This window comes from Streptomyces sp. Y7 (assembly GCF_043195415.1).
Lineage (GTDB): Bacteria > Actinomycetota > Actinomycetes > Streptomycetales > Streptomycetaceae > Streptomyces.
The window spans coordinates 1-56,977 of record NZ_JBIDDQ010000025.1 but is presented as its reverse complement, the minus strand read 5'-3'; the positions used below and the strand labels follow the sequence as shown (position 1 = coordinate 56,977).

Here is a 56,977-nt window from a genome sequence, read left to right as displayed (position 1 = left end):
TACGTCGTCCACGGCCCGTACGAAGTCGTCCCGCTCGAAGCCGTAGATCTCCGCCTTACGCGTGTTCGCTCGGCCGATGGGACGGTACTGGGAGATCAGCCAGTACTCGACGTCCGTCCGTTGGGTCACCCCGGCGATGAGCTGTGCCAGGCGAGGCAGTTCCTTCACGGAGCTGGCTGTGGTGAATGTGTTGAACGCGAGCCGCCGCTGGTCGGCAGTGAGGAACTCCACGTTGGACAGGAACCGTTCGAAGTACCCCTGTCCGCGGAACCAGTTGGCCGTCTCGGCGTTCGGGCCGTCGACTGCCAGGGAGTAGACGGTCACGCGGTCGCGAAGACCGGCGTAACGATCGCTCAGGAGCAGCCCGTTGGTGTGCAGGTTGGTCTCGAAGCCGACCTCGGTGGCATGCCGGAGGGCGACCTCCAGATGGTTGTCGTACGGCATCACGGGGTCGCCGCCGGTGAAGACACACCGATGGGCCTCGGACTCCGAACGGACGCGGTCGATGACCCGGCGGACCGTGTCGGCGTCGGTGCTGACCCGGTTGCGCTCGCGGTAGCAGAAGCGGCACACGCCCGGTGAGGTGCTGGTCGGCTTCAGGTCCCACGCGTTGCAGTCGGTGTTGAGGACCAGGTGGACGATCCCGAGTTCTTCGTGCGTCAGCATGGAGCTGTCTCCTTGATGCCAGGGCTGATCAGAGAGGCCGGCGGAGAGACGGGCGGCAGGAGCGAGTGGAGCTGGTGCGGGGCGCCGCCCGTGAGCCGAACGAACTGCTGGAGTGTGTCCAGACCCGCGCCCGCGTCGATGATGGTGAGCGCCTTGTCGATGCCGGACTGGATGGTGGAAGCCGCCTCGGACATCACCATGAGCAGGGCCGCGTTGAGGGCGACCGCGTTCCGCGCCTGACTGGTGTCCCGACCCGCCAGCACGCGGATCGCCGCGGCGACGTTCTCCAAAGCGTCCTCGTGCTGGGCGACGGACATCAGGTCCTGCGGCATCGAGGCCGCACCCCTGCGTACCTCGTCGTTGAAGGCCAGATCCTCGTCGCCGGCGCTGATGCGGCAGGCCCGCACGGTGCTTCCGGGAAGCAGCTCGTCGACCTGGACCGCCTGGCCAACACTGGAGTTGATCACCGTGACGTCCGGCAGCCCAAGCCGGGACAGCAGCCGGGCGGAAGCGCCGACCGCGGGGTGCGAGAGTCCGTACACGTAGGCGGGGCAGGTGACCGGGCTCAGGAGAGCGGGGAACGCCAGGCTGAGGGCGTGCACAGCCTGGAACCTGCCTCCGTAACGGCGGTCGAACTCGGGCACGCGGTTCTCGATGGAGAAGAACCCGAAGCCGACCTCCGCCGTGATGTCCACCATCTCCTGGTGCGGCACCGTGTCGCCCGTCGCCCCCACGACGTCGATGAAGTCGCGCGATCCGGTCTTCGACGACGCACTGCGCGATCCGAGCTTCGCGACATGCGCTCCCCCGGTGGCCGCCACCAGCGCCGCAGCCGTGCTGAGGTTGATCGTCTTGAAGGTCTTCTTCCCGCTGCCCGTGTAGCCCACGAACCGCATGCCCGTGGGCGGCCGGTGGAAGTCCCAGCCATTTCGGTCCAGGGCCGTCGCGGCCCGGACCGCAGCCTCGACCTCCTCCAGTCTCGGCCCCCGCAGGAGCAGGCCGGTGAGGACGCTGCCGAGCATCACGTCCCGGGTGTGGCCCTCCGGTAACGCGACAATGCTCAGGATGCCCTCGTGGATGTCCTCGGGCGCGATGTCGGCGGGCGAGTTGATCTTCTGGGCCAGCAATGGCGTTGTCACCGCCATGGCGTCGGCTCCTTCCTTCAGATGTCGGACGTGAGCAGGACCTTGAAGGGGCGATGGCGGGACCCGCTCCTCAGGGCTGCCAGCCCCTGCGGCAGGTCGCTCAGAGGGAATCGGTCCCGGGTCAGCAGGGCAGCCCAGTCGCCGCCCTTCGCGAGAGCGTCTATGGCGTCACGGAAGTCGTCGTGGCCGTCCGCGCGGCAGTACGAGAAGGAGCCACGCAAAGTGATCGAGCGCCGGAAGACGTCCCGCAAGGGAACCGAGAGAAGCACCCGGGGTGCGTAGGCGTTCTGTACGAGAACCGTTCCACCGTCACGCACGGCGCTCAGCGCCTGACGTACAGGGGCGTCGCTGTCGCCCGACGCGGCGTCCACGACGACGTCGCACGGCGGCAGTTCGGCGGAGTGGAGGTTGATGTTCGGGTCGAGGACGTAACTCAGTTGGTGCGACCGCGAAGGCTCCCTGACCAGTACGTGGACGTCCCACCCGGCATCCGCCGCACAGATCGCCGTGCAGACCCCGATGACGCCGCCCCCTATGACGCCGAGCCGCCCCAGTGGCATTTGGAGGCCGCAGCGGACTCCGTGCACTGCGACTGCCATCGGATCGGCAAGGACGCCGTGTGCGGGATCGTGCAGGTGAGGCAGCGGGAGAATGTTGTCCCGGGGCACCCTCACGGCGCCGGCGAGACCACCGGGCAGGTCCCAGCCGATGCGTCGCAGCTCCGGGCAGAGGTGTACGAAGCCGCGGTCGCAGTAGTGGCACGAGCGGCAGGCCACCAGCGGGTCGACCGCGACCCACTCTCCCGACTCCGTGTCGACCCCGACGATCTCGTGCCCGGGGTACCACGGCTCCGGCAGCCGACCCTGCCAGGGGTGACTGAGTTTCGCGACGTCGCTCCCACACACGCCTGTGTAGCGGGTCTCGACGATGGTCGTGTCGCCCATCGGGTGTGTGTCGATCGGAGCGGGGAGCCGGCGGAGGGCGCCGCTTTCAACTGCCCAGGTGTACTGGACGCTCATCGTTCCCTCCACGTGCTCAGCAAGGACGGGAGAGCCTCCACCGTGGGTATCGCCCTGCCAGGCCAGGCGGTCTCGCCGAACGCAAGGCCGTGCGGTCCGCCCCGGCGTTCCACGCGCACCGCATGCATCCCGGCGCGCTCCGCGCCGGCCAGCTCGTCACCGCCGCCGTCACCGCAGTAGAGGACCCGCTCCGGGGCGACATAAAGTGCGCCGAGCACCGCACGGAAGAGCTGAGGAGCGGGCTTCATGGCGCCCACCTGGCAGCTGAACACGGCGGCATCGAAGTGCGGCGCGAGATCGCTGCGGCTCCATGCCTCGGCGATGTCGGGGGATGCGTCACTGAGGAGGGCCAGCCTGACCCCGCCGTGCCGAAGATCCTTCAGCGCCCGCAGGAGAGTGGCGTCGGCCTGGAGCCGGTCGCGGGCGAGTTTCGCCAGGAGCCGTTCCAGCTCATCCACACGGGAAGCGGGAGCGTTGCAGCGCGCGACGAGGTGCGCCGCGACCTCGGCTGTGGACCTCAGCTGCCCGTCGTGCCTCGCCCGCCAGCTGCCGGACAGCGCCGCCTCGGCGACTGCCGAGGATACGCCCAGGACATCGGCGAACTGGGCGGCGGCAGCACTCCGTTCAACTGCGCTCGGTGCTGCGACGAGTGTGCCGAAGAGATCCAGTACCACCGCGGTCGGCTTTGGAGTCCGGAGTGCGGAACTCCGCACCAGGGAGGCGCCAAGCTGTACGTCGCTCACGGGGTGTGTGTTGACCGCGGACAGGCTCGTCGACAAGGCGGTGCTCGTCGGCGGATAGCGCATGGCAAGGCTCCATCAGTAGATCGGTGATCTTGTGCAGAACCCAGTCCTCCAGCCGGCTGGGCATCCACGACCCCACGGCGCCTTGCGGAGGCGTCCGATAGACGAAGGAGAGCGGCTTGGCTGCCTCCACCTCGACGAGGCCGTGCGGATCTTGCGGCGATGACCCAACTGTCGCCATGCGGAGGCAACTTCGGGAGCGTGCACTTGGGGGTGCACTCGTGCACTCCTACGTGCAAATCTCCTGCACCCTGGCTGTGACCTGCGTAGAGTGACCGTGCGTCAAGCTGGCACTACGGCCGTTCTCTGGGGGTCCGATGACACAACGGAACGCCCGGCTGGCCACGCTCATGCAGGAAGCCGACTTCTCGCACAAGTCGCTGGCCCGCGCGGTAGTCGCCGCAGCTGCATTAGCAGGCGAAGACATCACCTGCGATCACACGTACGTCACCCGCTGGCTCAAGGGCTCGATACCGCGCGGGAACATGCCGCAGTTCATCGCCGACGCCATCGGGCGCAAGCTGGGACGCCGCCTCACCATCGACGACGTCGGGATGGGCGACGCGGCGGTATCCGCCGTGCAGCCCGACCTGGGGCTCGACTTCGCGGACCGTCCTGAGGCCGCAGCCAAGACCGTGGCTGACCTGTGGCGCGCGGACCTTGCCGAGGCCGAGTCGTTGCTCCGGGCACAGTTGGACTCTGCAGCATGGAACACCGCTGCCCTTCGCTGGCTCGTCGCCCCGCCGGACGAAGTGCTGACGCGGGCAGGCGACCGGGCCATCGGCGCCGTGGACGTAGAAATGGTGCGCTCAACCGCCGACGCATTCAGCATGCTCGATGGGAAGTTCGGCGGTGGTCACGCCCGGCGCGCACTGATTCAGTACCTGGACACGGATGTCCGGCCGATGCTCGATGGGAAGTACTCCGACGCCGTAGGTAAGCAGCTGTACTCGGCTGTGGCCGAAGCACTCTTGCTCGCCGGATGGATGTCGTACGACAGCTGCCTGCACGGCATCGCTCAGCGGTACTTCATCCAAGCCCTTCGCATGACGCAGGCGGCTGGTGACAGACGCCTGGGCGGAAGCATCCTGTCCGCGATGAGCCATCAGGCCACGTTCACAGGCCGGTACCAGGACGCTGTGACTCTCGCCCGAGCCGCGTACACGAACCCGGCCGCAAGCCTGGGGCCGACGATGGCCGCGCAGTTCCGCGCGATGGAGGCGCGGGCTCTGGCTCGTCTTGGCGACGACCGAGGCTGTGACCTCGCCCTGGTGGAGGCAGAACGCCGACTCGGCCAAAGGACAGCCGACAGCGACCCGCCGTACATCTCGTACTTCGACGAGGTGGAGCTGGCTGCTGAGATCGGCCACTGCTTTCGCGACCTGGGGCGCTCTGTCGAAGCCACGGAGCGAGGCGCAGGCTCCATCTTCGGCAACGGCATGAACACCCGCAGTGACTTCTTCGCGACGATGGTGCAGGCCGAGGCGTACATCAACCAAGGTGAGATCGGCCGCGGCTTCGAGATCGCCCTGACCGCGCTGAGCCTCGGTGAGGGCCTGAAGTCGGCACGCTGTCTGCAGTACGTACGGGAGTTTCAGGGCCGCGTCACGGACGGCATGCGGCGGGCCGCGGAGTTCCGCGACTTCACGGAACGAGCCCGCGGCTTCCGCCTCTGGCTGCAAGCCGGAGTCGCCTAGAACGGCGCCCAAGCTCGCCGTGAGCCACCGGACCGCAGCGTCTCGACGCGCGTCTCGACTTCCTCGGCAGCGCGCGGATCCGTGCCGGCGTTCTGCGAGAGCCAGGTGACCATCAGCAGTTCGCGGACGCTCCGGAGCACGGCGTACCCGGACCACTGCCGGACGTCGAAGCCGTAGCCGTCCGCGAAGTCGGCGTACTCGGCTTCCGTGTGCCAGCCGAAGCTGTCGTAGTACATGGCCGTCTGTATGAGGTCCCACTCACGGGGACCGGTTACGAAACCGTCCAGGTCGATGACCTGCGGGTGGCCTTCCGCGTCTCGCAGGACATTGCCGACGTTGAAGTCACCGTGCAGATGCCCCGGCGGAAGCACGAACTCCAGCTCCTGGTACTCAGCCGCCAACTCCTTGGCGCGGCCGGCTAGATAGGCGCGAGTCTCCGCACGGATCTCAGCGCGCCCCAGACGCTGCCTGACCTTGTCGAAGGGACGGAGCTCGGGCAGGGGAAAGTGCGGCGGTTCCAGACCATGGAGCCGCCTCAGGAGTTCACCCATCTCACGCGTGCTGGCGTATTTCTCGCCGTCGGCCAGCACTTCCCAGAAGGTCACCGGATGCCCTTCGACGACGACAGGCTGTTCAGCCTCCGTGACGAGTCGCGCCGACGGGTAGTCCTCAGCTTCGAGCCATCGCGCCACAGCAACCTCTCGGCGCACCGACGGCAGGCGGTCAGCGTGCCGGCCGACTCGCGAAACGACTCGCCCGCCGTCGACGCGGAACACCGCATGATCACCGAGCCGCAACATCTCGATCCCGTCGGGGTCCAACCCGGCCAGCTCGCAGGCTCTACGCAAGATGTTCTCTGCCGTTGCGGAATCGAACGCGGTTCGTTCGTTCGTCGTCACGCCGTCTGACCTCCCTGTGCCACAGGCAGAACGAGTATGACCCGCGCCCACCATGGACCGTATCTGCGAAGCCCAGCGCACGCGTGCCCCCTGGCAGAACGAGCAATGCGTCCAGGACCTCGCTGATCGTCTCTAACGGATGGTGCACGAAGGTCAGCGCCCTCCCCGTGCCCAGTACCGGCAGCGGTCGGGGAAATGCGTGGCCGGAGGAAATCGATCGTGGGAGGCGCCTTGCTGCTGGCACCCTGGCGCCATGCTGTTCAAGCTCACCGGGTCAAGCTGCTCGGGCAAGACGACCCTCGCCTTCGCGGCGGCCGGTCGGCTCGGGAGGATCGCCGTGCACGACGTCGATGAGGTCGGTGTACCGGAGGGCGCCGGCCGACACTGGCGCCATCGCATGACCGAGATGTGGATGCGACGCGCGTTGGACTACCAGGAACGCGGCATCGACCTTCTGCTCAGCGGGCAGTCCCCCTTGGGCGAATTGCTGGCCGCGCCCTCCGCTCCGCTACTGGATGGCATCGCCGTGTGCCTGGTCGATGTCGCTGACCCGGTTCGACGCGCTCGCCTCGCCGAGCGTGACCCCGGACGATGGGACACCCAGGCGATCGACGCGTACATCGGCTGGGCTGCATGGCACCGCAAGCACGCCCTCGACCCGTCTCACCGGCCCGATGTGATCACCGACAACGGCTGGCCCGAGATGGTCTGGCGCTGGACCGGTTGGAGTGCTGGTGATCCCCGATGGCGCACGCAGGTGCTCGATACGACGGACCGGATAGTCACAGACTCTGTGGATCAGGTCGAGCAGTGGATCACCGAGCAGCGCGAGGCACACCAGGCCGGCCGCCTGCCCCTCAGCCACGGCTGGGCTTCATGATCCGCCCGATCTGTTCGGTCCAGTGATCCTTTACCCCGGAGGACAGAGCTCCCGCCACGGCGGCTCGGCCGCGTGGTTAGCTCCTTCACGAACGCGGCCAAGGAACGGCCGCTGGTGAAAAGTCTTGTCCCTCAACCGTCTGCTGAGGCCGCGTTAGGCATCCTGTACCACGTTCGTCACCAGTTCTGCGGCTGTCTTTACAGCCGTGCGGATGCGCTTCTTCGAGGTCACCGACGCGATGCTGTTTGCCGATGGTCCGGTGACGTCGCCGGTTGAGCTGGCCCTCACGGCCGAGCACCGGCGCGGGCACGGGGCGATGTACGACGCGGTCAATCACGGCTGGCCGGAGCCGCGCCGCCTGTGCAACCTGCTGGCTTCCACCCCGTTGCCGAGGGCGGCCGACGGGCGGACCGTCCTCACGGTGGACGTGAGCAACTGGCTGCGGCCCGACGCGTCGACCAGCCCGGAGTTGCTGTTCTTCCACGTTTACGGGCGGGGCCGCAGCGCCGATCAGTTCATCCCCGGCTGGCCCTACTCCTTCGTCGCCGCCCTGGAGGCAGGACGCAACTCACGGACCGCCGCGCTGGACGCCGTCCGGCTCGGGCTGGCCGACGACGCCACAGCGATCACCGCCGCCCAACTCCGCGGCGTCTTCAAAACAGCTCCAGGCCAAAGTCGTTCCGCCGACCTAGCTGCCACAGCTTCCTCAGTCAGTCTTCGCCATCAAGTACTCTCAGAATGGCGTCCAGCTTAGTGGTATCCGATTTCTTGTCGCGGTAATCCTTGTACCTCTTCTGAGCTGTGGCGATCAACTCGTCATAATACAGAACTCGCCCGTTGATGTGTTCGAGCTGCCGGGCGATGACATCGGCCAGAGCCCTATCCCCTAGGTAACCAGCATCAGGCTCCTGCCCCAAGACGAAAACCAGCGAGATGTTCTTTACTGGCTCGCCTCTCTTTCGAATTACCTCCGACAGAGCCTCGTGATACTTAGCTCCTTGTTCTCGCAGCTCATCCACTGTGGTCTTCCGGCCGTACTTCTTCAACTCCACGATCATGTGCACGCCAGCGGCAGTGCGATATTGGATGTCAATACGGCCTTGCTTTTGGTTCTCCTTTTCCGATTTGCCGAAAAGAAGCCCCTTCCTGATTCTGGACAAGCTGATTTCCATGTCGGCGTCTCCTGTTGCGCCCTCCCAAGAGGGATCCAGGAGCCACATGTTTTCGAAGAGATGCTTCTGCAGCACCTTCTCCAACTCGTCCTTGTTGATCATATGTTCTAGCTTTTCGATGGCCTCCAATCGGGATCGTAAAATCTGTACGTACAGTGCATCCTCATAAGAACGTGCGTTGGCAAGCAGCGGCAGGATGTCAACGGCATAAAGACCGTCTGCAAATTTCTCAAGCTCTTGAGTGGTGGCATCGAGAGCCATTCTTTCGAACGCAAGGATGCTGGACTTATAGAGTTGCGGCCGCTGCTCCTCGTCGTCCAGCTGTAGAGCCGCGACGGTGCTGATCAGCTTTTGAGCAGCCGTTCGCTGGGAGTCCGGCCGGTCTTCGACCCACTCACGGACTACCGGGTAACGGTCGGTCAGCTCGATGAACTTCTGCTTCGGCCGCTCGTCCGACCACTGTTGCGCGGCAGAGTTGAAGCATTCCCGGAGCTTCGCTACAAGAAGCTTGACCCGCTCGTCGTCCTCAATCAGCCTCTGGCGGTCACTCGTTGCGATGTCATCGGACCCGTCGTCGAGATCAAGAAATTCGGCACGAATCTGCCCGGTTACATAGCTGCCGAAAATCTTGTTGAAGTCAAGCTGATCGAGGATACCTTCCTGAATCGGACGCCGACGGGCGAGAATTATGATATTCCGCAGGGACTCCTGAGTATCTTCAGGGTCGTTCAGCTCGTCCGGCTTGCGAACGGTTCCGAACCACCCTTCAAGCTGCCAGCCACGCGTAGAATCGACAGCATTGTCGGCGATCACCCACCGCCGCTTGGCGTTGGGAGTGTCGCTGGCAGCGATCTCGTCAATCCCGAGCTGCCAGATGTACTCCAGACGCTTGAGGTCTTCGCGATCTTCGTAGGTGACCGGACGGCCGTCGATCTCGATCACAAACCGTGCTGGATCGTCATCCGCGTAGCCGAGAACATCGAATCGACGCGCTATCCTGCGCCGTAAAGCAGTGACAGAGACCCCAGTACGCTTGCGGTTCAGTTCCCGTAGCACGATCCGCGTCCCTTCGGCCGGAAAGTCCTCAGGAATTTCAACGGGAGTCGGGTGATATCGCTTCTTCTCGGCAATACTTTGCTTAAGCTCGTTGAGCTTGATGCGGAATCCGTTACGTTCGCCGCTTTTGGCGGAGTAGACTTCAACCTCTCCCGCCAGAGAAAACACAGATAGCTTACCGATCCCCTTTCGACCCATGAATGGTCGATTATGCCTCGGTGAAATCTTACCCTCTCTGTCTCGCTTCTTATAGGCGACGGTGAGGTAGCGCTCGTTCAGCTCCTCCCGAGTCATTCCGACGCCATCATCCTCAATCGTTATCTCATCTCCGTTGTCACCCCACTCAATGCTGACTTTGTTAGCGTCTGCGTCCCAGGCATTGGCGACCAGCTCTGAAAGAACAGCTGCCGCGTTGCTGTACAAATTGATTCCGAGTGATTCGACTACGGCCAAGTCAACACTGAATGTAAACGGTTCAGCCATGCTCATGACGACAGCTCCTTAGAGACAGTGTCAGCCTTTTCGACGATGACCTTCCCGACTGCCCGACCAAACGCCGGCGGTACAGCGTTGCCGATCAGCCGGCCTACTGCCTGCATTGAAGGCCGCTCCCCCTCGGGCACGAATTTGTAACCGCGAGGGAACCCTTGCAACATTGCCGCCTCTCTCAAAGTCAGGCTCCGGTCCTGTTCTGGGTGACCGAATCGTCCCGTACCGAAGTTGAAGGACTGGGTCGTTATCGTGGGCGAGGGCGCATCCCAAACCATGCGTCCGTAGAATGCCTGGAAACTAGACCCACTATTCTTTCTGTGGCAAGGCGCCAGAAGCTCATCCGGCCAGTCGCGCCAGGTGCCTCCAGGCTGAGAAGCGCGCATCCTTGCCAGATTCAAAGGCGATAGGCGTCGAGCCGTGTGCAAAGGATCCAGAGGATCCCCCTCGCCATGCTGAAGAGCAGGGAGCTTCGCAATCGTCTGCCGTACTGTTTTATATTTGGTCTTGGGTGTGCTTCCAACAGGCAGACGCACAACACCCACTTTCGACGCAATCAGAACCAGGCGACGCCGCTCTTGGGGAAGACCGAAACCTGGACCGTAGAGACTTCCGAAATCTACGGCATATCCTCGACTACGGAGGTTGCTGACAAAGTTTTGGAATACCGCCATCCTCCCCAGTCGAGGTACGTTCTCCATGGTCACGAAGTCTGGCAGAGTTTCATCTACGAGGCGAGAGAACTGCGTCAAGAGATCCCAGTTCTCCTCCGAACTCGTGTCCGCCCCCCGTCGGTGACTCGAAAAGGGCTGACAAGGCGCACAGCCAGCGAGCAGCCTGAACGCGCTCTTGTCCTTCCACAGGGCCTGAAGGTGCTCGCCGGTGATTCGACTGACGTCCCCTTGGACGAATTTGGAACGAATGTTCCACTTGAACGGGTAGGCGCACGCCGGATCCAAGTCGACCCCCGCCGCCACCTTCACGCCGGCTTGCTTCAGACCAAGCGACAGCCCACCTGCACCGCAAAACAAGTCAATGGCTGAAACTAGAGGCTCTGATGCAGACATGTACCGTACGGTAGCCCGATCACCCCTGAGTCGTCGACGGCTGTGGATAACGAAGATGACGCAGGGCACCGCAGAGCACAGGTGCCCCGGTCCACAGCCCTGCGGCTGTGGCGGCCCATTGCACTCAGGCTGACTTGCGAGCGTTCGGCAGTTCAAGCTCCTCATGGTGACGCCACAGAAGGTGGCGATCGACACGACGTAGCCGGTGGGCGGCGTCATCGAGAAGCCGGCTTCGTCTTCGAAGCACAGCCAGGCCCCGAGCGCCGCCACCGTGTTTCCACCTGGGCCAGCTCTCCTTCACCCAGCCGGTGACGTCTTCCTCGTTACGCTCGGTCGCGCGCCGGGCTGGGGCATGATGGCTGAAGCCGTGCCGGTGCAGCATTTGAGCGATGGCCGACAGCGTCATGCTCTTGTGGAAACGGCGCCCGATCAGGGTCTTGCTCCGCGCCAGTGTCTAGGTCTTGTTCGGCCAGCCATGCGCCACCGGCCCCCTAGCCAACTCCTGCTTGAGCACCCCGAACAGTGCCTCACTCAGCTTGGGCCTGGACACCTGCCCCTTCAACTCCAGGCCGACGTTCCGCTGTGCTCCCAAGCCTGGCGCCACCGCTATGCAGACCGCACGCTGACACGTAACTCCTTGGCGGTGGCGGCATTGTCGTGTCCCAGGGCGAATGACTCGGCCGCCTGCATCCAGGTGCGCTCGCGAAACGCCCGTCGCTCCGCGGTCAGCCTGCCCCCCTTGCGGATACCTCATGTCACCGGCCCTACTGAGACAACCACAGCTTGTCGACCCGCGACATCACGCCAGCAAGGTTAGTAATTCGTAACAGCGGCACAAGGAGCAGCCGAGGGAGGCTCACCAAGTGCACAACTGGGAGAGGCCACGCCAACCTGGTGAGGGAACTAGTACTCCAGGGGGCAATTCGCCTACCTCAAATGCCCTCGGATGGAACCGGCCCCCTTGCAGGCTCAGCAGGCGAGGTCCACAGCAGAGGCTGCGTAGTCGTCCTCAAGCAATTGGGGAGCCTCGTCCTTCGCCTGCAGAACGTCAGCGTCGAAGAGCTTGGAGGTCAGCGCCTCGGTTAGAGGCGGAGGCACTGCGTTGCCGATGATGAGCTGAACCTCGGTGCGAGTCAGCTCGTAGCGAGGCTTGGCCCTCTCATCGACGAACTTGAAATAGTCCGGAAAGCCCTGGATACGCGCGGCCTCGTGGGCGGTCAGACATCGGGGGACACCAGGATGGACAAACCGTCCGCGACCCATCGTCGCGAAACCGCTGGTAATGGTCTGAGACGGACGGTCCCACCACAAGCGGCCATACATTGAGGTGTAATTGTGCTCGCCCTGGTGACACTCGGGTCGCTCTTCGTTCGGCAGATTATACTCGTCGTTCTCAAAGAGATACTTCATACGCCGCTGGTTATCCGCGTTGGGTACGGCAGCTTCATCGAAGAATGACTTCGGTCGAATGTCGAGCAGGTCGCCGATGGCCCAACGCAGGTCATGGGGTGCAGCATTGTGGTCTTCGATCTGCAGCAGGTCAGCAGCCGAAAAGCCAAAAGGCAGCGCATCTTTGTGGACGGCCAGCAGTATGTGGCGCTTGCGTGTCTGGGCGACCCCGAGCTTGAGTAGGTCGATACGACTGGTGGCGACATCGTATCCGAGCTTCTTGAGGTGAACGATGGCGCGGGAGACCACCTGCTGCTTGTCATTGACAACGGCCAGTACGTTCTCAATGACGACTACACTGGGGCGCAGAACCTCTGCGGCGCGAGCCATACGCAGGTACAACCGGTTCTTGGGATCATCGCGGCGAGTGTGGTTGTTGAGGTTACTGTGCCCCTGACACGGCGGCCCGCCGATTAGGAGCTCCACCTCACCCACCGTCGAGAGAGTCTCGGACTCCTGAGCGGTCAACGGGGCGCCAAGGTCACCGTCGAAGTAGGATTCGACGGCTCCCTGTTGGACGTTGGCCTGGGGAAAGTTAGCTTTGAACACCTTCGTGGGAGCTGCCTCAAAGTCAACCGCGAGACGAACATCGAGCGAGACGTCATGCTTGCGGGCTGCCTGGGCAATACCGAGGGTGAGGCCACCGCAGCCGGCGAAGAGGTCCACGACTCGCAGGGAGCCGACACCTTCCTCAAACTTCGGCCGCCGCTTGGCCCGCAAGGGGTGCCGCTCACCCACGTGTGCCCCCCATGTGCGCTTGCTTGTAGAACCGGCGGAACGAGGGGTCATCGTACTCGATCAAGGGTGAGGGCGCGCGGTAGACCGATACCTAAGTGTGGCCTGACCTGCCGATCACGACGGTTCTACGCCTCGTCTTCCGGCATCACGGGCCCCTGAACGAGCTCATCAACGGCCATGAGCTGCAGCGCTGTTGCTGCCACGGCGTCGACAAGGCCGACGTCCCGCACTCCCTCAACGCGATCGCAGTCAACATCGAGCGCCGCAGCACCAAGCGCGATGATCTTGGATTCTAAGGTGCGCGACACAGGCACGCGCTGGCGAACCAGGCGTACTTCGGCGCCCTGACGAGGAATTTGATCTACCGTCAGGAGCGCTGGCAGCTAAAATTCTGCAGCGCTCCCGGCCCGGTCGACGAAGGACAGCAGCATGCCGCTAGAGGTCAACAAACACGTCCAACGGATACGTCGTTACCAGCCGTTCGACGCCGACACCTCTGAGATGATCTACGAGCTGCAGGCAGACTGGACGCAGTCGCTGTTCCCTGTCGTGACGCTGAAATACCTGCTGGACGCCATTGAACGGCCAACCACGAAGACCATCGTCCTCACCGGGGACGCCGGGCATGGCAAGACGAGCCTGTGTGCCGGCCTTCTGGCCGAGCTACGGGTCGATGCCGAGCCGATCACACCAGAGGTCCGGAAGGCTGTTTTCCTCGAGCTGTCCGGGGCCGGAGACGCCAGCCGCTCTATAGGCCAGACCCGTAGCGGACGCCCGCTGTACATCCTCAGCGATCTCAGCGAGCTCAGCCCGCAGGCGGGCGCTCGCAAACTCGTGGAACTTCTTGACCCTCCGGACGAGGGCATCGCGATCATCTGCGCAAACGAGGGCCAACTACGCAAGTGCGTCGCTGAAGATGACAACCTGGGCAAAGGCGGCACGGGCCGCGCCAAGATTCTGGTGAAGACCCTCACGGAAGGCATAGTCCGGGGGCAGGTCACCGACCCCGATGGCACAGTCACTGTTATCAACCTCAACTACCAGTCCGTAGCGGCTGACAGTGACAACGGCGGACTCATTCCTTGGGTCCTGAAGCAGTGGACGACGAACCAATGGTCGCGGTGGAAGCCCTGCGAGACCTGTGATGCACGGAACGTCTGCCCGATCCTGGCCAACCGCAACGAACTAAACGATCTTACCCGCGGGCCTCAGCGTCGGGCCGCGATCCGGGACGTGTTCGCCGCGGCCGAGCGCACTGGGGCGGTAATCACGACACGCCAGGCGCTGTCGGTGACCAGCTACATGCTCACCGGCGGCCTGTCCTGCGAGAACGTCCATGCCAAGTACCAGCGGTCGCACTCGAATAGGTTGTGGCAAGCTCCCCACTTGTACCACCAGGCTCTCTTCGGTGATCGGCTGACCCAGCAACAACGTCATCTGGTTCCTGCCTTCTTCGCGCTACGAAAGCTGGACCCGGGCAAGGTCTCTCGGCGCCAGGTGGACGACCGACTGGACCCGGACACCGCTGGCGACTTCCCTCCCGCGGACGCCAGCAGCTATCTGCAGAAGGTCCGTACGAATCGGGACGTCCAGAAGCAGGCCGAGCAGTTGCGGGGCTTGTACACGTTCCTGCGACGAGCTGACTTCTTCAACAGCGACGACGACACGGACCGGTTCGCCCGCATGGGCCTGCAGGCCGGCGACGACTTCGTCCGTGTCCAGGACAAGAACCGGGACCCGGCAGACACCAGGGTGCGAGACCGCTTCCTCAAGGGCCTGGAGGCCGCCCAGGGCATCCACCGGGCGGGGAGCAATCCTGACTTCTTCATACTTGACCCCGCCTTCTTCACCCACCGTGCCCGCGCCGCCGTAATCTCCCGGCGAGTGCCCAGCAAGGGCGTCGAGGTCGTCGACCAGGTCACCCAGTGGCAAAGGGAAGCCAGCACGGGCGCAACCCCCGAGATGCAGAACGCCGTCGAGTGGCTCAACCGAGCCATCTACATTCGTATCCCGGCTGTCGCACCTAACCAGGACGCAGTCTCGGTGGAGGCGGACCTCCTGCGCTTCGAGTTGCTGACGCGGTGGGCCGCGGGCCTGCGTAGCGAGGTCCAGCACGAGGCAGAGATCCGCGGCCTGAGTGGATCCCTGGCAGAGCTGGCTGACTCGTCGAACAAAGAGGACGAGATCCAGGTGCTGGTGGGCAACATCATGAGGAAGCTCATGATCGACGTCGGCGACAAGATCAGGTCGGTGCGTGCGTGATGGCTGATCGTTCCAAGGCCGAGGTCGTCCTTCGCCTCTTCGGGGTGAATCTCGAACAGCAGGGCCGCGGTTTCTACGTCCCGCTTGAGATGCTCGCGATCGCCCGCGGCGTCTACCTGGCGCATCAGGAGGACCCGGAGAAGTTCCCGGGGCTCCTGGACAACGGAGCCGCCACGGCTTACAAGAGGACCTCGCACGACCTGGCCCGACGGATCGCGACCAAGGCCCGCATCGTCGAGGGTGACGAGGAACTCAGCAAGGCCGTCGAGCTGGACTCTCCCGAGACGATGGAAACGCTCCACGCCCTGTTCTCGTCCCTGTTGGTTGAGATCCCTGGACGTCGTAGCCAGCCCAGTTGGTTCGGCGCGCACATCTATCCGTTCGTCGGTGAGCTCATCCACTACGACGCAGTCGAACGACGAATCAAGCAGATCGACGCATCCCCCAAGAGGAGCGACAAGAAGCGCAAGCAGGCCAGCAAGGTCGCTGCCGGCATCAACGCTCCGAGTATCGAGCGCTACCTCTTCCGCGATGGTGGGAGCTGGGCCTACAAAGTCCTACGCACCGACCCTGATCCGGACCGCAAGGAAGCGACCCGACAGGGCCTGCGCGACCTCGTGCAGGACAGCGGCACCCCGCTGGGCAACCTTGCCAAGGCGCTCAGCGCGCACGACTTCGACTACGACGAAGCGCCCGTGGAGGGCTCAGACGCAGAAATCAAGCTGCATGAGGATCTCAGCCCGTGGCCTGATCTGCTGAGGGAAGGGACTCGCAACATCGTCACTCGGATCGCGACGGTCCCCAGGGCCAAGCGCACCGAGAGCCTCATGCACTGGGTCCCCTACTGCTTGGCACGCCACCAGCTGCACCTCGCACGCACGAAGCTCGGTGCTACCAATCGCGAGTCGATCCTGTTGGACTTCGGCAACGAGGCAACCCCGCTGCGCAGAGAGTCGCAGAAGAACCTCACCGGCTTCCGCAATGACATCGTCAACGCGATCAACGTCCAGGCCCGGGAAATGATCGACGAACTCGAAGCCGAAGGCGACGAGGCCAGGAAGCGCCGCTACGAAAGATTCACGAAGGAGGCCGGCAACGCGGTCGGCTCGCCTCGAGCGTTCTTCAGCGAGACCCTCGCTGCTGTGGGAGCCCTGAACGCGACGGTTGGGCGCCGGCACTTCACCATGAAGCCGCCGATGCTTGAGGGCTTGGTATCTGCCACCGTCCCGCAGGGCACGGAGATGGAGTTCGACCAGTTCTGCGCGCTGCTGTACGAGAAGTACGGGCTCGTGGTGGAGAACAAGGTCGCAGCTGCGAGTCCGTTGGCCTATGAGGTCGACTCATCGGTCCTTGACCACAACGGCAAGGCGTTCCGGGAGAAGCTGGCCGCTATCAGTCTGCTCACTCAATATTCAGATGCAACCAGCATGGTTCGAGGGGAGCCCCGGTGACCGACAGCAGCATCCGAGCGCTCGGTCGGTTCGTCGCCGACGAAGCACTCCGCAAGGTCACTGAGATCAGCGGAGCCCGTGCCGTCCTGCGAGTCAGCGGGTTCGACCGGCCGACCGTGGCCGAGGCCCTCCGTCGCACGGCCCAGAGGCTGTTGGAGTCGCCGGACCGTCAGGTTGTCGTCAAGGTCGGAACCTCAGAGCCCATTGAAGGCGTCCCTGCTGACTACCTCCTGGATCCGCAGGACCAGCTGACCAAGTGGCGAAATTCGGGACAGGGTAAGGCGGTGTTGCTCTTCGAGTGGGGGCAGTCTCCGGACGCACAGGGGCTGGCGGCCATGAATGCCCTGGACGATGCCACGATCCTGGGCGATTACCACGACGCCTCTGGCGAGCGCGGGTTCGACAGGTTCATGGCAGAAGCCTGGCGGGAGGCGGGTGGCAGCGGCACCGTTCCGGCCCTGATGGTCGACTTTCTGCCGGAGATCTGGCGTGCCGTCACCGATGAGGAGCCCCGGTCCTTGCACCGCTGGGCGGCCTTCCTGGTCGAGACCGCGCAGAAGGTCGCAGCAACTCAGGTCCACACCCCTGACGTGGTCTACCCCGAGATCTCTGCAGCCTTGCCCGCTCTTGACCTCTTCCCGGACCGAGGACTCTTCCTCAAGCCCGCCGCGCTGCCGGCCCGGATCAAGAAGAACGTCTCGGTCAGTGCCTTCAAGCAGCCCACCGGCAAGGAGATCACCGAGGACGACCTGATAGACCGCATCACCGCGACCGAATTCAGCGAGGAGTCCCTGGACCACATTGGCACGGACTCCGAGACTGCCAAGACGCGTATGCGCGGCCTCGTACTGAACCTCAATCACAGTGGCTCTACCCCGCAGGATTCTCGTCAGCTGCGCCGCGAGCAGGATCTGACCCTCTGGCTTGAGGTCTTCGAGCAGAAGTCCAAGAAGATCGGTCTAGGCCAGCAGGTCCGGCAGGAGATCGAGAGGGCCGACGCAGATCGGGTCGACGAGTTCGACGCCATGATGATCGAAGATGCGCTTGATCGCGGAGACCAGGAAGCCGCACAGCGATTCCTTGACGAGGCTCCCGTTGGTGGAGCCGAGCCGTTGGCCGACCTGCTGTCCAAGCGGTCGCGCCGCAAAGTCGAGAAGCTTGCCTTCCCGGACTCTCAGTTCGTCCAGGACCCACTGCGTGCCCTGCTGCGCGAGCTGACCTACTTCTCTGACGAAGAGGAAGGCTCCGTCGTCGTCGGGCTTGAAGGCAACCAGGAAGCAGGGCGGTGGAGCCGCTGGCTGTTCGCTTTCCTGTACGCACGCACCCTGCGTGATATCCAGGACTCCACCGGCCTTCGCCTGACTTTGGAGGTCAAGGACTACCTGCTGGACCTGACCAAGCCGCCCCTGCCGGAGGAGGACGAGCCCTTTGACCCGAACACCGAGTGGGCCCCGCTGCGCATCCTGGTCGAGATGGACGGCGCCGCCCAGCGACGCTTTCGCTGGGACCCCCTGGGCATCCCCGGGCAGATCGCACTGGCGGCCCTCATCCACGGCTGGCGAAACCCCCCTGGCCATGCCAGCAATCTGACCTTCGACACCTTCCTCGAGAAGTTCAATGACCCCCGGCAGTGGCAGGTCGACGAGCCTGTGCCTGTCCCTGCATCACATTTCGCGGGTCAGCTCGAGCGCCTCAAGCTGGAGCACTTCGAGCGGTTCTCCGACGGGCTTGACGCCGGGAAGATCAACCATTACGTACGCGAGTGGGAAGGCATACTCCGCGAAGCTCGCACCACCCTGGTTCCCGACAACGCTCCGAACGCAGACCTTGAGGCCGTCGTCCTGACCGATGTCGTTGGGCTGGCCGATCACCGCATGATGATGCTGGCCACCCACCCGCTGAAGCTGCGCTGGCTGGCAAAGAACTACGCGGAGGCAGCCAGCAGCATCGAGACCGCCCTGAACAGGGAGGGAGGTCTGAGTCTCAACCAGGAGAACGAGGATCTCTTCTTCGACGCCATCGACCGTATCTCCCCACATGGGACACCGGCGGTCCTCGTCGGGCCCGGCGGCACGATCGCCATCCCGATGCGCGAATCAGCCGGGCACGAGGAGTACGCCCCGGTCCGCCTCAGCGGCAACGAGTCCAAGGAATGGCTCTCCAGCGTCGACGAGACGGCGATCGACGAGATGGTCCGCGTCATCACCGACTACCTGACGACCTACCCCCACAAGCTTGACGGCCTACGCGTGCTGCTCCTGGACCGCAACGGCGACCCTGTCCTGCCGATGCGCGTGGCCAAGCAGATGCGAGCCAAGAACCCTCGCCTGAAAGTTGATCTGGTTGTGCTGGCTCCCCAGGCCACCCATCACGAGATCATCCAGGGTTTCGACCTGCACTTCTCCGGTGCGGAGATGTCCGAGGACAGCTTCCTGCCCGACGTCCAACTCATCCTGCAGGCATGGGAGCCCGACCAGGAAGCAGACCTGTCAGGGCTAGAAGACTCCATCGACCTCGCGCTGGCTCCGGCACTGTTCGGTACCCAGACCAGCATCAAGGAGAGCACCAAGAAGGAGTCCTTGTCGGGCTCCTTCAACCCTTGGAAGCACCCAGCTTCACACAACCTGGCTCAGACCAGCGAGAACGTCGTGAGAGCGCTGTTGCCCGAGACCGCCGACGAGACTCTCGAGTCCTGGTCAACCTTGTGCGTGCGCTACGACCGCCGTTCCCCGGTCTCCCGGGAGAGTGTCGACGGCATCGACTACTTCGAGATGCAGGTGCAGTTCGACCAGCACCAAAACTTGTTCGCCACTTTGCATCGCGTGGCCCATTGGGTCGTCACCCTCGACAGTTTCATCGGCCGTGAGCAGATCGATGCCCTGCGCAACCGTCCTGACGTCATTCTCGTCAAGCCCAGTGTTGGCAAGAACGAGTCCTACACTCTCATCGTCAGCTCGCAGACCGGTCGGCAGTTCGTCGTCCAGCGACTGCGGCGCCGCCTGGAGCAGATCGGCGTCGTCACCCCGCAGGACTCCGAAGGCACCGCTAAGCGAATCTACGAGGTCGGCCGCAACGTGGCCCCTGGCGCCGTGCTGCGCTCCCTCGGCATCGGCACCACGGTCAACGAAGTCGTGGGCCTGGTCGCGACGCGATTTGTCATCGATCAGCAGTTTCCCGTCTCTCGACAGGGTACGAGCCTGGTCACCTGGATCAGCTTCGACGAGCACCACCGCTGGTTCGGTCGCGGACAGAAAACCCGTGCCGATCTGGGCCGGTTCGTGCTGACCATCCAGGACGACGGCACAGTTCGCCTGGATGTCCTGGTCGCTGAGTCCAAGTTTCGCCAGACCTTCGACGTCGGTTCGGCTGAAGAACAGCTCAACCGCACCACCGACCTGTGTGAGGATGCCTTTCGTTCGGACGGCGAGGCTCGCCACGACCGTCCCTTCTGGCTGGACGAGCTTGCCGCCGCAATCGCCCAGACCAGTGGAAACGCCCTGCAGGCCGCAGACCTTCCAGCTCGCACCTTGATCGGTAATGACGATCACCGTCAGGTCGAGGCGACGGTCCTTGACGCCCTACGCTCCGAAGATGTCCAGCTCGGTCAGGTTACCGGCGTCGCCGTGGCCATCTCAGCCGAGGATGACCAGCCGGCACCCGCGGTCGGAAGCCTCGGCAAGCACACCCTGGTGAGGCTGAACAAGCAGGAATTGCTGAACCTCATCGGCGCTCTGCGCGCCAATCAGGACCCCACCAATGCCGACCGCCTTGTTGTCTCTGGGCACCTCAGTGGGGCGGTTCAGGTCCCCGACGATGTCGTCAAGACCTCCTCAATGGGTATTCCCGTCGAACTGCCCACCCCGGAAGAACCGACGGCACCTGTTGAGGTTGCCCGGGCGGCCGCGTCAACTTCCCTGCCGGAACATGGAGTTGCGCTTCACCCTGCCGCAGAGGTAGATCCTGTCCCTCTGAAGGTTCACCGCGGTGGGCTCTCCGACGAGGAGCTGAGGCTTCGATACAACAAGGTCGTTGACGTCTTCGCCCGCCACAAGGTCGCGGTCACCGCTCCGGAAGTCGGCAAGTGGCAGGAAGGACCCGGCTTCTACATCTTCCGGTTCATCCCCAGTCCTGGGGTCACCGTGGATAAGCTGACCAACCGGCGCGACGAGATTTTCCTGGCCCTGGCATTGCCCTCCGGGTTCAGCATTCGCACCCGTAGCGACCGCGGCTCCGTGCTCTTCGAGATCCCCAAGATCGACGACGAGAAGTACGGAGTCGACGCCAAGGCGCTTTGGCAGCGGTGCCCGGCCGATCCCGAGAGCCTCATCGCCCCGCTGGGCACCGACATCGAGGGCAACCCCGTCACCATTGATCTGTCCTCCGCAGACTCCCCGCACTTGCTGGTGGCTGGCACTACTGGATCAGGAAAGTCCGTCGCCCTGGACACGATTCTCAAGGGCCTGGTCCGGTACGACAAGAGCACCCTGCGACTCCGCCTCGTCGATCCCAAGGGCACCGAGCTTGTCGACTTCGAGGACGACCCTCACCTTGACGGCATGATCGGTATGGACGCCGCTGACGCCATCGAGATCCTTGAGGAAACCGTCGACGAGATGGCCGTGCGCTACAAGGACATGAAGGCGATCCGCACACGCAAGCTCGTCGAGTACAACGCCAAGGTCGACAAAGCAGACCGAAAGCCCTGGATCGTCATCGTCCTGGACGAGTACGCCGATCTCACCAGCGATCCCGAAGAGAAGAAGCAAATCGAAGCGTTGCTCAAGCGCCTGACGCAGAAGGCCCGCGCTGCGGGCATCCACGTCATCGCAGCCACGCAGCGACCGAGTGCGGACGTTATCTCGACGACTATCCGCTCAAACTTCCCTGCCCAACTCGCCCTGCGGGTCAAGACGGCGACCGACAGCCGCATCATTCTGGACGAGACTGGAGCCGAAGCTCTGGCCGGACAGGGCGACGCCTTTCTGCACACGGCCAAGGGCACCATACGACTGCAGGTGGCTTACGACGGGAGCTGACCAGACCCCGCCAGTTTGATCAACTCGTTCTCATAGAGGGGGCAAGAAGGCCACCAGAGGGACGAGCTCTTCTCGCTGAACCGGGCGAAGATCAGATGGCCGCTACCGCCAGCGACGCGACGGTCAGGAGGTATTCCTCGGATGCTTCGAGGCTTGGGCCTCCTGCCGCCGGGCGGCCACTGCCTCGATGACAGTCGCGGCACACGCCTCTGGTTCGAGGTGTTCCCAGAAGCGGAGCACCAGCCAGCCTGCCTCCGCGAGGCGGTCGTCTGTGTCCCGGTCGCGCTGGATGTTCCGGCCGATCTTTTCTTCCCAGTACGACCGGTTCGTCTTCGGCATCACGAAGTGCTCCGGGCAGCCGTGCCAGAAGCAGCCGTCGATGAAGACTGCGACTTTCACCGGGCGGAAGACCATGTCGGCCGTGCGGCGCATCTTCGGGAGCGGCTTTGCAGCCACCCGGTAGCGCAGTCCAGCGGCGTGGACAAGCGAGCGGAGGAGCAGCTCGGGCGCGGTATCGCGATTCCGGTTGCCAAGCATGCTCCGCCGGCTCGCGGCCGACGACGCCCACGACCCCTCCGGTGGTGTCCACTGCTCGGCCGGCGCTTCTGGTAGTCCTTGCTCGCTCATATCTCCAGCAGCTTAGGGACAGCTTCCTCCGGGTCGTCCCGCCTGGCGAGGACCCATTCCTATCCGTCCAGCTCTATTCTCGGCGCTTCCCCGTGGTGGAGGCGGGCAGCCGCAAGCCGCGCACTCACCGGCGCCACCCGGTCGCAGGCCGACGATCGCCGACCGCTGCGACGGGAGTGGCCTAGCGGCGGCGGGATGTCCACTCACAGAGTCCCGTCCTGCAGCAGCGCCTTGAAGGCGTCTGCCTCTCGCTGCAGCACAATGCGCCCGTCGCCGTCGCTGAACGCCAGGATCCGGCCGCCTGCATCCAGGCCGGCCTCCGCGAGGAGCCCCAGCGGCAGGGACACACGGCCGTCGTCATCGATCTGCAGTTCTGCTGGTTCGCGTATCACAATCGCAGTCTGCCAGTCTCCAGGCAGGACTGGGCTGCCCTGACCGGTCCGGCGATCAACCGCCCAGGTGCATCACCCTCTGTGACACGTAGATCCGTAAGCTTGCTCGCCTCGTCGGCCTTCGCGGACACGGCGCGAATCGCGGACTCAGCGGCCGTTGGCTGAGGTCTCGCTGGGAGCCATCTGGGAGCCAACCCGCTCCCCAAGCCCTTTCCAGACCACCCGACACCACCGCATTCCAACGCCCTGACCAGGCAAAACAGCAAAAAGACCGGTGATGATCACGCCCGAACCTCATTCGGGACGAAGAGGTCGTGGGTTCAAATCCCGCCACCCCGACAGCCAGAACAGGTGAGGCTCCTACGGATTTCCGTAGGAGCCTCACCTGTTTTTGTGGGCTGGTGGACGTTCCGAGGGCTCAGCGACGGAGTGGCAGTGGCCATCTGGTCGGGGTCTCCAGGGCGCCGCTCAGCGTGCGCTGGACGGCGGGGGCGCACAGGGGCGTCATGATCGCGGCTGCGAGCACGGTGACCGTGGCCTCGCCGGCGGGGTGGTGGAGCCAGGGCAGGCCGTACCAGCCCCAGTGCTCGGCCGCCTGGGCGAGGAAGCCGTGCAGGAGGTAGGCGTAGAGGGTGCCCGCGCCCAGGGGGGTGAACCACGTCCGGTGCCGTGGCACCGCGGCGAGGAACGCGGCGGCCAGCACCACCGAGCAGCCGAAGGTGGCCAGGGTCATCACGGGGCCGGCCCACGCCGGGGCGCCCAGGGCTGTCGTGCTGTCGTTGTGGAAGAACCAGGCGTAGTTCATCCTCGGCACCGCCCAGTACGCCAGCGTCAGCGCGCAGGCGAAGACCGGTGCGGCCAGGAGGCGGGCCTCGCGGCGGTGCACCAGCCGGAGGTGTTCGGGTTTCAGGCACAGGCCCAGGACGAAGTACGGCAGGAACTGGGCGACGCGCTGGAGGTCGAGGTCGTTGCCGATGGACGGGGAGAGCGTCGCCAGAGCGGCGACAGTGAGGGCCAGAGGGAGCGGGTGGCGCACCGCCTTCCAGACCGGGGACGTCAGGCGCCAGATGAACAGGGCCGCCAGGAACCACGTCAGGTACAGCGGGTCGAGGAGGGTGACCGGACGGTCGGGGTCCTCGCTGGTCCAGCGGGTGAAGTAGGTGTACGCCGTCTCGAAGACGACGTAGGGAAGCACCGTGCGCTTCAACAGGCCGCCGAGTTTCCTCGGGGTGGCCTCGAAGTCACGCGATAAATAGCCCGCGATCACGGCGAACACCGGCATGTGGAAGGCGTACACGAGCAGGTACAGGGCGGTGATCGACCTGTTGCCCTCGCGCAGCGGCTCCCAGGCGTGGCCCACCGCGACGAGGACGATCGCCAGGTACTTGGCGTTGTCGAGGAAGGGGTCCCGCCGCGGCTCCCTCTCCCCCGCGCCCGCCATCGCCATCGCTGGCGGTGCCGGTGCCAGTGCCGGTGCCGGCGATACCGCCGGTTCGGCTCCCGTCGGCCGAGCCGGCCCGGGTCCCGCCGCTACCCGTCTCGCCCCCACCTCAGCCGACGGCAGAACGTCGTCCTGTCGTCGCTCCGGTGCGGCAGTGGCCTCTGTTGCCGGTGTGGCGCGTGTGGGGAGCAGCATTGCCAGCACCCTAAACACATCGGCGGGCCCGACCTCAACCCCCGCAGGGAGTCGCCGCCGAGGCCCGCCTCCACGTCACACCACCACCGGGTCGGCCAGGCCCACCCCCACATCACGCCTCCACCGGTATCGGCCATGCCCGCCCCCACATCAAGCCACCGGCGCCGGTCCCACCAGTTCCGACAGGACGTCCTCCATCGTCACAAAACCGATCACCTTGCCGCCCGCCCCCAGGACGGCGGCGAGGTGGCTGCCCTCGGAGCGGAGGGTCGTCAGGGTGTCGTCCAGGGGGGTGTCGATGCGGACCCGGGTGACCGGGTGCAGGGCGGCGGGCGGGAACGGGCGGTTCCGGTCGGTCGTGCCGAGGGTGTCCTTGATGTGCAGGTAGCCGAGGACGGTGCCGTCGGCGGCGGTGACCGGGAAGCGGGAGTAGCCCGCCTCGGCCGCGACCCGCTCCAGCCCGGCCGGGGTGATCGAGGCGTCCACGGTCCGCATCCGCCGGGCGGGGACGAGGATCTCGCCCACCGGGCGGGTGCCCAGCTCCAGGGCGTCGCGCAGGCGTTCGCCGTCGGCCGGGGTGAGGAGTCCGGCCTCGCCCGCCTCGACGACCATGCGTGCGAGCTGGTCGTCGGTGAAGACGGCCTCGACCTCGTCCTTCGGTTCGACGCGCAGCAGCTTCAGCAGGGCGTTGGCGAAGGCGTTGACGCCGAAGACGAACGGCCGCAGGGCACGGGTGAGGGCGACCAGGGGCGGGCCGAGCAGCAGGGCGGTGGGCACGGGGGCGGCCAGCGCGATGTTCTTCGGGACCATCTCGCCGATCAGCATGTGGAGATAGGTGGCCACCGTCAGCGCGATCACGAACGCGATGGGGTGGACCAGGGCGTGCGGGACGTGGGCCGTCTCGAACGCCGGCTCCAGCAGGTGGGCGATGGCCGGTTCCGCCACCGCGCCCAGCACCAGCGAGGAGACGGTGATGCCGAGCTGGGCCGTGGCCATCATCGCGGAGAGGTGTTCCAGGGCCCACAGGGTCATCCGGGCCCGCTTGTCGCCGTCCTGCGCGCGCGGCTCGACCTGGCTGCGGCGTACGGAGATCAGGGCGAACTCGGCGCCCACGAAGAAGGCGTTGGTCAGCAGCGTCAGGGCGCCGATGGCCAGGTGCAGCGCGGTCATCGGGCGTCCTCCGTGAGCCGGGCCGCGGGAGCGGGGGCGGGAACAGGGGCCGGCTGCGTGATGCGGACGCGGTCGGCACGGTGGTGCTCCACGTCGACGACGTCCAGCTGCCAGCCGTCCAGGTCGAGCACGTCCCCCTTGGCGGGGATCCGCGCCAGTCGGGTGGCGATGAGGCCGGCGATCGTCTCGTACGGCCCCTCGGGCGCGGTCAGTCCTATGCCGGCGAGTTCGTCGAGGCGTACGCCGCCGTCGGCCTCCCACACCGCGCGCCCGTCGTGGGTCGCGCGGGCGGGCTGGAGGTCGGGGGCCTCGACGGGGTCGTGCTCGTCGCGGACCTCGCCGACGACCTCCTCGACGATGTCCTCCATGGAGGCCACGCCGGCCGTGCCGCCGTACTCGTCGATGACGACGGCCATGGTGCGGTGGGCCCGCAGCCGCTCCAGCAGCCGGTCGGCGGTGAGGGTGTCGGGCACCAGCAGGGGTGCGGTGGCCAGTTCGGTGACCGGGGTGGTCAGCCGGCGCGCGGGCTCCAGGGCCAGCACGTCGCGGATGTGGACGGTGCCGATGACCTCGTCCAGGCTGTCGCGGTAGACCGGGAAGCGGGACAGGCCCGTGGCGTACGACAGGTTCGCCGCGTCGGCCGCCGTCGCGTGCGCCTCCAGGGCCTGGACGTCGACCCGTGGCGTCATGACGTTCTCCGCGGTCAGCTCGCCGAGGTGCAGGGTGCGTACGAACAGCTCGGCGGAGTCCGCCTCCAGGACGCCGTGGGCGGCCGAGTGGCGGGCCAGGGCGACGAGTTCCTCGGGGCTGCGCGCGGAGTCGATCTCCTCGGCGGGCTCCAGGCCGAAGCGGCGTACGAAGCGGTTCGCGGTGTCGTTGAGGTGGCGGATCAACGGGCCGAAGGCGGCCGTGAAGCCGCGTTGCGGACCGGCGACCACCTTGGCGACGGCCAGCGGGCGGGAGATCGCCCAGTTCTTCGGCACGAGTTCACCGACGACCATGAGCACGACCGTGGAGAGCGCGACGCCCAGCACGGTCGCCACCGTCGGGGCCGCGCCGCCGAGGCCCGCCGCCGCCAACGGCCCCCGCAGCAGCGCGGCGAGGGACGGTTCGGCGAGCATGCCGATCACCAGTGAGGTGACGGTGATGCCCAGCTGGGCGCCGGAGAGCTGGAGGGTCAGCCGGCGTACGGCGCGCAGCGCGCCCTCGGCACCCCGTTCGCCCGCCGCCGCGGCGCGCTCCAGTTCACCGCGCTCGACGGTGGTCAGCGAGAACTCGGCCGCGACGAACAGCGCGCAGGCCAGGGTGAGGAGGAGGGCCACGAGGAGCAGCAGGATCTCGGTCACCGTGCCACCCCCGTTCCCTGGTGGGGGCGGGAATCGGCACGGCTGGTACTGGGAGGCTCACCCATCGGGTGCTCGGGTCTCCTTCTGTCTTCGGTGGGCCGAGGGGCATCGACGTACGGCCCGGTGGGCCGGAGGGCATCGACCGTTTTCGGACTTTCCCGCAGCGCGGGTCGGGACACCGGCTCCGGCGGGTCGGGCCATCCTATTCTTCTACGCGCTTGTAGAGAACGGCTCGGCGTCCCGGGTTGTTCCCACGGACACGCACGTACGCACGTGAAGGAGTGAACGCCGCAACGGCGAGGACGAGGAGGGCTGATCGCGCCGGGACGGCACCTGATAGCTTCTACAGCGCTGTAGAAGCTATCGATCGTATGGAGTTCTCATGGCCCTGTGGGACCGCCTCAAGGAGTCCGCATCGACGATGCAGACCCAGCTGGTGGCGAAGAAGAACGACCTGAAGAGCGGTGCCTTCCGCGACGCGAGCATGGCCATGTGCGCGCTCGTCGCCGCCGCGGACGGCACGGTCGACCCCTCCGAGCGGCAGCGTGTGGCCCAGCTGATCGCCGGCAACGAGGTGCTGCAGAACTTCCCCGCCGACGATCTGCGCCGCCGTTTCGAGGAGAACCTGAACCGGCTCACCACCGACTTCGACTTCGGCAGGGTGAGCGTGATGCAGGAGGTCGCCAAGGCGAAGAAGAAGCCCGCCGAGGCGCGTGCCGTCATCCAGATCGGCATCGTCATCGGCGGCGCCGACGGCGACTTCGACAAGGACGAGCAGGCCGTGGTCCGCGAGGCGTGCTACGCCCTCGGCCTGCCGCCGCACGAGTTCGACCTCTGACCGACCGGTACCTGACCGGCCTCCCTCGCGGGAGGACCGGTCAGCGGATGCGTCCGGGGTCGAGGTCCTTGCCGACGACGAGGGTGACCACGCCCGCCGTGGCGTCCGGCGTCTGCACCGCCTTGACCCCGGGCAGCCGTGCGGCCAGCGCCCTGGCCTGCTTCTCCAGGCCGGCCGGGTAGGTGACCGTGGTGGCGCCGGCGTCCTCGGGCGCGTTGCCGGTGCCGGTGACCGTGACGCCGGACGTGCGCAGCTTGTCCGCGACGGTGCCGGCCAGGCCCTGGACGGGGGTGCCGTTGAGGACCTGGACGCGCACGGCGGAGGCGTACAGCGGGTTCTTCGCGTCCGCCTCCAGCCGCTTCTTGTCGACCTCCCTGTCCTTGGCCAGGTCGGTGAACAGGTCGGTGGCCTGCGGGTACTGCCAGGCGACGTTGGCCTTGTCGGTGGGGATGTCCGCCTCGCGCGGGTAGTTGGGGACCGTGAGGAAGGTCAAGCGGTCGCTCGGGATCCCCTTGAGCTCCGAGGCCAGCCCGTACAGCGGCTTGATGCCGGCCAGGTCGGGGTCCGTGGTCAGGGACTTGGTGCCGGACTGGAGGAAGCCGTAGAGGGCCTTCGGGCTGGTGAGCTTGGACTGCGCCTTGGCGGCCAGGGCGTCCATGAACTCCTGCTGGCGTCCGATGCGCCCGATGTCGGAGCCGTCCCCGACGCCGTAGCGGACCCGCACATAGCCGAGCGCCTGTTCGCCGCGGACGGTCTGGCAGCCGGGTTCCATGTCGAGGCGGGCCTTCTTGGAGTGGATGGCCTCCTTCGGGCAGACCTCGATGCCGTCCAGGGCGTCGACCATGCCCTTGAAGCCCTGGAAGTCGACGGACATGAAGTGGTCCATGCGCAGACCGGTGTTGGCCTCGACCGTCTTGATGGAACAGGCGGCCGCCCCGGCCACCTCGCCGCCGCTGCCGCCGATCGCGAACGCCTCGTTGATCTTGAAGTGATGCGGGGCGGAGGTGCTGCCGTCGCCCTTGTCGCAGGCCGGTATGCCCACCCAGGAGTCGCGCGGGAACGACACGACCGTGGCCCACTTCCGGTTCGCGGGCACATGCACCACCATCAGCGTGTCCGACTGCATCGTGGTCAGGTCCTTGCCGTACTTCGCGTTGGCGCCGTCGCGGCTGTCGGAGCCCACGACGAGGATGTTCTTCGAGCCGGGGCTGAGATTGACCGGCCGGTCACCGCCGATCCGGTCGTCGACGTCGGCCGACCTGATGTTGTCGTTCAGGTCCTGGTAGACCCAGGCACCGACGCCGGCAACGCCCAGGACGACCGCCGAGGTCACCCCCGCGCTCCACGCCAGGATCCGCCCCCGCCGGGTCAGCCGTGCCCGGCCCGGCCCGGTACCGGCCGGCGTACGCCGCCGTTTCCCATGTCCGCTCATCAGCGCCCCTCCCCCTCGCCCCAGCCGTCTCCCCCATGAACAGACGGCGAATTCCCTCACTTGCGTTGCCTGGACCGGCCGATCGGAACGCCCCGGCTCACAGCGGAGTGGCTGCGTGCAGGATGAGGACCATCGTCACCGCCGAGTTCGCCGACGACATCGCCGATACGGCCGTCCCCACCGCCGCGCACCACAGCGCCAGCCCCACCGAGGTGAACAGCGACGGCCAGCGGCGCACCACCGGGGCGGGCCCGAGCAGCGCGGCGACCCGGCGCGGCACGGGCCCGGGGGCCGCGAAGCCGGCCAGTGTCGCGACCGGCGCGCCCCGGGACACCAGCGCCGCCTTGCCGATCGCGCACGCCACCGTCCGGCGGCTGCCGACCGCCTGGGCCGCCGCCTCGTCCGCCCAGCGTTCCGCCGTGTACGACACGGCCGTACGCAGCGGGCGCAGGAACGGGTTGGCGCGGGCGGCCAGTTGGACGGCGAGCAGGAACCGGTGGTGGCGCTCGGTCAGATGGGCCCGTTCATGGGCGAACAGCGCCCGGCGTTCGGCGGGTTCGAGATGGTCCAGCAGGCCGGTGGTGACCACCACGCGGTCGCGCCGCCCGCCGGGCAGGGCGTACGCGTACGGCAGCACGTCGGGCAGTACGGCCACCCCGGTGCGCGGCAGCCCGGTCAGCGCCCGGTGGGCGAGGCGGCGTACCCGAGCATGCCGCCACAGGGTCCGGGCGCACGCCACGACGACCGCGCACAGGGCCGGGATCGCCGCCTTGCCGACGAACTCGTCGTAGGGCACGGCCGCCCTCACCTCGGGGTCGGACCAGCCGTCCGGCAGTGGGTTGCCGGGCAGTTGGGCGGTGCCGACCACCATGGCCAGGGCCAGGCACACGGTGCTGCACGTCGCCATCACCGCGGCGACCGCGGTGAGCAGTCGCGTGGCGGTGCGGGGATGCAGATGCTGCTCGGCCAGGCGGGCGATCGGCCATGCCGTGAGCGGCAGGACGAGCGGCAGAAAGACGAAGACCCCCATGAGGCGTCAGTCTTCCCCTTCGTCCCGGGACCGACCTGTGGGTGGCGTACCTCCGGACTGCCCCAGCAGTGCGCGCAGCAGCCGCTCGTCGTCGGGCCCGAGGCCCGTGACGAAGCTGGCCAGCACCGCCTCCCGGTCGCTCTCGGCGTCCAGCACCCGGCGCATCCGGTGCGCGGCGAGGCCCGCCTGGTCCGAGGCCGACGTCCACGCGAAGGACCGGCCGGCCCGCTCCCGGGTCACGGCGCCCTTGGCCAGCAGCCGGGTCAGGATCGTGATCACCGTCGTGTAGGCGAGGTCCCCGCCGAGGCGTTCCTGGACCCAGCCGGCCGTCGCGGGTCCGTCCGCCTCCGCCAGCGCCGACAGGACCAGCGCCTCCAGTTCGCCCTGTCCCCTGCGCCGGGATCCCTGCCGGTGATCCGCCATGCCCTGTCTCCTCTCCGCTGACGCGCACGTCATGTGCGATACATCGAGCCGTACAGCGCAAGGAAAGCAGAGGCCGACCGGTGGAGACGACCTTCCTCGATTTCTACATTGATGTAGATTTCAGGGGTACGCCCCTGCGGCGTCCCCGCGCACCCCAAGGACAGGACCCCATGTTCGGACTGAGCGAAATCGCCGTCATCCTCCTCGTCGTCATAGCCGTCCTCTGCGCGAAGAAACTGCCCGACCTGGCCCGTTCGGCGGGCAGGTCGGCGCGCATCCTCAAGGCCGAGGCCAGGGCGACGAGGGACGAGGACGACCCGGCGACGCCCCGGGTGATCCGGGGCGAGACCGTCACGCCGGGCACGGACGAGCCGAAGGACCAGGGCTCCGCACCGCATCGGCAGTGAGCCCGGTCGGCGGCTCAGCTCCTGGATCCGGGGCGGGTGACGAGGCCCTTGACGGTGGCGTGCAGGTGGTCGAGGTGGTCGGCCGCTCCCGGGTCGGCGCCCTCCCTGCTCAGTTCCTCGTCCAGGGCCATCGCCGCGGTGACCAGCGCGAGGTGGGTGAACGCCTGCGGGAAGTTGCCGAGTTGCTCTCCCGAGGGACCGATCTCCTCGGCGAACAGGCCGACATGGTTGGCGTAGGTCAGCATCTTGTCGAAGGCGTAGCGGGCCCGCGCGAGCCGGCCGCTGCGGGCGAGGGCCTCGACGTAGTAGAAGCTGCACAGGTTGAACGTGCCCTCGGAGCCGCGCAGTCCGTCCGGGGAGGCCGCCGGGTCGTAGCGGTAGACCAGGCTGTCGCTGACCAGGTCCTGGTCCATGGCGTCGAGCGTGCTGAGCCAGTCCGGATCGTGCGCGGAGACGAAGCCGACCCGGGGCATGAGCAGCAGCGAGGCGTCCAGGACGTCGGTGTCGAAGTGCTGGACGAACGCCTGCCGTTTGTCGTGCCAGCCCCGCTCGACGATCTGCCGGTACACCGCGTCGCGGGCCCGCGTCCAGCGCTCGATGTCGGCCGGCCGGGAGCTGTAGATGGCGGCGCGGATGCCGCGGTCGAACGCGACCCAGGTCATCAGCCGGCTGTAGGTGAAGTTCTGCCGCCCGCCCCGGGTCTCCCAGATGCCCTCGTCGGGCCGGTCCCAGTGGTCGCTCAGCCAGTCCAGCACCCCGCTCAGTGACTTCCACCCGCCGATCGCGCCGATGTCCCGGCCGACGATCAGGGCGTCGGCGGCCTCGCCGTAGATGTCGAGCTGGAGCTGGTCGGCGGCGGCGTTGCCGGCCCGGACCGGCCGTGAGCCCTGGTAGCCCTCCAGGTGGTCGAGGACCTCCTCGGTCAGCACCGGGTCCCCGTCCACCCGGTACATGATCTGCAGGGGGTCCCCCGCGGCCGCGCCGCCGGCGTCGATGCGATCGCGCAGCCAGCGCCGGAAGGCGTACGCCTCGTCCTTGAAGCCCAGGTCGATCAGCGCCCGTACGGACAGCGACGCGTCCCGGATCCAGGTGTAGCGGTAGTCCCAGTTGCGCTCGCCGCCGATCTGCTCGGGCAGACCCATGGTCGCCGCCGCCACGGGCGCCCCGCTGGGCGCGTAGGTGAGCAGCTTGAGCGTGATGGCCGACCGGTTCACCACGTCCTGCCAGCGTCCCCGGTAGGCGCACGAGCGCAACCACGACAGCCAGAACGCCCGGCAGTGCTCCAGTTGGCCGATCGCGTCCTGGAGGGACGGCGGGGCCGGGGCGGCCGCGCCACCGGCCGTGCTGGTCAGCACGACGGCGGCGATCTGGCCGGCCGAGAGCGTGAAGCGGGCGGTGACGTCGTCGCCGTCGGCGTGCAGGGCGATGTCGTCGGTGGTCTGCACATGCAGGTCGGTACCGGGGCCGCTCAGCACGGCCCGGTGGTCGTCGGGCCGGGTCAGGGTGTGCGCGGCCCGGCCGTAGTCGAAGCGCGGGCGGCACGCGAAGGCGAACGGCAGGCTGCCGCGTACGACCCTGATGAGCCGGATCAGGCAGTGCCGGTCCGTGGCGACGGGCGACTCGACGGGCGGCATGAAGTCGGCCACCTCGCCCACGCCGCCCGGCGCCATGAACCGGGTGACCAGGATGGCGGTGTCGGAGAGATACAGCTGGCGCACGCTCATCCCGCCCTCGGGCAGCTCCGCGGCCAGCCGGCAGTGGCCCCCGCGCTCGCTGTCCAGGAGCGAGGCGAAGAGGCTGGGCGCATCGAAGCGGGGTGTGCACCACCAGTCGACGGTGCCCTCGCAGGACACGAGGGCCGCCGTCTGGAGGTCGCCGACCATGCCGTGCTCCGCGATGGGTGGGTACTGGTTCACGAGCCCCTCCTAGGCAGGTGGACATGGACCCGGACGTACGGTCGGCGACCCGGTCAGGCGGTGACGTCGTCCTTCCGCGAGACGCACAGCGCCCAGATGATGAATCCGGACATGGCGATCAGCACGACCGACCAGACCGGGGAGTAGGGCAGGGAGAGGAAGTTGGCGATGATGATCAGCCCCGCGATGGCCACGCCACCGACCCGGGCCCACATCGAGGGCTGGAACAGCCCGATGCCGATGATCACCGCGACCGCGCCGAGGATGAGATGGACCCAGCCCCAGCCGGTGAGGTCGAACTCGAAGACGTAGTTGCGCGTGGCGACGAAGACGTCGTCCTCGGCGATCCCCATGATGCCGCGGAAGACGGCGATGACTCCCGCGATGGTGAGCATGACGGCGGCGAAGACCGTCAGGCCCCCGGCCCAGGCGTATTTCGTCTCGTGCGCCTGCTTGGACTGCATGGCGGCCATGGTGTGCCTCGCTTCCTTTTGCTTGCTCAGGACGTGCTCGGGTGCGTCGGTCAGGACGGGGTTGCGGAGTCGCTGCGGGCGGACGTGCCGGAGCCGCTGAGGACGAGTTCCTTGGCACGGCGGAACTCGTCGTCCGTGATGTCGCCGTGGGAGCGCATCTCGGAGAGCTTGGCGAGCTCGTCGGCGCTGCTCGCCTGCTTCGCCTCACCGGCCCGGTCGCGGACGTAGTCGTCGAACACCCGCTGCTGCTTCTGGGCATGGTCGATCTCGCGCTGGCCCATCGACTTGCCGCGGGCGATGAGGTACACGAACACGCCGAGGAACGGCAGCACGATGCAGAAGACCAGCCAGCCGGTCTTGCCCCAGCCACTGAGGCTGTCGTCGCGGAAGATGTCGCCGATGATCCGGAAGAGCAGGACGAACCACATGATCCACAGGAAGAACCACAGGAGCGTCCAGAACATGCTCAGCAGCGGATAGTCGTAGGCGAGGTACGTGGTCGTGCTCATCGTCTGCCTCCCGGGCGGGGTACTCGGCTGCCGTGCCCGCCGCTTTCAGCGTGCGCATGCTCAACGGGAACGGCCTCACCCTGGGCGGGTGAAGCCTGCCCGGTGCAGTGCGGACCGCCAGGCGAGGGCGAGCCCCAGCTCGGTCAGCCCGAGCAGCAGCAGCCACAGGCCGACCAGCCTGGTCAGGACGACGGCGGACTGGCTGGGCGTGGCCAGCACGACGATGCCGGCGACGACGCCGAGCAGCCCGGCCACCAGGACGAACCCGCGATGCGGCAGGCCCTTGGCCGCCATGGCCGTCCAGGCGGTCAGCATCCCCGTCACCACCCAGACCGCCCCCACGATCAGGGAGAGCGCGGCGATCGTCTGCAGCGGGTGGCGCAGACACAGCACCCCGGCGAGGACGTACAGCGCCGAGGCGAGCAGCGCCAGATGCCGGTCGCCCTGCTCCCGGGCGAAGGAGGCGACGAACCGGAACGCGCCCGTCACCAGCAGGTACAGCCCGATGATCACCGCCAGGACGTGCAGGGTGGCGTCCGGCCAGGCCAGGGCCAGGATGCCCGGCACCAGCGCGGCCACCGCGGACCCCAGCAGCCACAGCCACGAGCCGCCGAGGTCGGCCAGCAGCCGCTCGGCGTCCTGGCCGGCCGCGGGGGCCGTCCCGTCGGTCACAGGATCGGGTCCGGTGTCCGGCTCCGGACCACGCGGAACGGTCATGGCTCCTCCTCGCGCGATTCGGCCGGTCACCACCGGACCGCCGACGGGACGGTGTGCGGCACCCTCACCGGGCCAGAATCACGCGCGCCGCGGCGCGCCGGGTCACCCCTCACGGGTGATCCGCTCGTGGGACGGGGGCGATGAGGTGGGGTGGATGGGTCCGCCGGTTCTGCGCCCCAGGAGCGCGACGGCCGCCCGGAGGTGGAGGGTGAGCCATGTCGGTACCGAGTGCGTTCGCGGCCTCGCTGTCACCCGACGAGAGGGCGGCGTACGGCAGAAGCGCCCGTGGCCGTGTCTCCCGTTCCGGCCACGGCCGGTACGACGGAGGGGACCGGGCCGATCCGATCGAGGTGATCGAGCGCCAGTCGGCCCAGCGCGTACCGGAGTTGGTCCCGATCCGCTACGGCCGGATGCTGGAGTCGCCGTTCCGCTTCTACCGGGGCGCCGCGGCCATCATGGCGATGGACCTGGGCCGGATGCCGCACACGGATCTGACGGTGCAGCTGTGCGGGGACGCCCACCTGCTGAACTTCCGGCTGCTGGCCTCCCCGGAGCGCCATCTGGTCTTCGACATCAACGACTTCGACGAGACGTATCCCGGCCCGTTCGAGTGGGACGTCAAACGGCTGGCCGCCAGCTTCGTGATCGCGGGGCGCGCCAACGAGTTCTCCACCGCCGAGCAGGACGCGGCCGTACGGGAATGTGTGCGGGCGTACCGGACGCGGATGCGGGAGTTCGCCGGGATGCGCACCCTGGACATCTGGTACGCGCAGGACGACGCCGACCACATGCGGGAGTTGCTGGCCTCCTCGATGAGCAAGGAGGCCCGGCGGCGCGCGGCCCGGGCGACCGCCAAGGCACGCACGCGCACCTACCTCCAGGCCTTCGCCAAGCTCACCCACGTCACCGCCGAGGGCCTGCGGATCGCATCGGATCCGCCGCTGATCACGCCGCTGAGCGACCTCATGGACGACTCGGGCACGGGCGACGAGGCGAAGGACCTGCAGACCGTGTTCGAGGAGTACACGAAGACCCTGTCGTCCGAGCGCCGGCACCTGCTGAGCCACTACCACCTGGTGGACATCGCCCGCAAAGTGGTGGGCGTCGGCAGCGTCGGCACCCGCTGCTGGATCGTCCTGCTGCTCGGCCGGGACGACGACGACCCCCTGCTGCTCCAGGCCAAGGAGGCCCAGGAGTCGGTGCTGGCCGCGCACACCGACGGCAGCGCGCGCTTCGACAACCAGGGCCGCCGTGTGGTGACGGGACAGCGGCTGATCCAGACGACCAGTGACATCTTCCTGGGCTGGACCCACATCGTCAGCGGCCTCGACCGCCGCGACCGGGACTTCTACGTGCGCCAGCTGCGCGACTGGAAGGGCATCGCCCGGCCGGAGACCTGGGACCCCGCCATGCTGCGGCTGTTCGGCAAGCTCTGCGGAGGCAGCCTCGCGCGCGCCCACGCCCGCTCCGGCGACCCCGTCGCCATCGCCTCGTACATGGGCGGCAGCGACCGCTTCGACCGTGCGCTGATGGACTTCGCCCAGGCCTACGCGGACCAGAACGAACGCGACTTCGACGCCCTGGGCGTCGCCGCCCGCTCGGGCCGGGTGCAGGCGAAGGACCTCTGAGGACGGACCGTCCGCCGGCGGCTCGGCCAGGTCAGTCGGGCAGCCGGCGCATCTCCAGTACCCGCAGGCCCAGCGACTGGCAGCGGTCCAGCAGGCCGAACAGGTGTGCGTCGTCGACGACGGGTCCGAACAGCACCGTCTGACCGGACATGACCACGTGATCCAGTTCCGGAAAGACCTTGGCCAGGGTCTTCGACACGTGTCCTTCGACACGGATCTCGTAGCGCATGTGCTGCCTCCCGCCGACAGCCGCTGGCAGACCTGCCCGGCCATCCTCCCGCCGTGGCGGCGGCGCCACCTCACCCGGCGCAGGTGACCCCCTTCGCGGGAGGTCAGTGCGTCACGACGATCTTGAAGACGATGATCAGCAGACCGAGCAGCAGATTGACCGAGGCGGAGACGGCCATCAGCTGCCAGGTGGCGCCGGCCCGCCGGGCCGCGGCCATCGACCAGCCGACCTGCCCGGCCACCGCCACCGACAGGGCGAGCCACGCGGCCCCCGACACGTCCAGTCCCAGCAGCGGGCTGACGGCCACCGCCACGGCCGGCGGGACGGCCGCCTTGACGATCGGCCACTCGTCGCGGCACACGTGCAGCACGGTCCGCCGGTCCAGCGGGTGCTGCGCCAGGCGGGCGCCGAACAGCTGGGCGTGCACATGCGCCACCCAGAAGACCAGGCCGGTCACCAGCAGCAGGGCCACCAGTTCGGCGCGCGGGTATTCGCCCAGGGCGCCGGCGCCGATGATCACGGAGGCGGCGAGCATGGAGCCGTAGACGCCGCCGGTGTAGTCGGCGCTCGCACGGTGCTCCGCCCGGCGCTCGCGCGCGGCGGGCGGGTCGGTTCGGGACATGGCCGCCTCTCGGGGTCGGCGCACTCGGCCGCGGACACCGGGGTGCCGGGCCGCTCGGTGCGTCACAGCAGGTGCAGCTCGCGGGCTCGTCGTACGGCGTCGTTGCGGCGGTTGACCGCCAGCTTCCGGTAGACGCTCTTGAGGTGGGTCTTCACGGTGTTCACGGAGACATACAGATCGGCGGCGATGTCCTCGGTCGACATCATCTGGGCCAGCCGCTCCAGCACGTCGCGCTCCCGCCCGCTCAGGTGCTCCACGAGCAGCGGCCCGGGATCGACGGCGGCGGTGCCCGGCATGAGCCAGCCCGCCGCGAGCCCGCGCAGCGGTGCGGCGGCCAGGTACGGCCCGACCCACGCCCCCGCCTCCAGGAAGGGCAGCCGCAGCCGTTCGCGCCGGGCGTCCGTCAGGGCCCGCGCGAGCAGTCTGCGCACGGTCGCGGCGTCGCCGGCCGTGTGCGCGGCCTGCGCCCGCAGCAGCGTGGCCCGCACCAGCAGGGCCGGGCCGGTGCGTTCCTCGGTGCCGACGACGTCCAGCAGTCGCAGCGCGGCGTCCGGGTCGCCCGCCGCGAGGCGGGCCCGTGCCGCGCCCACCGCGCAGGTGGGCTGCTGGGCGGCCACCGGCTCCAGCAGCTCCGCCGCCTCCCGCGGCCTGCCCTCGGCCAGGTGGGCGGCGGAGGCCACCAGCGCGGCGTGGCCGCGCTCCCAGGGCGAGACCACGTCGGCGGTCACGGCGGTCACGGCGGCCTCGGCGGCGGCGAGGGCGGCGCGCGCCTTGCCCCGGGCCAGCAGGAGATGGGCGGTGGCGATGGCGCGGCCGGCGGCGGTGACCGGGTCACGGGGCGGGCACTCCTCGGTCCGGCCGAGGAGTTCCTCGGCCTCGGCCAGCTCGCCCCGGTCCACGGCGACGGCGGCCAGCACCAGGCTTCCCAGGGCGGAGGCCGACGTCTGCGGCAGGCTGAACCGCTCGGTCTCGGTCATCGCCGCGACGGCCTTGCGTTCCGCGCGGGTCGGCCAGCCGTCGAGGTAGTCGATGAGCGCCAGATGCTCCAGGGACTCCTCCCGCGGCAGTGCCGTCGCGGCGCCGGCGGTGCTGTCGGCGACGGTGGTGAGGGCGTCCCGCGCCGCGTCGAAGCGCCCGGCCCACAGCCGGGTCGAACCGAGGTGGGTCAGCAGCAGCGCGGGCAGCTCGGGGTGTTTGTCGAGCAGATGGGCGGGGACCTCCCGCTCCAGCTCACGGGCGGTGCGCACGGCCTGCTCCGCGCGGCGGGGCGAGCCGGCGAGCCGGGCCGCCAGAGCCTGCAGCAGGGCGCAGCTCAGCTGGGCCGCCGCGGGCCGGGAGCCGTCGGCGGCCAGTTGCTCCTCGGCGTGCTGGAGGTGGGCCAGCGCCTGGTCCAGGTCGCACTGGGACAGGTCGCGGGCCGCGCGGACCAGGTCCGCGGCGGGGCTCGTGGTGCCGGGGCCCATGCCGGAGAACAGCTCGGTCAGTTCGTCGGAGCGCAGGCCCGTGAAGAGCTGTCCGATCGCCAGGTCGTCGACGAGGGCGCCGGCGGTGAAGTCCCACTCGCCCGCCGCCGCGCCGTGGGCCAGCATCTCCGGCAGCAGCCCGGAGCGGCCCAGCCAGTGCGCGGCCCGCAGATGCAGCTCCGGTTCCAGGTCGGCGCCGCGCTCGCGCAGATGGGCCCGCAGGATCTCGCGGAACAGCGGGTGCAGGCGGTACCAGGTGTGTCCGAGGTCCTCGACGAAGGCGTTCTCGCGGTGCAGCCCGGCGAGGATGGGCTCGGCGTCGGTCCGTCCGGTGAGTTCGTTGGCCAGTCCGACGCAGAAGCGTTCCAGGACGCTGACCCGCAGCAGGAGGTCCTGGGTGGGCGGCGGCTGCCGTTTGAGGACCTCCGCCAGCAGGAAGTCGGCGACGGTGCTGTGCCCGGCCTCGAACTCCTTCAGATAGCCCTCCGGGTCCGGCTGCTGCCGCGCGGCCAGGGCGCACAGCCGCAGGCCGGCGGCCCAGCCGCGGGTGCGGCCCACGAGGGCGTCGGCCGCGTGCACGGGGAGGCACAGCCCGTGCAGCTCCAGCAGGGCGACGGTCTCCTCCGGCGTGAACGCCAGCTCGGCGTTGCGGATCTCGGTCATGGTGCCGGCGGTGCGGTAGCGGTGCAGCGGCAGCAGCGGTTCGGTGCGGGTGACGATGACCAGACGCAGTCCCGGCCCGGCGTGGTGCAGCACGAACTCCAGCTGCTCGGAGAGCTCCGGGGAGCTCACGCGGTCGTACTCGTCGAGCACCACGGTCACGATGCGGCCGCTGTCGCCGAGCTGTGCGGCGAGCCGGGTCAGCAGGGTGCGGCTCACCCGGTTCGCGGGGCAGCGGATGTCGTCGGCGACCGGCACCCCGCGGGTGCGCAGGGCCTGGAGGAGATGGGCCCAGAACATGCCGGGGCTCTGGAGCGCCGGGTCGAGCGTGAGCCAGGCGACCGGCTGTCCGAGGCCTGCCGCCCAGTCGGCGACCAGCAGGGTCTTGCCGGCCCCGGCGGCGCCGTTGACCATCGTCAGCGGGGTCAGCAGGGCCTGGTCGAGATGCTCGACCAGCCGCGCGCGCCGCAGGAAGGTACCCGGCCGGGCCGGCAGCGCGAACCGGGTCCGCAAGTACGGGTCGCCGAGCGGATCGACGTGGTCGGCGGCCGATTCGTCCGGGATTTCGTCGCTCACCACCACCACGATCACCGCCCTGCGCGATCGGGGATCTGCTCCCCCCACCACCATCACAGCTTTGCCGCGTTCCTGCTCGTCAAGGTCCGAAAGCCGCCCCACGTGCGCCTTCCGACCAGGACACGGCCAGGAGACGCAGGTCACATTCGCCCATGTCACAGGGGCCCGGGCCATCTCGTCCCGTGGGTGTAGCCACTACGACAGCCAAGGGAGCACCCATGGACGCGCGACTGGACTTCTTCGCCAACCCGATCACCGGCAAGGCCCTCCGGCACGTCATGTCGGCGGGCAAGGTGGTCAAGGACTCGGCCCTGCCGGCCACGACCCAGGAGCTGGTGTCCCTGCGGGTGAGCCAGATCAACGGGTGCGCGGTCTGCGTGGACATGCACACCAAGGAGGCCGCCGCGGCCGGCGAGAGCTCGGTACGGCTGCACCTGGTGGCGGCGTGGCGGGAGGCCACCGTCTTCAGCGAGGCCGAGCGGGCCGCGCTGGAGCTGGCGGAGGCCGGGACCCGGGTCGCGGACGGGGCGGGCGGGGTCGCCGACGCGGTGTGGGAGAACGCCGCCCGGCACTATGACGAGGAACAACTGGGCGCGCTGCTGATGCTGATCTCGTTCATGAACCTGGCGAACCGGCTGAACGTCATGACCCGGCAGCCGGCCGGCGCCTACGAGGTCGGGCAGTTCCACTGACCGTTGCGGACAGCGGCGGCACGAGGGGGTCTTCATGAGCAAGGTCGAGGAGTTCGAGGCGCTGCGTCCCCTGCTGTTCTCGATCGCCTACCGGATCCTGGGCAGCGTGGGCGAGGCCGAGGACGCGGTGCAGGAGACCTGGCTGCGCTTCGACGCCTCCTCGGCCCGGCCCGTCTCGACGAAGTCGTACCTGTCGGCCGCGGTGACGCGGATCTCGATCGACGTGCTGCGTTCGGCGCGGGTGCGGCGGGAGGAGTACACCGGGCCGTGGTTCCCGGAGCCGCTGCTCAGTGACCCGTACCAGGATCCGGCGCGTGCGGTGGAGCTGGCCGACTCGGTGTCGATGGCCGCGCTGCTGCTGCTGGAGCGGCTCAGTCCGCTGGAGCGTGCGGTGTTCGTGCTGCGGGAGGTCTTCGGCTTCGGGTTCGACGAGATCGCCACGGCGGTGGGCCGGTCGGAGGCGGCGTGCCGTCAGCTGGTGGTCCGGGCCCGGCGGCACATGGAGGCCGGCCGGCCCAGGTTCGCGGCCGGCCGGCAGGAGCGGCGGGAGCTGGCGAGCCGGTTCTTCGACGCGCTGAAGGACGGTGACGTGGGCGCGCTGCGGGATCTGCTGGCCGCCGATGTGCAGCTCGTCGGGGACGGCGGCGGCAAGGCCCCGCAGCTGGCCCGGGCGGTGGCCGGTGCGGAGAACGTGGCGCGGCTGCTCGCCTCCGTCGTCCCGCGGCTGGCCCGGGTCGAGGTGTCCTTCGAGCGGCGCGAGATCAACGGCCAGGAGGGCGCCGTCTACCGGGACCGGGACGGCAGGGTGCTGCAGACCCTGGTGCTCGATGTGCTCGACGGGCGGATCCAGACGATCCGTACGGTGCTCAACCCCGACAAGCTGGGGCACATGGGTCCGGTGGCCGACGCGTGGGCCATCACCCGCGAGCTGCGGCGGGCACCTCGGCAGGACATCTGACCGCATCGTCCGGCACCGGTCCCTCCCCTCGTGGGGACCGGTGCCGAACGGCGGGGCGGCGTCGATCCGTCACCTGCCGGCCGGGTGGGCCGACGGGTCAGAGCGGATCGAGCAGGACCTGGGTGGCGCGACGTGCTTGCGGCGGCTGCGGAAGTTGATCCGGTGAAAGGTGTCCGAGAACATGCGGCGCCATGAGTGGTGTCTCCGAGCTCCGGGCTGGTGGCCTGCCTGAGCGACGCGCGGGAGGTGCTTACTTGCGTCGTGATCCTGCCAGTCGAGGGTGCCGGGGAGGAGGTTCCGGTCTCCGGAGACCGCATTAACCGCAGGTCAGCCGTATAAGGTGAGTTTTCCGGTCCGGATGCCCAGGTGCGGCTGAGTAAAGGAGTGCTGGCCTTGAGTTCCGACTCGTCGGCGCGCACAGCCTTCGCGGAACGGCTCGCGCTGCTCTACAAGGAGGCCGGCAACCCGCCCCTGAAGAGCGTGGCCGATGCGGTCGTCCGGCTCCAGCGGGTCGACGAGCGGGGACGGCCCGTACGGGTCTCCGCACAGCGGATCAGTGACTGGCGCCGGGCCCGGAACGTACCCGCCCAGTTCGCCGCCCTGTCCGCGGTCCTGCACGTACTGATCCCCCAGGCGCGGCGCGAGCGGCCCGCACCTGTCTCCGCCGGACTCTACGACCTCGGCCAGTGGCAGCGGCTGTGGGAGCGGGCGACGGCCGGGGAAGAGGAGGAGCAGACTCCGGTCGAGCTGCCCGCGATGTCCGGCGGTGTGTGCCCGTACCGGGGGCTCGCCTCCTACCGGCAGGAGCACGCCAGCTGGTTCTTCGGCCGGGAGCGCAGCACCGAGGCCCTGGTCGCCCAGCTGCGGGCGGTGGAGAAGAGCGGCGGCCTGCTCATGCTGGTCGGTGCCTCGGGCGCCGGGAAGTCCTCCCTGCTCAACGCCGGCCTGGTGCCCGCCCTGCGTGAGGGAGCGCTCGGCGGCGCTCACGCCGGGGGCGGCTCGGTCGTCCAGCTGGTGCCGGGCGGCGATCCGCTCGCCGAGCTGTGCCGCCGGATACCGGAACTGGCCGACGTCGTCGCTTCGGCGGGCCCGGACCGGACCCTGCACGCGGACGGCCGGGACGGCGGCCCGGAGGACTCCGACGAGGCCGACGCCCGGGAGCCCTGCGCCGGCTTCGTGCGCGCCGCCCGCGAGGCTGTCGCCGCATGGGCCCGCCGCGAGGCTTCCGCCACCGCCCCTCCGGTCCTGATCGTCGATCAGTTCGAGGAGACCTTCACCCTCTGCCCCGACGAGTCCGACCGCCGTACCTTCGTCCAGATCCTCCAGGCCGCCTGCACCCCCGCCGCGGAGGGTGACCCGCCGCCCGCCCTCGTCGTCCTCGGCATCCGCGCCGACTTCTACGAGCAGTGCCTCGCCCACCCGGAGCTGGCCGACGCCCTCCAGCACCGGCACATGGTGCTCGGGCCGCTGACCACCCCGGAGCTGCGGGAGGCGGTGACGGGGCCGGCGAAGGCGGTCGGGCTGGAGCTGGAGCCGGGCCTCGCCGAGCTGATCGTGCGGGAGGTCAGCGCGGACGGGGCGCGCGGGACGCATGACGCGGGCGCGCTGCCGCTGCTGTCGCACGCCCTGCTCGCCACCTGGCAGCGGCGCAAGGGGGGCCGGCTGACGGTCGCCGGGTACCGCGCCGCGGGCGGTATCCAGGGCGCGGTCGCCGCCACCGCCGAACGTGCCTGGTCCGGCCTGGACCCGGCGGCCCGCACGGCCGCCCGGCTGCTGCTGCTCAGGCTGGTCCGGCTCGGCGAGGACACCCAGACGACCCGGCGCCGCGGCACGCGACGCCAGCTCGCGGCGGAGTCCACGAACCCGGGCAAGACGGAGGAGTCCCTCGAGGCACTGGTGCGCGCCCGGCTGGTGACGCTGGACGCGGAGACCGTGGAGATCACCCACGAGGCGCTGCTGCACGCCTGGCCCCGGCTGCGGGACTGGATCGACGAGGACCGGCAGGGCAATCTGCTGCGCCAGCGCCTGGAGGAGGACGGCCGGGCCTGGGAGGCGTCCGACCGGGACGCGGCGCTGCTGTACCGGGGCTCCCGGCTGGAGCAGGCGCGTGGCTGGGCGCGGTCGGCCGGGGACACCTTCCTCACGCGCGGCGCCGTGGAGTTCCTGGCCGCCTCGGTCCGGCTGCGCCGGCGCACCGTGTGGATACTGCGCAGCGCGGTCGCGGCGCTGGTCGCGCTGGCGATGCTGGCCGTCGGCGCGGCGGTGGTCGCCTGGCAGCAGCGCGACGACGCCATGTTCGCGCAGGTGCTCGCGGAGGCCGACCGCTTCCAGTACACCGACCCCTCGCTGTCCGCCCAGCTCGACCTGGTGGCGCACCGGCTGCGGCCCGGCGACGAGGACACCACCACCCGGCTGATCTCCATCGTGAACGCCCCACTGGCCACGCCCCTGCGCGGCCACACCGGCGCCGTCTACCTCACCTCCTTCAGCCCCGACGGACGGCTCCTGGCCACCGCCAGCTACGACCGGACCGTACGGCTGTGGGACGTCTCCGACCGGGACCGCCCGAGGCCCCTCGGCAAGCCCCTGACCGGGCACCGGAGCTGGGTGAGCAGCGCGGTCTTCAGTCCTGACGGGCGCACCCTCGCGAGCGCCGCCGACGACGGGACGGTCCGCCTGTGGGACATGAGCCGGCCGAGCCGGCCGCGTCCCCTCGGCACGCCCCTGACCGGGCACGAGGGCACGATCTACCTGGTCGCCTTCAGTCCGGACGGCCGCACGCTCGCCTCCGTCAGCGAGGACCGGACCGTACGGCTGTGGAACGTCGCCGACCCGCGTCGGCCGAAAGCGCTCGCCACGCTCGCCGAGGCCGACGCCGCCGTGCGGTCGGTGGCGTTCAGCCCGGACGGCGACACCCTCGCGGCCGGGGGCGACGACGACACCATCCGGCTGTGGGACGTGTCGGCGCCGGACCGCCCGAAACGGCTCTCCACGCTCAGCGGCCACACCGACCTGGTGCACTCGGTCGCCTTCAGCCCGGACGGCCGCACGCTCGCCAGCGGCAGCGCGGACGACACGATCCGGTTGTGGGACGTGACCGACCGGCGCCACGGCCGCCAGCTCGGCGCGCCGCTGACCGGCCACACCGGCCCGATCTGGTCGGTCGCCTTCAGCCCGGACGGCACCACGCTCGCCGCCGCCAGCGCGGACAGCACCGCGAGCCTGTGGAACGTGAGCGACCCGGCGTACCCCTCGCAGGTCGGTGAGCCCCTCGCGGGCGCCAGCGGCGAGATGTACGCGCTCGGCTTCAGCCCCGACGGCCACACCCTGGCCACCGGCAGCGGCGACAGCAAGGTCCGGCTGTGGTCGATCCCGACGTCGGACATGATCGGCCGCAGCGGGGCGTTCCGGCCCGACGGCAAAGTGCTCGCGACGGCGGCGCGCGACGGCAGTGTGCGGTTGTGGAACGTGGCCAAGCCGGCGCGGCCGGTCCTGCTGAACACGCCCTTCATGCCGGGCGACGGCGGCCAGCGCTCCCTGGTGTTCTCCCCCGACGGACGCACCCTCGCGGTGCTGACCGGCAGCCGCGCGGTCCATCTGTGGGACATCCGCGACCCGGCCCGGCCGGTCTCGCTCGGCCCGCCCCTGACCCTGCGCACCCGGTTCATGGGCCCCGACGCGCTGGCGTTCAGCCCGGACGGCCGCACCCTGGCCACCGCCTACGACGACCGCACGCTCCGGCTGTGGAACGTCGGCGACCCCTCCCATGTCGTCCCGCTCGGGGACCCGATCCCCGGCCACACCGGATACATCAACTCCCTGGACTTCGGCCCGGACGGCCGCACGCTCGCCAGCGGCAGTGCCGACTCCACCGTGCGGCTGTGGGACGTGACGGCGCCGGACCGCCCGAAGGCGCTGGCCAGGCTCACCGGGCACACCGGGCCCGTCAACGCCCTTGACTTCACCCCGGACGGCCACACCCTGGCCAGCGGGAGCGACGACGACACCGTGCGGCTGTGGGACGTCACCGACCCCGGGGCGGCGAGCGCGCTGGGCTCCCCCCTCACCGGTCACACCGAGGCGCTCGTGTCGCTGACGTTCAGCAAGGGCGGTCGCTATCTCGCCAGCGGCGGCAACGACAACACGGTCCGGCTGTGGAACGTCTCCTCCCCGTCCGACGCCTCCGCGATCGGCCAGGCGATGAGCCCCAACGCCAAGACCGGCAACTTCCTCTCCTTCAGCCCCACCAGCCATATGCTCGGCGTCTCCAGCGGCACCGACACCGTCCGGCTGTGGAACCTGGACGTGGACCAGGCCATCAGCCGCGTCTGCTCGACGACCCGGGGCGTGCTGACCCGGGACCGGTGGGACGAGTACCTGCCCCGGCTGTCGTACGAACCGCCCTGTCCGCGCTAGTCCGGAGCGCTCAGTGACCGCGCTGCGACGCAAGTGATGCAGAACGGGCTCCGCGGACAGCGGTTTCCGTGATCCCGATCACAACGCATCCTCACAGCCGATGAGGCGGCTCCCGTGAGGCAGGCAGCCTTGTTACTGTTGGCCCCAGCCCGATCGCTGGTGCATCCCCCGTCGCCAGCGATCGGGTCTTCTCATGTCCGATGCCGTCCGACGCCGTCCGCAACGACGGGTCGCACGAGGGAAGGGTGGTGAACGCCGCCGTGTCCCGGCGCGTCATCGTCGTCACCGCTGTCCACGCCCCCTCGGCGAGGTTCCTGCCGGAGGCCCACGCGTCACTGCGCGCACAGGAGTTGCCGCCCGGCTGGGAGTGGCACTGGGTGATACAGGAGGACGGGCGCACCGACGAGGTCCGCCCCCATGTCCCCGACGACCCCCGGGTGACCTTCCGTCAGGGGCGCCCCGGCGGCCCGGGGGTGGCCCGCACCCTCGCCCTGGCGCACGCCGAGGGCGAGTACGTGAAGATCCTGGACGCCGACGACCGGCTCACCCCGGGAACGCTGGCCCGCGACCTCGCCGTACTGGAGGCGGACCGCACGGTCGGCTGGACGACCTCCCGCGCCCTGGACCTCCTGCCGGACGGCAGCACGGCCGGGTTCCCCGGCGACCCCGACGACGGGCCGATCGAACCGGGCGTCGTGCTCGACTTCTGGCAGGCCAACGACTTCCGCGCCCAGGTCCACCCGGCGACCCTGTGCGTGCGCCGGGACCTGCTGCTCGCGCTCAGCGGCTGGATGGCCCTCCCCGCGTCGGAGGACACCGGCCTGCTGCTGGCGCTCAACTCCGTGAGCCGGGGCTGGTTCTCGGCGTGCACGGGGCTGCTCTACCGCAAGTGGGAGGGCCAGGCGACGGGACAGGCCGCGCACGTCGACCCCGCCGAACGGGCCGCGCGGATGGCCGTGGTGGCCGCCAGGGCACGGGCGCTGGGCTCGTTCGGCTGGCGGTACCCGCCCGCTACTCCGTGAGGGAGATGGCCTGGGACGGGCAGTGCTCGGCGGCCTCCCGCACCCGCGGGTCGTCGCCGCCGCCCTCCCGTCCCGGCCGCACGACGCCGTAGTCGTCCACGAAGTCGAAGACCGCCGGCGCCCTGTGCGCGCACTCGGCAGAGCCGTAACAGAGGTTCGGGTCGATGGAGACCTTCATCCGCGCTCCCGTCGTACGCACCGCGCCCTGGGCCGTCATGACTGAACTGCCCAGCCGGTGAGCCGCCCCAACCCATTGCCTCGGCCTGAACCTAGCGCTCCTGGTCAAAGGGGAGTTCGAGCATCCGGATGGCGTTTCCGCGCAGCAGCTTGTAGGCGACCTCGTCGGAGAGCCCGCCGACATGCTCCGCGGCGACCCGCTTCGTCTCCGGCCAGGTCGAGTCGACGTGCGGATAGTCGGTCTCGAAGGTCGCGTTGTCGACGCCGACGGTCTCGATCGCCTCGATGCCGTGCTTGTCCCGGAAGAAGCAGCAGAAGATCTGGCGGTAGTAGTACGTCGACGGCGGCTCGGGGATCAGGTCCTTCACGCCGCCCCACGCCCGGTGCTCCTCCCAGACGTCGTCCGCGCGCTCCAGGGCGTACGGGATCCAGCCCATCTGGCCCTCGCTGTACGCCAGTTTCAGCCGGGGGAACTTCACCAGGACCCCGGAGAAGAGGAAGTCCATCATCGACGCCATCGCGTTGTTGAAGCTGAGCGAGGCCTGCACGGCGGGCGGCGCGTCGGGGGAGGCGGCGGGCATCTGCGAGGAGGACCCGATGTGCATGTTGACGACCGTGCCGGTCTCCTCGCAGGCCGCGAAGAACGGGTCCCAGTACCCGGAGTGGATGGACGGCAGCCCGAGGTAGGTGGGGATCTCGCTGAACGTCACCGCGCGCACTCCGCGCGCCGCGTTCCGGTGGATCTCCGCGACCGCGAGGTCGATGTCCCACAGCGGGATCAGACACAGCGGGATCAGCCGGCCGCCGCTGTCGCCGCACCACTCCTCGACCATCCAGTCGTTGTAGGCGCGCACGCAGGCGAGCCCGACCTCCTTGTCCTTGGCCTCCGCGAAGGTCTGGCCGCAGAAGCGCGGGAAGGTCGGGAAGCAGAGGGATGCCTCGACATGGTTGATGTCCATGTCCGCCAGCCGGGCCTTGGGATCCCAGCAGCCGCGCCGCATCTGCTCGCGGGTGATCCCGTCGAGCGTCATCTCGTCCCGGGAGAAGCCGACGGCCGCGATGATGCGCTTGTAGGGGAAGAGGTCGCCCTCGTACTCCCACCAGTCGGTGAGCTGGCCGTCCGGGTCCGTGGTGAACCGGTACTTCCCGCCGATGTACTCGAGTTCACCGATCCCGGCGGTGAGGGGCTTCGGACCCCGGTCCCGGTACTTGGCCGGGAGCCAGGTCTCGAAGAGATGCGCGGGCTCGATCACATGATCGTCCACGCTGATGACCTTGGGCAGGTCCTTGGTGCCGCTCTCGGTACTGGCCACGCCATGCCTCCCGAATCTGACGACCCATCAGATTCAGGGTAGGGGTCGGCCCGGGGGGCGGCAAGAGAGGACACCACGGGGAGCCCGGTCGCCCGGGCCCGGGAGAAGGCGGCCCTTCGGGAGCCGTCGCGGCCAACGCTCGTCAGCCGTTCCAGCTCTCGTCGTACGGGTCCGTCGGCTCCGCCACCGGCTTCGCCTGCGTGACCTCGATGAACGGGATCGGGCCGCCGTTGACCGGGTCCTTCGCGCGGCGCGGGGTGTAGGTGCCGGTGACCCTGAGCCAGGTGTCCGGCTGGAGGACCGGCGGGACCTCGCCGGTCAGGGCGACCTTGACCGGCTGGGCGTCGGCGGCACAGCAGTTGAGGGCCATGCGGACCAGGTAGGGGGTGCCGTCGCGGTCCAGGGCCAGGAAGCCGGTGAGCTCGACGCGGCGGCCGCGCAGGGTACGGCCGTGGTCGTAGACGGCGCGGCCCGCGTAGTCGACGACCGCCAGGGGCAGCGGGTCGGCCGCCGGGAGGTCGGGGTAGGCGAGCGGTTCCTGCAGGGCCGTGCCGGTGCGGGTCGCGCTGTAGGAGCCGAGGGCGGGCGGGGCGACCAGGATCAGCGCGAGGAGGGGGAGGATCAGAAGCCAGGAGACGCGGGGTTCGGGGTGGGTGTGCTCGCCGTGGAGGTCCTCGGCGTCGGGGTGTTCGTCGTGGGCCCGCTTGCGGCTCCGGGACCGCTTGAGCTCGTAGAAGACCGTCGCCACCGCCGCCGCGATCAGCACCGCCCCGGCCAGCAGCACCAGCGGGCGCAGGCCCTGTTTGACGTAGCGCAGGTAGAGGTCGGTGGTGCCGGCGTGCAGCAGGGACGCGCCCAGCAGGAACAGGACCGCCGACTGGGCCTGACGGTTCACAGGATCACCCATCCCGTCAGCACCGACACGAGCACGGCCAGCGCGAAGGTGGCCGGGGCGAAGCGCAGCGCGAAGGAGCGGCCGAAGGTGCCCGCCTGCATCGCGAAGAGCTTGAGGTCGATCATCGGGCCCACCACCAGGAACGTCAGGCGGGCCGTGAGGGAGAACTGCGACAGCGAAGCCGCCACGAACGCGTCCGCCTCCGAGCAGATCGACAGCACCACGGCGAGGACCGCCAGCGCGAGTACGGCCGCCACCGGGTTGTCGGCCGCCGCGCGCAGCCAGCTCTCCGGGGCCACCGCCTTCAGGGTCGCCGCCGCCATCGCGCCGACCACCAGGAAGCCGCCCGCGTGCATCACGTCGTGCCGGACCGAGCCCCAGAACGCCTCGCCCCTGCTCTGGCCGTCGTGGGTCGGGCGGGACGGGGGCCGCAGCCAGTCGGTACGCCCCAGACGCAGCCACAGCCAGCCCATCGCGCAGGCCACCAGCAGACTCGCGACCAGGCGGGCGAGGACCATCTCCGGGTTGCCGGGGAAGGCGACCGCCGTCGCCGTCAGCACGATCGGGTTGATCGCGGGGGCGGACAGCAGGAACGTCAGCGCCGCCGCCGGGGTGACACCGCGCCGGACCAGCGCCCCGGCCACCGGCACCGACGCGCACTCGCAGCCCGGCAGCACCGCGCCCGCCGCTCCGGCGACCGGGACGGCGAGGGCGGGGCGGGACGGCAGGGCGCGGGCGAAGAAGGACGGCGGCACGAACACCGCGATGGCCGCCGAGAGCAGTACGCCGAGGACCAGGAAGGGCAGCGCCTGCACCATCACCGCGACGAACACCGTGGTCCAGCTCTGCATGACCGGCGCGGCGAGGGCGCCCCGGATCGGCCCCTGGAGCAGGACCAGCACGAGCATGACGATGGTCAGCAGGAGCGGGGAGTTGAGGTGCCGGCCCTCTTCCTGCGGCTTCGACGACGCGCCGGGCCGACCCGATTCCCTCGGTGGCGCCGGGTGCCCGCGGTCGTCGGTCCGCGGTGGGACGGGCTTGGTGATCGCCACGGGCGAGGTACCTCCGGTGGTGCGGAAGGGCACCGGTCCCGGCGCCGGTTCCCCTCCCCTCTCCTACGGCCGCGGGGGGCGGTGCGTTCACCACGGACCGGAGCGCTTCTGGAACCACCCGTCACCTTGAGGCACTCTTTTCCCTTGTGGGGAGCGTTCCGAATCAGGGCCTGGGGAATGACACCGTCGCGCACATGGTCGTGTGCGGCGACGACGGACTGGCGCACCGGCTGGCCGCCGAGTTACGCGGGGTGTACGGCGAACAGGTCACGCTCGTCGTGCCACCCTCCGAACGCACCGTGCGCCCACCCGTCGTGGGCCGCGCCCGTGCGGCATCGGCGGCGCTGCTGGACCGGGTGGTGAACGCGGCCGTGGGCCGTGCGGGCGGCGCCGCCGGGGCCGGCGAACCGGCGGGCAGCGTACGGGTGGTGGAGGCGGCCGAGGCGACGGAGGCCGTGCTCGCCGACGCCGGCGTGGAACGCGCCGACGCGCTCGCCCTCGTCCATGACGACGACGAGACCAACATCCGCGCCGCCCTCACCGCCCGACGCCTCAACCCCCGCCTCCGGCTCGTCCTGCGGCTGTACAACCGCCGGTTGGGCCAGCACATCGAGGAACTCCTCGACCAGGCCGCCACGTTGGCGACGGGCGCGGGCGATGCCGGACTCGACGCCTCCACCACCGTGCTGTCCGACGCCGACACCGCCGCCCCCGCGCTGGCCGCCGCCGCGGTCGCCGGCACCACGAAGGTCGTCCAGACCGACGGCCTGTTGCTGCGCGCGGTCGAGCGCCCGCCCCTGCGCCCGGGTCAGACACCGCCCGCCGGGCTGATCACGCTGGCCCTGCTGTCCGTGAACGGCCACGAGCCGGGCGCCGGCGACGGGTCGGAGGGCGGCGAGCAGACCCCGCTGCTGCTGCCGGACGCCACGACCGTGCGGGAGGCCGGGAACCGGGGCAGGGTCGTGCTGGAGCAGGTGTCGTACGCGGGGACGTCGATGCCGTCGAGCCGAGGCGGAGGGGGCATCGTGCCGGCGTTCGGCTCGCTGTTCTCCCGGCGGCTGCGGTGGTCGCTGGCCGGGCTGGTGGGCTGTGTGGCGGCGCTGGCCGTGGCGCTGACGGTGGTGACCGGGGAGCACCCGCTCTACGCGACGTACATGACCCTCCTCGACCTCTTCGCCATCAACGAACCCGCGCTCCACCAGTCCCTGGCCCGCCAGATCCTCCAACTGCTGTCCGGGCTGACCGGACTGCTGCTGCTTCCGGTGCTGCTGGCGGCGGTGCTGGAGGCCCTCGGCACGTTCCGCACCGCGTCCGGCCTGCGCAAGCCGCCCCGGGGGCTGGGCGGGCACGTGGTCCTCCTCGGCCTGGGCAAGATCGGCACCCGGGTGCTGACCCGGCTGCGCGAACTGAACATCCCCGTGGTGTGCGTGGAGGCCGACCCCGACGCGCGCGGCCTCGCCACGGCCCGGCGGCTGCGGGTGCCGGTGGTCCTCGGGGACGTCACCCAGGAGGGCGTCCTGGAAGCCGCGAAGATCCACCGGTCGCACGCCCTTCTCGCGGTGACCAGCGCGGACACCACGAACCTGGAAGCCGCGCTGTACGCCCGTTCCGTACGGCCCGACCTGCGGGTGGTGCTGCGTCTCTACGACGACGACTTCGCCACCGCCGTCTACCGCACCCTGCGCGCCGCGCATCCGTATGCCTCCACCCGGAGCCGGAGCGTGACGCATCTGGCCGCGCCCGCGTTCGCCGGGGCGATGATGGGGCGGCAGATCCTGGGCGCCATTCCCGTCGAGCGGCGGGTGCTGCTGTTCGCCGCGGTGGACGTGGGCGGGCATCCCCAGCTGGAGGACCGGACCGTGGGGCAGGCCTTCCGGCCGGGGGCCTGGCGGGTGCTGGCCCTGGACCGCACGCCGTCGGACGAGCGCCGGGACGAGCCGGCGGCGGAGGAGTCCTACGAGGACACCCGCACGGGCGACGGGTCGTCGGGGTGGGTGTGGGACCTGCCCGAGTCCTACGTCCTGCAGAAGGAGGACCGTGTCGTGCTGGCCGCCACCCGGCAGGGACTGGCGGACCTGCTGGGGAGGCGGTCGCGGGAGCGGGCGGGAGCGTAGCCTGGGAACGGTGAGCGAGAACAGGCAGGTGTCATGAACTGCGAGGAGTTCGTCGAGCTGGTGACCGCCTTCCTCGACGGCGCCATGGACGAGCCGGCCGAGTTGCGCTGCCTCGTGCACCTGACGGAGTGCGAGGGCTGCGAGACCTACCTCGCCCAGTTCCGGCAGACGGTCGCGACGCTCGGCGAACTGCCCGCCCCGCGGCTGTCCTGCGAGGCGCGCGACCAACTGCGGGGCGCCTTCCGTGCCTTGCGGCGGGAGTGACCGATCCGCGGCCGCCCGAACGGTATGGCCGTGAATGTCCTTACCGGTGCATGAACAAACGGACCGCCGTGCCGTCCCGCCCTCCGACCTGGCCTAGGCTGAGCCTCCCAGTCGGCAGCCGGCAAGGAGAGACCAATGGCGGGCGCTCGCGAACTGCCCCCGGACGAGGTCCTGGTCCAACGGCTGCGTGACGGTGACGAGGAGACGTTCGCCCTGGTGCTGGACACCTGGTCGGGCAGCATGCTCCGGCTGGCGATGTCGTTCGTGTCCACCAAGGACTCCGCCCAGGAGACGGTCCAGGACACCTGGCTCGCGGTCATCAAGGGGATCGGCGACTTCGAGGGCCGTTCGTCCCTGAAGACCTGGGTGTACCGGATCCTGGTCAACACGGCCAAGTCACGGGGCACGAAGGAGAGCAGGACGGTTCCCTTCACCAGCCTGCTGCCGGAGGAGGAAGGGCCGACGGTGGAGGCCGACCGGTTCCGTGCCCCCGGTGAGCCGTACGCCGGGCACTGGGCCGTCGGACGGAAACCGGATCCCTGGCATCTGCCCGAGGACCACGTCCTGCGCGGAGAGGTCCGCGCAATGATCTCCGAGGCGATCGACGAGCTCCCGCCGCGGCTGCGCACGGTGATCACGTTGCGCGATGTCGCCGGGTACGGCTCGGAGGAGGTGTGCGACCTGCTGGAGATCTCGCCGGGGAACCAGCGCGTCCTCCTGCACCGGGCCAGGGCTTTGCTGCGCCGTAAGCTGGAGACGTACCTGTCCGGTGCCCATGACGTCGCGAGCGGGAGGGGACGGGCGTGAACTGCAACGAGTTCGTGGAGCTGGTGACCGAGTTCCTCGAAGGGGCCCTGCCCGAAGGGGACGAGCGGCGCTTCATCGAGCACCTGGCGGAGTGCTCCGGCTGCGAGACGTACCTGGACCAGTTCCGGCAGACGATCGCCACGACGGGCGAACTGACCCCGGACAGCATCTCGTCGGACGCCCGGCAGCAGCTGCTCACCGCTTTCCGCAACTGGCAGCGGCAGTGATCCCCGGATAACCGGCGGCCCTGCGGGCACCTTTGCCGGCGGGGGAGTTGTAACGCTCGTGCGGCCCGCTCGCACTGAGCGTCATGATTCTGCTCCGACGACTCTTCTTCGGCGTCATCGCCGCACTACCCGGTGGCGCGCTCGTGGCCGTGGTGACCAAGCCTCCATGGCTGCCGTGGGCCGCCCACACCGTGGTGCTGGGAGCCGTGCTCGGTCTCCTCCTCGGGGTCCACAGGCAGAGCAACGGCTCGGCCTTCTCCGTCGGTCTGCTCATCGGCCTGCTCGACTGGGTGGCCTGGACGCTCACCCTCTCCCCCGCCCTGGAGGGGCAGCAGCCCTCGTGGACGATCACGGTGGCCGTCGCGCACTTCCCGCAACTCGTCGGCGCCGCGCTGTTCGGCGCGATCGCCGGTCTCACCTTCCACGCGCTGTCGGCCCGGTTCCCGCCCCGGCCGGCGCCCCAGCGGGCCAGACCCCATGTGGTGATCGTCGGTGGCGGCTTCGGCGGGGTCGGCGCCGCCCGGGAACTGGACCGGCTCCTCGGCCGCGGGCTCGACGCCCATGTGACGCTGATCAGCGACTCGAACTTCCTGCTGTTCACCCCGCTCCTCGTGGGTGTCGCCTCCAGCACGGTCGAGGCACGGCATGTGAGCGCCCCGGTGCGCGCCGGGCTCGGCCACGCCTCCTTCCTGCACGGGCGGGTGGCCTCGATCGACACGCGGACCCGCAATGCCTACGTCTCCGCCGGCAAGGACGGGACGCTCCGCGTGCCCTACGACCAACTGGTCCTGGCGGTCGGCGCGGTGCCGCACTTCTTCGACCTGCCGGGAGTGGGCGAGCACGCCTTCGCGATGAAGTCCGTCGAGGACGCCACGAGGCTGCGCGACCAGGTGCTGGGCGCGCTGGAGCGGGCCGACCTCGAACCGGACCCGGCCGAGCAGGCCCGGCTGCTGACGTTCGTGGTGGCGGGCGGAGGCTTCGCCGGGACGGAGCTGGTGGCCGAACTGTTCGACCTCGTCCATGACGTACTCCACCTCTATCCGCGGTTGCACGGGCTGCGCCCCAGGTTCGTGATCGTGCACGCCGGGGAGCGGCTGCTGCCGGAGCTGTCGCCGCGGCTCGGCCTCTACGCGCAGCGCAAACTCGGCGGTCGCGGCATCGAGTTCCGTCTCGGGACGCGCGTGAGCAAGGCCACCGCCGAGGACATCACGCTCGACTCCGGTGAGACCATCCCCACCCGCACCCTGGCCTGGACGGCGGGCAACCGGCCGAACCCGCTGGTGCGGCAGGTCCTGCCGCCCGCGCTCACCGTGGAACCCACCCTGCAGGTCCCCGGCATACCCGGCCTGTGGGCCCTGGGCGACTGCGTGAAGATCCCCGATCCGGCGGGCGGGTTCCATCCGCCGACCGCACAGCACGCGATCCGCGAGGGCAAGGCGGTGGCGAAGAACGTCGCCGCGGTCCTGCGTGGTCGCCGTCCCGTCCCGTTCCGCTTCGGCGGACTCGGCGTCCTGGTCTCGCTGGGGCACCGCACCGCGGCCGGCGAGATCGGCGGACGGCGGGTCTCCGGTTTCCTCGCCTGGGTCCTGTGGCGCTCGGTGTACCTCAGCAAGCTGCCCGGCGTGGAGAAACGGCTTCGGGTGCTCGCCGACTGGACCCTCGACCTGGTCTTCCCCAGGGACATCGCCCTCTCGACCAAGGATGACCGTCATGTCTGACGCCGTAAGCGTCGTACGCACCACCGGAATCGGAGCCCTCGCCGGCCTCGCGGGAGGGCTGGTCTTCGGCGCGGTGATGGCGGAGATCGGGTATCTGCCCACCGTCGCGGCGATCGTCAGAACCGACTCGCCGGGCGTGGGCTTCGCCGTCCACCTGCTGATCGCGGCGGTCATCGGGGCCGCCTTCGGCGCCCTCGTCGCCCGCCAGCGCGAGCTGCTGTTCTGGGGACTCGCGTACGGCGTGCTGTGGTGGTTCCTCGGGCCGCTGACCCTGCTGCCGTTCCTGCTGGGAAGGTCGGTGCAGTGGGACGTGGCGGCGGCGCAGCGGCTCATCCCGAGCCTGCTGGGCCACCTTGCCTACGGTGTGGCGACGGCCGCCGTCCTCGCCCTGCTGACGCACCGGAAGCGGCAGTTCGTGCCTGGTCTGCTGGTGCGGGCGTCGGCCTCGGGGCTGCTTCTCTCCCCGGTGCTCGGGTTCGGCGGGCAAGGGCTGCTCGTCGGGCTGTTGCTCGGTGTCTCCTACGCCCTGGTCTTCGGTGACACGCGCGAGGGCGGCGGCCCCGCCCTCATCCGGGGTGCCGCCTTCGGCTTCGTGTGGTGGGGAACGGCGGCCGTCACGGTCGCGCCGCTGCTGGACGGCCGCGGCCTTCAGTGGACGCCGGAAGCGGTACGCGCCGCCGTGGACTCACTGCCCGGACACGTCCTGCTCGGCGCCGGAACGGCCCTGCTCAGCGGCTGGCTGGGCGGCCTGTCGCGGGCGGTGTTCTCCGACGACGTACGGCACGCCCAGGAGGGACGGCTCACCGGGGGACGGGTGATCTCGCTCTGGCACGGCGTGCTCGCCGGACTGGCCGGAGGCGTCCTCTTCACCGGCGTCATGGTCGCCGTGGGGTTCCTGCCGACCGTCGCCACCCTGGTCGGCTCGCGCTCACAGGCCGTGGGCCTCGTCATCCACCTGCTGATCTCCCAGGTCGTCGGTGTCTCGTACGCGGTCCTCTTCCGCCGTCGCAGCTTCGACCCGGCCTCGGGGATCGGCTGGGGTGTGTCGTACGGCTTCCTCTGGTGGGTTCTCGGCAATCTGACGCTGCTGCCCCTGCTGCTCGGGGCCGAACCCCGGTGGAGCGCCGCCGCGCTGGCCGTGTCGTTCCCCTCCCTCGTCGGCCATCTCGCCTACGGCGCCGTGCTCGGCCTGGTGTACCAGCGGCTGGAGGAGCGGGTCGCCCCCTGGCACCTGACCCGCAGTGAGGCGGCCGCGGCCCGGGCGGCGGCGCGGCACGAGCAGACGCTCGGCGCGGCCCCCGCGCTGTGGAGCCTGATCACCTGCGTCGCCCTGATCATCCCCGTCCTGGTGTCGTAGGAGGGTCCCGGCACGGCAGTGGGGCGGGTGGCCATGCCACCC

Annotated in this window: 47 protein-coding genes and 1 pseudogene (1 of these 48 cut by a window edge); 20 read left to right on the top strand and 28 right to left on the bottom strand. The window is 69.0% G+C overall.

Features of this window, described 5'->3' with window-relative positions:
* The 4 genes in view from ACGFW6_RS36985 to ACGFW6_RS36970 are tightly spaced (at most 17 nt apart) and all read right to left on the bottom strand, a layout consistent with a single transcriptional unit that may run on beyond the window.
* Positions 1-666: the 5' portion of a radical SAM protein gene (locus tag ACGFW6_RS36985; RefSeq protein WP_393520258.1), read on the bottom strand. Its footprint begins 231 nt before the window's first position; only the first 666 of its 897 coding nucleotides appear in the window; its start codon is at positions 664-666; the stop codon falls past the left edge of the window.
* Positions 660-1,811, bottom strand: a complete 1,152-nt coding sequence (locus ACGFW6_RS36980) for a hypothetical protein (protein WP_393520256.1) — start codon at positions 1,809-1,811, stop codon at positions 660-662. Before ACGFW6_RS36980 ends, ACGFW6_RS36985 begins: the two co-directional genes overlap by 7 nt.
* A gap of 17 nt (positions 1,812-1,828) precedes the next feature.
* Positions 1,829-2,830, bottom strand: coding sequence for a zinc-binding dehydrogenase (locus ACGFW6_RS36975; protein WP_393520254.1), 1,002 nt, complete (start codon positions 2,828-2,830; stop codon positions 1,829-1,831).
* Positions 2,827-3,573 carry an HAD family hydrolase gene (locus tag ACGFW6_RS36970; protein WP_393520252.1) on the bottom strand — a complete coding sequence of 249 codons (747 nt, stop codon included), beginning with the start codon at positions 3,571-3,573 and terminating at the stop codon, positions 2,827-2,829. The genes ACGFW6_RS36975 and ACGFW6_RS36970 overlap by 4 nt, the downstream gene beginning before the upstream one ends.
* A 377-nt stretch (positions 3,574-3,950) precedes the next feature.
* Here ACGFW6_RS36970 and ACGFW6_RS36965 point away from each other — a divergent pair, with 377 nt between their 5' ends.
* Complete coding sequence (locus tag ACGFW6_RS36965; protein WP_393520250.1) at positions 3,951-5,330, top strand: hypothetical protein; 1,380 nt, start codon at positions 3,951-3,953, stop codon at positions 5,328-5,330.
* Here the strand turns inward: ACGFW6_RS36965 and ACGFW6_RS36960 are convergent.
* On the bottom strand, positions 5,327-6,229 hold the full coding sequence (locus tag ACGFW6_RS36960; protein ID WP_393520248.1) for a phosphotransferase enzyme family protein: 903 nt from the start codon (positions 6,227-6,229) through the stop codon (positions 5,327-5,329). The genes ACGFW6_RS36965 and ACGFW6_RS36960 overlap by 4 nt on opposite strands.
* 253 nt (positions 6,230-6,482) lie before the next feature.
* Here ACGFW6_RS36960 and ACGFW6_RS36955 point away from each other — a divergent pair, with 253 nt between their 5' ends.
* Together ACGFW6_RS36955 and ACGFW6_RS36950 are read left to right on the top strand one after the other, a co-directional pair.
* A complete protein-coding gene (locus tag ACGFW6_RS36955) occupies positions 6,483-7,109 on the top strand; it encodes a hypothetical protein (RefSeq protein ID WP_393520246.1) in 627 nt (208 codons plus the stop codon).
* A gap of 114 nt (positions 7,110-7,223) precedes the next feature.
* Positions 7,224-7,761 (top strand): annotated as a pseudogene (locus ACGFW6_RS36950) (transposase); the annotation flags it as partial.
* A gap of 58 nt (positions 7,762-7,819) precedes the next feature.
* Here the strand turns inward: ACGFW6_RS36950 and ACGFW6_RS36945 are convergent.
* The 4 genes from ACGFW6_RS36945 to ACGFW6_RS36930 all read right to left on the bottom strand — a co-directional run bounded on the left by ACGFW6_RS36945 (position 7,820) and on the right by ACGFW6_RS36930 (position 13,008).
* Positions 7,820-9,826: an ATP-binding protein gene (locus tag ACGFW6_RS36945; protein ID WP_393520244.1), complete on the bottom strand. Its 2,007-nt coding sequence runs from the start codon at positions 9,824-9,826 to the stop codon at positions 7,820-7,822.
* A complete protein-coding gene (locus ACGFW6_RS36940; protein WP_393520242.1) occupies positions 9,823-10,893 on the bottom strand; it encodes a DNA cytosine methyltransferase in 1,071 nt (356 codons plus the stop codon). The genes ACGFW6_RS36945 and ACGFW6_RS36940 overlap by 4 nt, the downstream gene beginning before the upstream one ends.
* A 124-nt stretch (positions 10,894-11,017) precedes the next feature.
* Positions 11,018-11,299, bottom strand: coding sequence for a winged helix-turn-helix domain-containing protein (locus ACGFW6_RS36935; RefSeq protein ID WP_393520240.1), 282 nt, complete (start codon positions 11,297-11,299; stop codon positions 11,018-11,020).
* 563 nt (positions 11,300-11,862) lie between these two features.
* On the bottom strand, positions 11,863-13,008 hold the full coding sequence (locus ACGFW6_RS36930; protein ID WP_393520238.1) for a DNA cytosine methyltransferase: 1,146 nt from the start codon (positions 13,006-13,008) through the stop codon (positions 11,863-11,865).
* Between the two features lie 167 nt (positions 13,009-13,175).
* Here ACGFW6_RS36930 and ACGFW6_RS36925 point away from each other — a divergent pair, with 167 nt between their 5' ends.
* The 4 genes from ACGFW6_RS36925 to ACGFW6_RS36910 all read left to right on the top strand — a co-directional run bounded on the left by ACGFW6_RS36925 (position 13,176) and on the right by ACGFW6_RS36910 (position 21,829).
* The gene (locus tag ACGFW6_RS36925; RefSeq protein ID WP_393520236.1) at positions 13,176-13,376 is read left to right on the top strand and encodes a hypothetical protein; all 201 of its coding nucleotides are present in this window, start codon (positions 13,176-13,178) and stop codon (positions 13,374-13,376) included.
* A 133-nt stretch (positions 13,377-13,509) separates the two neighbouring features.
* Positions 13,510-15,342, top strand: coding sequence for a hypothetical protein (locus ACGFW6_RS36920; RefSeq protein ID WP_393520233.1), 1,833 nt, complete (start codon positions 13,510-13,512; stop codon positions 15,340-15,342).
* The gene (locus tag ACGFW6_RS36915) at positions 15,342-16,793 is read left to right on the top strand and encodes a hypothetical protein (RefSeq protein ID WP_393520230.1); all 1,452 of its coding nucleotides are present in this window, start codon (positions 15,342-15,344) and stop codon (positions 16,791-16,793) included. Before ACGFW6_RS36920 ends, ACGFW6_RS36915 begins: the two co-directional genes overlap by 1 nt.
* Entirely contained in the window at positions 16,790-21,829 is a 5,040-nt protein-coding gene (locus ACGFW6_RS36910) for an FtsK/SpoIIIE domain-containing protein (RefSeq protein ID WP_393520227.1), read from the top strand. Before ACGFW6_RS36915 ends, ACGFW6_RS36910 begins: the two co-directional genes overlap by 4 nt.
* A gap of 123 nt (positions 21,830-21,952) precedes the next feature.
* On the opposite strand, the gene ACGFW6_RS36905 is transcribed toward ACGFW6_RS36910, so the two are convergent.
* The 5 genes from ACGFW6_RS36905 to ACGFW6_RS36885 all read right to left on the bottom strand — a co-directional run bounded on the left by ACGFW6_RS36905 (position 21,953) and on the right by ACGFW6_RS36885 (position 27,000).
* On the bottom strand, positions 21,953-22,456 hold the full coding sequence (locus ACGFW6_RS36905; protein ID WP_393520224.1) for a very short patch repair endonuclease: 504 nt from the start codon (positions 22,454-22,456) through the stop codon (positions 21,953-21,955).
* A 203-nt stretch (positions 22,457-22,659) separates the two neighbouring features.
* Positions 22,660-22,848 (bottom strand): hypothetical protein, encoded by a 189-nt coding sequence (locus ACGFW6_RS36900; protein WP_125505105.1) that lies wholly within the window; start codon positions 22,846-22,848, stop codon positions 22,660-22,662.
* Between the two features lie 418 nt (positions 22,849-23,266).
* Entirely contained in the window at positions 23,267-24,295 is a 1,029-nt protein-coding gene (locus tag ACGFW6_RS36895; RefSeq protein ID WP_393520221.1) for an acyltransferase family protein, read from the bottom strand.
* Positions 24,296-24,634: 339 nt separating this feature from the next.
* Positions 24,635-25,654 carry a hemolysin family protein gene (locus tag ACGFW6_RS36890; protein WP_393520218.1) on the bottom strand — a complete coding sequence of 340 codons (1,020 nt, stop codon included), beginning with the start codon at positions 25,652-25,654 and terminating at the stop codon, positions 24,635-24,637.
* The gene (locus ACGFW6_RS36885) at positions 25,651-27,000 is read right to left on the bottom strand and encodes a hemolysin family protein (protein ID WP_393520215.1); all 1,350 of its coding nucleotides are present in this window, start codon (positions 26,998-27,000) and stop codon (positions 25,651-25,653) included. The genes ACGFW6_RS36890 and ACGFW6_RS36885 overlap by 4 nt, the downstream gene beginning before the upstream one ends.
* 382 nt (positions 27,001-27,382) lie before the next feature.
* Here ACGFW6_RS36885 and ACGFW6_RS36880 point away from each other — a divergent pair, with 382 nt between their 5' ends.
* Positions 27,383-27,838, top strand: a complete 456-nt coding sequence (locus ACGFW6_RS36880) for a tellurite resistance TerB family protein (RefSeq protein ID WP_393520212.1) — start codon at positions 27,383-27,385, stop codon at positions 27,836-27,838.
* A 40-nt stretch (positions 27,839-27,878) separates the two neighbouring features.
* Here the strand turns inward: ACGFW6_RS36880 and ACGFW6_RS36875 are convergent, their stop codons facing one another.
* The 3 genes from ACGFW6_RS36875 to ACGFW6_RS36865 all read right to left on the bottom strand — a co-directional run bounded on the left by ACGFW6_RS36875 (position 27,879) and on the right by ACGFW6_RS36865 (position 30,723).
* Positions 27,879-29,270, bottom strand: a complete 1,392-nt coding sequence (locus tag ACGFW6_RS36875; protein WP_393520209.1) for an LCP family protein — start codon at positions 29,268-29,270, stop codon at positions 27,879-27,881.
* 97 nt (positions 29,271-29,367) lie between these two features.
* Positions 29,368-30,300 carry a M56 family metallopeptidase gene (locus ACGFW6_RS36870; RefSeq protein WP_393520206.1) on the bottom strand — a complete coding sequence of 311 codons (933 nt, stop codon included), beginning with the start codon at positions 30,298-30,300 and terminating at the stop codon, positions 29,368-29,370.
* A gap of 6 nt (positions 30,301-30,306) precedes the next feature.
* Positions 30,307-30,723 carry a BlaI/MecI/CopY family transcriptional regulator gene (locus ACGFW6_RS36865; RefSeq protein WP_393520203.1) on the bottom strand — a complete coding sequence of 139 codons (417 nt, stop codon included), beginning with the start codon at positions 30,721-30,723 and terminating at the stop codon, positions 30,307-30,309.
* Between the two features lie 170 nt (positions 30,724-30,893).
* Between ACGFW6_RS36865 and ACGFW6_RS36860 the strand changes: the two genes are divergently transcribed.
* Positions 30,894-31,130 carry a twin-arginine translocase TatA/TatE family subunit gene (locus ACGFW6_RS36860; protein ID WP_393520200.1) on the top strand — a complete coding sequence of 79 codons (237 nt, stop codon included), beginning with the start codon at positions 30,894-30,896 and terminating at the stop codon, positions 31,128-31,130.
* Between the two features lie 14 nt (positions 31,131-31,144).
* Here the strand turns inward: ACGFW6_RS36860 and ACGFW6_RS36855 are convergent, their stop codons facing one another.
* From ACGFW6_RS36855 to ACGFW6_RS36840, 4 genes are all read right to left on the bottom strand, one after another.
* Complete coding sequence (locus ACGFW6_RS36855; RefSeq protein WP_393520197.1) at positions 31,145-33,046, bottom strand: glycoside hydrolase family 15 protein; 1,902 nt, start codon at positions 33,044-33,046, stop codon at positions 31,145-31,147.
* Positions 33,047-33,099: 53 nt separating this feature from the next.
* On the bottom strand, positions 33,100-33,519 hold the full coding sequence (locus ACGFW6_RS36850) for a hypothetical protein (RefSeq protein WP_393520194.1): 420 nt from the start codon (positions 33,517-33,519) through the stop codon (positions 33,100-33,102).
* A 50-nt stretch (positions 33,520-33,569) separates the two neighbouring features.
* Complete coding sequence (locus ACGFW6_RS36845) at positions 33,570-34,028, bottom strand: SHOCT domain-containing protein (protein WP_393520191.1); 459 nt, start codon at positions 34,026-34,028, stop codon at positions 33,570-33,572.
* 75 nt (positions 34,029-34,103) lie between these two features.
* A complete protein-coding gene (locus ACGFW6_RS36840; protein ID WP_393520188.1) occupies positions 34,104-34,745 on the bottom strand; it encodes an HdeD family acid-resistance protein in 642 nt (213 codons plus the stop codon).
* A 215-nt stretch (positions 34,746-34,960) separates the two neighbouring features.
* Between ACGFW6_RS36840 and ACGFW6_RS36835 the strand changes: the two genes are divergently transcribed.
* Positions 34,961-36,373 carry a DUF2252 domain-containing protein gene (locus ACGFW6_RS36835; RefSeq protein WP_393520185.1) on the top strand — a complete coding sequence of 471 codons (1,413 nt, stop codon included), beginning with the start codon at positions 34,961-34,963 and terminating at the stop codon, positions 36,371-36,373.
* Between the two features lie 31 nt (positions 36,374-36,404).
* Here the strand turns inward: ACGFW6_RS36835 and ACGFW6_RS36830 are convergent, their stop codons facing one another.
* From ACGFW6_RS36830 to ACGFW6_RS36820, 3 genes are all read right to left on the bottom strand, one after another.
* The gene (locus tag ACGFW6_RS36830; protein ID WP_393520182.1) at positions 36,405-36,602 is read right to left on the bottom strand and encodes a hypothetical protein; all 198 of its coding nucleotides are present in this window, start codon (positions 36,600-36,602) and stop codon (positions 36,405-36,407) included.
* 103 nt (positions 36,603-36,705) lie between these two features.
* Complete coding sequence (locus tag ACGFW6_RS36825) at positions 36,706-37,224, bottom strand: hypothetical protein (RefSeq protein ID WP_393520179.1); 519 nt, start codon at positions 37,222-37,224, stop codon at positions 36,706-36,708.
* 62 nt (positions 37,225-37,286) lie between these two features.
* Positions 37,287-39,977 carry a LuxR C-terminal-related transcriptional regulator gene (locus ACGFW6_RS36820; RefSeq protein ID WP_393520333.1) on the bottom strand — a complete coding sequence of 897 codons (2,691 nt, stop codon included), beginning with the start codon at positions 39,975-39,977 and terminating at the stop codon, positions 37,287-37,289.
* Between the two features lie 164 nt (positions 39,978-40,141).
* Between ACGFW6_RS36820 and ACGFW6_RS36815 the strand changes: the two genes are divergently transcribed.
* The 4 genes from ACGFW6_RS36815 (at position 40,142) to ACGFW6_RS36800 (ending at position 47,011) form a co-directional block, all read left to right on the top strand.
* Complete coding sequence (locus tag ACGFW6_RS36815; RefSeq protein ID WP_393520177.1) at positions 40,142-40,615, top strand: carboxymuconolactone decarboxylase family protein; 474 nt, start codon at positions 40,142-40,144, stop codon at positions 40,613-40,615.
* 34 nt (positions 40,616-40,649) lie between these two features.
* Entirely contained in the window at positions 40,650-41,573 is a 924-nt protein-coding gene (locus tag ACGFW6_RS36810) for an RNA polymerase sigma-70 factor (RefSeq protein WP_393520175.1), read from the top strand.
* Between the two features lie 384 nt (positions 41,574-41,957).
* On the top strand, positions 41,958-45,989 hold the full coding sequence (locus tag ACGFW6_RS36805; protein WP_393520172.1) for an AAA family ATPase: 4,032 nt from the start codon (positions 41,958-41,960) through the stop codon (positions 45,987-45,989).
* Between the two features lie 200 nt (positions 45,990-46,189).
* Positions 46,190-47,011, top strand: coding sequence for a glycosyltransferase family 2 protein (locus ACGFW6_RS36800; RefSeq protein WP_393520169.1), 822 nt, complete (start codon positions 46,190-46,192; stop codon positions 47,009-47,011).
* Here ACGFW6_RS36800 and ACGFW6_RS36795 read toward each other — a convergent pair.
* The 4 genes from ACGFW6_RS36795 to ACGFW6_RS36780 form a co-directional block, all read right to left on the bottom strand.
* Positions 47,001-47,189, bottom strand: coding sequence for a ferredoxin (locus ACGFW6_RS36795; RefSeq protein WP_393520331.1), 189 nt, complete (start codon positions 47,187-47,189; stop codon positions 47,001-47,003). The two genes, ACGFW6_RS36800 and ACGFW6_RS36795, sit on opposite strands and share 11 nt — an antisense overlap.
* Before the next feature lie 91 nt (positions 47,190-47,280).
* Positions 47,281-48,501, bottom strand: a complete 1,221-nt coding sequence (locus ACGFW6_RS36790) for an amidohydrolase family protein (RefSeq protein ID WP_393520166.1) — start codon at positions 48,499-48,501, stop codon at positions 47,281-47,283.
* Positions 48,502-48,643: 142 nt separating this feature from the next.
* Entirely contained in the window at positions 48,644-49,396 is a 753-nt protein-coding gene (locus ACGFW6_RS36785) for a TIGR03943 family putative permease subunit (RefSeq protein WP_393520164.1), read from the bottom strand.
* Positions 49,393-50,448 (bottom strand): permease, encoded by a 1,056-nt coding sequence (locus ACGFW6_RS36780; RefSeq protein WP_393520161.1) that lies wholly within the window; start codon positions 50,446-50,448, stop codon positions 49,393-49,395. Before ACGFW6_RS36780 ends, ACGFW6_RS36785 begins: the two co-directional genes overlap by 4 nt.
* A 194-nt stretch (positions 50,449-50,642) precedes the next feature.
* On the opposite strand from ACGFW6_RS36780, the gene ACGFW6_RS36775 reads away from it, so the two are divergent.
* From ACGFW6_RS36775 to ACGFW6_RS36750, 6 genes are all read left to right on the top strand, one after another.
* Positions 50,643-52,562: an NAD-binding protein gene (locus ACGFW6_RS36775; RefSeq protein WP_393520158.1), complete on the top strand. Its 1,920-nt coding sequence runs from the start codon at positions 50,643-50,645 to the stop codon at positions 52,560-52,562.
* Positions 52,563-52,595: 33 nt separating this feature from the next.
* On the top strand, positions 52,596-52,826 hold the full coding sequence (locus tag ACGFW6_RS36770; protein WP_393520155.1) for an anti-sigma factor family protein: 231 nt from the start codon (positions 52,596-52,598) through the stop codon (positions 52,824-52,826).
* 135 nt (positions 52,827-52,961) lie between these two features.
* Positions 52,962-53,633: an RNA polymerase sigma factor gene (locus ACGFW6_RS36765; protein WP_393520152.1), complete on the top strand. Its 672-nt coding sequence runs from the start codon at positions 52,962-52,964 to the stop codon at positions 53,631-53,633.
* Positions 53,630-53,860, top strand: a complete 231-nt coding sequence (locus ACGFW6_RS36760; protein ID WP_393520149.1) for an anti-sigma factor family protein — start codon at positions 53,630-53,632, stop codon at positions 53,858-53,860. Before ACGFW6_RS36765 ends, ACGFW6_RS36760 begins: the two co-directional genes overlap by 4 nt.
* A gap of 83 nt (positions 53,861-53,943) precedes the next feature.
* Positions 53,944-55,578 (top strand): NAD(P)/FAD-dependent oxidoreductase, encoded by a 1,635-nt coding sequence (locus tag ACGFW6_RS36755; protein WP_393520146.1) that lies wholly within the window; start codon positions 53,944-53,946, stop codon positions 55,576-55,578.
* On the top strand, positions 55,571-56,935 hold the full coding sequence (locus tag ACGFW6_RS36750) for a hypothetical protein (RefSeq protein ID WP_393520143.1): 1,365 nt from the start codon (positions 55,571-55,573) through the stop codon (positions 56,933-56,935). Before ACGFW6_RS36755 ends, ACGFW6_RS36750 begins: the two co-directional genes overlap by 8 nt.
* Positions 56,936-56,977 lie beyond the last annotated feature (42 nt).

What these genes read in the sequence shown, in the direction of transcription:
- ACGFW6_RS36980 (WP_393520256.1), bottom strand. Translation starts at nt 1,811, where the DNA reads ATGGCGGTGACAACGCCATTGCTGGCCCAGAAGATCAACTCGCCCGCC.
- ACGFW6_RS36975 (WP_393520254.1), bottom strand. Translation starts at nt 2,830, where the DNA reads ATGAGCGTCCAGTACACCTGGGCAGTTGAAAGCGGCGCCCTCCGCCGG.
- ACGFW6_RS36965 (WP_393520250.1), top strand. Translation starts at nt 3,951, where the DNA reads ATGACACAACGGAACGCCCGGCTGGCCACGCTCATGCAGGAAGCCGAC.
- ACGFW6_RS36955 (WP_393520246.1), top strand. Translation starts at nt 6,483, where the DNA reads ATGCTGTTCAAGCTCACCGGGTCAAGCTGCTCGGGCAAGACGACCCTC.
- ACGFW6_RS36945 (WP_393520244.1), bottom strand. Translation starts at nt 9,826, where the DNA reads ATGAGCATGGCTGAACCGTTTACATTCAGTGTTGACTTGGCCGTAGTC.
- ACGFW6_RS36940 (WP_393520242.1), bottom strand. Translation starts at nt 10,893, where the DNA reads ATGTCTGCATCAGAGCCTCTAGTTTCAGCCATTGACTTGTTTTGCGGT.
- ACGFW6_RS36935 (WP_393520240.1), bottom strand. Translation starts at nt 11,299, where the DNA reads ATGACGCTGTCGGCCATCGCTCAAATGCTGCACCGGCACGGCTTCAGC.
- ACGFW6_RS36920 (WP_393520233.1), top strand. Translation starts at nt 13,510, where the DNA reads ATGCCGCTAGAGGTCAACAAACACGTCCAACGGATACGTCGTTACCAG.
- ACGFW6_RS36915 (WP_393520230.1), top strand. Translation starts at nt 15,342, where the DNA reads ATGGCTGATCGTTCCAAGGCCGAGGTCGTCCTTCGCCTCTTCGGGGTG.
- ACGFW6_RS36905 (WP_393520224.1), bottom strand. Translation starts at nt 22,456, where the DNA reads ATGAGCGAGCAAGGACTACCAGAAGCGCCGGCCGAGCAGTGGACACCA.
- ACGFW6_RS36895 (WP_393520221.1), bottom strand. Translation starts at nt 24,295, where the DNA reads ATGGCGATGGCGGGCGCGGGGGAGAGGGAGCCGCGGCGGGACCCCTTC.
- ACGFW6_RS36890 (WP_393520218.1), bottom strand. Translation starts at nt 25,654, where the DNA reads ATGACCGCGCTGCACCTGGCCATCGGCGCCCTGACGCTGCTGACCAAC.
- ACGFW6_RS36880 (WP_393520212.1), top strand. Translation starts at nt 27,383, where the DNA reads ATGGCCCTGTGGGACCGCCTCAAGGAGTCCGCATCGACGATGCAGACC.
- ACGFW6_RS36875 (WP_393520209.1), bottom strand. Translation starts at nt 29,270, where the DNA reads ATGAGCGGACATGGGAAACGGCGGCGTACGCCGGCCGGTACCGGGCCG.
- ACGFW6_RS36870 (WP_393520206.1), bottom strand. Translation starts at nt 30,300, where the DNA reads ATGGGGGTCTTCGTCTTTCTGCCGCTCGTCCTGCCGCTCACGGCATGG.
- ACGFW6_RS36865 (WP_393520203.1), bottom strand. Translation starts at nt 30,723, where the DNA reads ATGGCGGATCACCGGCAGGGATCCCGGCGCAGGGGACAGGGCGAACTG.
- ACGFW6_RS36860 (WP_393520200.1), top strand. Translation starts at nt 30,894, where the DNA reads ATGTTCGGACTGAGCGAAATCGCCGTCATCCTCCTCGTCGTCATAGCC.
- ACGFW6_RS36850 (WP_393520194.1), bottom strand. Translation starts at nt 33,519, where the DNA reads ATGGCCGCCATGCAGTCCAAGCAGGCGCACGAGACGAAATACGCCTGG.
- ACGFW6_RS36845 (WP_393520191.1), bottom strand. Translation starts at nt 34,028, where the DNA reads ATGAGCACGACCACGTACCTCGCCTACGACTATCCGCTGCTGAGCATG.
- ACGFW6_RS36840 (WP_393520188.1), bottom strand. Translation starts at nt 34,745, where the DNA reads ATGACCGTTCCGCGTGGTCCGGAGCCGGACACCGGACCCGATCCTGTG.
- ACGFW6_RS36835 (WP_393520185.1), top strand. Translation starts at nt 34,961, where the DNA reads ATGTCGGTACCGAGTGCGTTCGCGGCCTCGCTGTCACCCGACGAGAGG.
- ACGFW6_RS36830 (WP_393520182.1), bottom strand. Translation starts at nt 36,602, where the DNA reads ATGCGCTACGAGATCCGTGTCGAAGGACACGTGTCGAAGACCCTGGCC.
- ACGFW6_RS36825 (WP_393520179.1), bottom strand. Translation starts at nt 37,224, where the DNA reads ATGTCCCGAACCGACCCGCCCGCCGCGCGCGAGCGCCGGGCGGAGCAC.
- ACGFW6_RS36820 (WP_393520333.1), bottom strand. Translation starts at nt 39,977, where the DNA reads ATGGTGGTGGGGGGAGCAGATCCCCGATCGCGCAGGGCGGTGATCGTG.
- ACGFW6_RS36815 (WP_393520177.1), top strand. Translation starts at nt 40,142, where the DNA reads ATGGACGCGCGACTGGACTTCTTCGCCAACCCGATCACCGGCAAGGCC.
- ACGFW6_RS36810 (WP_393520175.1), top strand. Translation starts at nt 40,650, where the DNA reads ATGAGCAAGGTCGAGGAGTTCGAGGCGCTGCGTCCCCTGCTGTTCTCG.
- ACGFW6_RS36800 (WP_393520169.1), top strand. Translation starts at nt 46,190, where the DNA reads ATGCCGTCCGACGCCGTCCGCAACGACGGGTCGCACGAGGGAAGGGTG.
- ACGFW6_RS36795 (WP_393520331.1), bottom strand. Translation starts at nt 47,189, where the DNA reads ATGAAGGTCTCCATCGACCCGAACCTCTGTTACGGCTCTGCCGAGTGC.
- ACGFW6_RS36775 (WP_393520158.1), top strand. Translation starts at nt 50,643, where the DNA reads ATGGTCGTGTGCGGCGACGACGGACTGGCGCACCGGCTGGCCGCCGAG.
- ACGFW6_RS36770 (WP_393520155.1), top strand. Translation starts at nt 52,596, where the DNA reads ATGAACTGCGAGGAGTTCGTCGAGCTGGTGACCGCCTTCCTCGACGGC.
- ACGFW6_RS36765 (WP_393520152.1), top strand. Translation starts at nt 52,962, where the DNA reads ATGGCGGGCGCTCGCGAACTGCCCCCGGACGAGGTCCTGGTCCAACGG.
- ACGFW6_RS36755 (WP_393520146.1), top strand. Translation starts at nt 53,944, where the DNA reads ATGATTCTGCTCCGACGACTCTTCTTCGGCGTCATCGCCGCACTACCC.
- ACGFW6_RS36750 (WP_393520143.1), top strand. Translation starts at nt 55,571, where the DNA reads ATGTCTGACGCCGTAAGCGTCGTACGCACCACCGGAATCGGAGCCCTC.